This window comes from Microcoleus sp. BROC3 (assembly GCF_036702515.1).
Classification (GTDB): Bacteria; Cyanobacteriota; Cyanobacteriia; order Cyanobacteriales; family Microcoleaceae; genus Microcoleus.
Map to the genome: position 1 here is coordinate 1 of NZ_JAUBTQ010000045.1, position 57671 is coordinate 57671.

General features: G+C 46.1%; 43 protein-coding genes and 1 pseudogene (1 of these 44 running past the window's edge). 11 read left to right on the top strand and 33 right to left on the bottom strand.

The window, feature by feature from the left end; all coding sequences use genetic code 11:
- Window positions 1–191: 191 nt before the first annotated feature.
- Window positions 192–716 carry a DUF4330 domain-containing protein gene (locus QUB30_RS24425; RefSeq protein ID WP_333338710.1) on the bottom strand — a complete coding sequence of 175 codons (525 nt, stop codon included), beginning with the start codon at window positions 714–716 and terminating at the stop codon, window positions 192–194.
- Between the two features lie 529 nt (window positions 717–1245).
- Between QUB30_RS24425 and QUB30_RS24430 the strand changes: the two genes are divergently transcribed.
- Window positions 1246–2097, top strand: coding sequence for a M48 family metallopeptidase (locus tag QUB30_RS24430; protein ID WP_333235055.1), 852 nt, complete (start codon window positions 1246–1248; stop codon window positions 2095–2097).
- Window positions 2098–2420: 323 nt separating this feature from the next.
- Here the strand turns inward: QUB30_RS24430 and QUB30_RS24435 are convergent, their stop codons facing one another.
- The 7 genes from QUB30_RS24435 to QUB30_RS24465 form a co-directional block, all read right to left on the bottom strand.
- Window positions 2421–6638, bottom strand: a complete 4218-nt coding sequence (locus tag QUB30_RS24435; protein WP_333338713.1) for a chemotaxis protein CheB — start codon at window positions 6636–6638, stop codon at window positions 2421–2423.
- Window positions 6639–6871: 233 nt separating this feature from the next.
- Window positions 6872–8305, bottom strand: coding sequence for an adenylate/guanylate cyclase domain-containing protein (locus tag QUB30_RS24440; RefSeq protein ID WP_333338716.1), 1434 nt, complete (start codon window positions 8303–8305; stop codon window positions 6872–6874).
- A gap of 551 nt (window positions 8306–8856) precedes the next feature.
- Complete coding sequence (locus tag QUB30_RS24445) at window positions 8857–9975, bottom strand: 30S ribosomal protein S1 (protein WP_333338719.1); 1119 nt, start codon at window positions 9973–9975, stop codon at window positions 8857–8859.
- A 639-nt stretch (window positions 9976–10614) separates the two neighbouring features.
- Window positions 10615–11172, bottom strand: coding sequence for a transcriptional regulator NrdR (gene nrdR / locus QUB30_RS24450; RefSeq protein WP_333338826.1), 558 nt, complete (start codon window positions 11170–11172; stop codon window positions 10615–10617).
- 216 nt (window positions 11173–11388) lie between these two features.
- A complete protein-coding gene (locus QUB30_RS24455; protein WP_006635641.1) occupies window positions 11389–11484 on the bottom strand; it encodes a photosystem II reaction center protein T in 96 nt (31 codons plus the stop codon).
- A gap of 142 nt (window positions 11485–11626) precedes the next feature.
- The gene (gene psbB, locus QUB30_RS24460) at window positions 11627–13156 is read right to left on the bottom strand and encodes a photosystem II chlorophyll-binding protein CP47 (RefSeq protein WP_333338722.1); all 1530 of its coding nucleotides are present in this window, start codon (window positions 13154–13156) and stop codon (window positions 11627–11629) included.
- A 198-nt stretch (window positions 13157–13354) separates the two neighbouring features.
- Window positions 13355–13684: a hypothetical protein gene (locus tag QUB30_RS24465; protein WP_333338725.1), complete on the bottom strand. Its 330-nt coding sequence runs from the start codon at window positions 13682–13684 to the stop codon at window positions 13355–13357.
- 584 nt (window positions 13685–14268) lie between these two features.
- Here QUB30_RS24465 and mnmG point away from each other — a divergent pair.
- The gene (gene mnmG, locus QUB30_RS24470) at window positions 14269–16185 is read left to right on the top strand and encodes a tRNA uridine-5-carboxymethylaminomethyl(34) synthesis enzyme MnmG (RefSeq protein WP_333338727.1); all 1917 of its coding nucleotides are present in this window, start codon (window positions 14269–14271) and stop codon (window positions 16183–16185) included.
- A 414-nt stretch (window positions 16186–16599) separates the two neighbouring features.
- On the opposite strand, the gene QUB30_RS24475 is transcribed toward mnmG, so the two are convergent.
- The 6 genes and pseudogenes from QUB30_RS24475 to QUB30_RS24500 all read right to left on the bottom strand — a co-directional run bounded on the left by QUB30_RS24475 (window position 16600) and on the right by QUB30_RS24500 (window position 20725).
- Window positions 16600–16869 carry an aspartyl protease gene (locus tag QUB30_RS24475; RefSeq protein ID WP_333338729.1) on the bottom strand — a complete coding sequence of 90 codons (270 nt, stop codon included), beginning with the start codon at window positions 16867–16869 and terminating at the stop codon, window positions 16600–16602.
- Complete coding sequence (locus QUB30_RS24480) at window positions 16866–17189, bottom strand: hypothetical protein (RefSeq protein WP_333338732.1); 324 nt, start codon at window positions 17187–17189, stop codon at window positions 16866–16868. The genes QUB30_RS24475 and QUB30_RS24480 overlap by 4 nt, the downstream gene beginning before the upstream one ends.
- 82 nt (window positions 17190–17271) lie before the next feature.
- Window positions 17272–17388 (bottom strand): annotated as a pseudogene (locus QUB30_RS24485) (DUF433 domain-containing protein); the annotation flags it as partial.
- A gap of 146 nt (window positions 17389–17534) precedes the next feature.
- Window positions 17535–17912, bottom strand: a complete 378-nt coding sequence (locus tag QUB30_RS24490; RefSeq protein WP_333338735.1) for a hypothetical protein — start codon at window positions 17910–17912, stop codon at window positions 17535–17537.
- Window positions 17884–18471, bottom strand: a complete 588-nt coding sequence (locus QUB30_RS24495; RefSeq protein WP_333338738.1) for a type II toxin-antitoxin system antitoxin SocA domain-containing protein — start codon at window positions 18469–18471, stop codon at window positions 17884–17886. The genes QUB30_RS24490 and QUB30_RS24495 overlap by 29 nt, the downstream gene beginning before the upstream one ends.
- 289 nt (window positions 18472–18760) lie before the next feature.
- A complete protein-coding gene (locus tag QUB30_RS24500; protein ID WP_333338741.1) occupies window positions 18761–20725 on the bottom strand; it encodes a HAMP domain-containing sensor histidine kinase in 1965 nt (654 codons plus the stop codon).
- 373 nt (window positions 20726–21098) lie between these two features.
- On the opposite strand from QUB30_RS24500, the gene QUB30_RS24505 reads away from it, so the two are divergent.
- Complete coding sequence (locus QUB30_RS24505; RefSeq protein ID WP_333338744.1) at window positions 21099–21359, top strand: hypothetical protein; 261 nt, start codon at window positions 21099–21101, stop codon at window positions 21357–21359.
- Here QUB30_RS24505 and QUB30_RS24510 read toward each other — a convergent pair.
- The 3 genes from QUB30_RS24510 to metK all read right to left on the bottom strand — a co-directional run bounded on the left by QUB30_RS24510 (window position 21300) and on the right by metK (window position 26314).
- Window positions 21300–23216: a HEAT repeat domain-containing protein gene (locus QUB30_RS24510; RefSeq protein WP_333338747.1), complete on the bottom strand. Its 1917-nt coding sequence runs from the start codon at window positions 23214–23216 to the stop codon at window positions 21300–21302. The genes QUB30_RS24505 and QUB30_RS24510 overlap by 60 nt on opposite strands.
- A 459-nt stretch (window positions 23217–23675) precedes the next feature.
- Complete coding sequence (locus tag QUB30_RS24515) at window positions 23676–24848, bottom strand: family 10 glycosylhydrolase (protein ID WP_333338750.1); 1173 nt, start codon at window positions 24846–24848, stop codon at window positions 23676–23678.
- Between the two features lie 203 nt (window positions 24849–25051).
- Window positions 25052–26314, bottom strand: coding sequence for a methionine adenosyltransferase (gene metK / locus QUB30_RS24520; protein WP_333338752.1), 1263 nt, complete (start codon window positions 26312–26314; stop codon window positions 25052–25054).
- Between the two features lie 298 nt (window positions 26315–26612).
- Here metK and QUB30_RS24525 point away from each other — a divergent pair, with 298 nt between their 5' ends.
- Window positions 26613–28421: an AAA-like domain-containing protein gene (locus tag QUB30_RS24525; protein WP_333338755.1), complete on the top strand. Its 1809-nt coding sequence runs from the start codon at window positions 26613–26615 to the stop codon at window positions 28419–28421.
- Between the two features lie 15 nt (window positions 28422–28436).
- Here QUB30_RS24525 and QUB30_RS24530 read toward each other — a convergent pair whose 3' ends face one another.
- Together QUB30_RS24530 and QUB30_RS24535 are read right to left on the bottom strand one after the other, a co-directional pair.
- A complete protein-coding gene (locus tag QUB30_RS24530; protein ID WP_333338758.1) occupies window positions 28437–28784 on the bottom strand; it encodes a rhodanese-like domain-containing protein in 348 nt (115 codons plus the stop codon).
- A 152-nt stretch (window positions 28785–28936) separates the two neighbouring features.
- On the bottom strand, window positions 28937–29566 hold the full coding sequence (locus QUB30_RS24535; protein ID WP_333338760.1) for a hypothetical protein: 630 nt from the start codon (window positions 29564–29566) through the stop codon (window positions 28937–28939).
- A gap of 192 nt (window positions 29567–29758) precedes the next feature.
- Between QUB30_RS24535 and rpsD the strand changes: the two genes are divergently transcribed.
- Window positions 29759–30367 carry a 30S ribosomal protein S4 gene (gene rpsD, locus QUB30_RS24540; RefSeq protein WP_333235035.1) on the top strand — a complete coding sequence of 203 codons (609 nt, stop codon included), beginning with the start codon at window positions 29759–29761 and terminating at the stop codon, window positions 30365–30367.
- A gap of 352 nt (window positions 30368–30719) precedes the next feature.
- Here the strand turns inward: rpsD and QUB30_RS24545 are convergent, their stop codons facing one another.
- The 3 genes from QUB30_RS24545 to QUB30_RS24555 all read right to left on the bottom strand — a co-directional run bounded on the left by QUB30_RS24545 (window position 30720) and on the right by QUB30_RS24555 (window position 37147).
- Window positions 30720–31922 carry a catalase gene (locus QUB30_RS24545; RefSeq protein ID WP_333338763.1) on the bottom strand — a complete coding sequence of 401 codons (1203 nt, stop codon included), beginning with the start codon at window positions 31920–31922 and terminating at the stop codon, window positions 30720–30722.
- A 245-nt stretch (window positions 31923–32167) separates the two neighbouring features.
- Window positions 32168–34948 (bottom strand): phospholipase effector Tle1 domain-containing protein, encoded by a 2781-nt coding sequence (locus QUB30_RS24550; protein WP_333338766.1) that lies wholly within the window; start codon window positions 34946–34948, stop codon window positions 32168–32170.
- A 759-nt stretch (window positions 34949–35707) separates the two neighbouring features.
- Window positions 35708–37147, bottom strand: a complete 1440-nt coding sequence (locus QUB30_RS24555) for an MFS transporter (RefSeq protein ID WP_333338767.1) — start codon at window positions 37145–37147, stop codon at window positions 35708–35710.
- A gap of 325 nt (window positions 37148–37472) precedes the next feature.
- Here QUB30_RS24555 and QUB30_RS24560 point away from each other — a divergent pair, with 325 nt between their 5' ends.
- Window positions 37473–37655, top strand: coding sequence for a hypothetical protein (locus QUB30_RS24560; protein ID WP_333338770.1), 183 nt, complete (start codon window positions 37473–37475; stop codon window positions 37653–37655).
- Between the two features lie 309 nt (window positions 37656–37964).
- On the opposite strand, the gene QUB30_RS24565 is transcribed toward QUB30_RS24560, so the two are convergent.
- On the bottom strand, window positions 37965–38393 hold the full coding sequence (locus tag QUB30_RS24565; RefSeq protein ID WP_333338773.1) for a hypothetical protein: 429 nt from the start codon (window positions 38391–38393) through the stop codon (window positions 37965–37967).
- A gap of 424 nt (window positions 38394–38817) precedes the next feature.
- On the opposite strand from QUB30_RS24565, the gene cbiD reads away from it, so the two are divergent.
- Both cbiD and guaA read left to right on the top strand, forming a co-directional pair.
- Entirely contained in the window at window positions 38818–39939 is a 1122-nt protein-coding gene (cbiD, locus tag QUB30_RS24570) for a cobalt-precorrin-5B (C(1))-methyltransferase CbiD (protein ID WP_333338776.1), read from the top strand.
- 347 nt (window positions 39940–40286) lie between these two features.
- Window positions 40287–41888, top strand: a complete 1602-nt coding sequence (guaA, locus tag QUB30_RS24575) for a glutamine-hydrolyzing GMP synthase (protein ID WP_445300542.1) — start codon at window positions 40287–40289, stop codon at window positions 41886–41888.
- A 96-nt stretch (window positions 41889–41984) separates the two neighbouring features.
- Here the strand turns inward: guaA and QUB30_RS24580 are convergent, their stop codons facing one another.
- Window positions 41985–42545 (bottom strand): DUF2726 domain-containing protein, encoded by a 561-nt coding sequence (locus tag QUB30_RS24580; RefSeq protein WP_333338782.1) that lies wholly within the window; start codon window positions 42543–42545, stop codon window positions 41985–41987.
- Window positions 42546–42715: 170 nt separating this feature from the next.
- On the opposite strand from QUB30_RS24580, the gene QUB30_RS24585 reads away from it, so the two are divergent.
- Window positions 42716–45727, top strand: coding sequence for an NACHT domain-containing protein (locus QUB30_RS24585; RefSeq protein WP_333338786.1), 3012 nt, complete (start codon window positions 42716–42718; stop codon window positions 45725–45727).
- A 678-nt stretch (window positions 45728–46405) separates the two neighbouring features.
- Here the strand turns inward: QUB30_RS24585 and QUB30_RS24590 are convergent.
- The gene (locus QUB30_RS24590; RefSeq protein WP_333338787.1) at window positions 46406–47326 is read right to left on the bottom strand and encodes a cation diffusion facilitator family transporter; all 921 of its coding nucleotides are present in this window, start codon (window positions 47324–47326) and stop codon (window positions 46406–46408) included.
- Window positions 47327–47567: 241 nt separating this feature from the next.
- Between QUB30_RS24590 and QUB30_RS24595 the strand changes: the two genes are divergently transcribed.
- Complete coding sequence (locus QUB30_RS24595; protein ID WP_015174783.1) at window positions 47568–47915, top strand: hypothetical protein; 348 nt, start codon at window positions 47568–47570, stop codon at window positions 47913–47915.
- A gap of 117 nt (window positions 47916–48032) precedes the next feature.
- Here the strand turns inward: QUB30_RS24595 and QUB30_RS24600 are convergent, their stop codons facing one another.
- The 8 genes from QUB30_RS24600 to QUB30_RS24635 form a co-directional block, all read right to left on the bottom strand.
- Entirely contained in the window at window positions 48033–48890 is an 858-nt protein-coding gene (locus QUB30_RS24600; protein ID WP_333338790.1) for a rhodanese-like domain-containing protein, read from the bottom strand.
- Between the two features lie 3 nt (window positions 48891–48893).
- A complete protein-coding gene (locus tag QUB30_RS24605) occupies window positions 48894–49391 on the bottom strand; it encodes a type IV pilin-like G/H family protein (RefSeq protein WP_333338793.1) in 498 nt (165 codons plus the stop codon).
- A 28-nt stretch (window positions 49392–49419) separates the two neighbouring features.
- Window positions 49420–50481, bottom strand: a complete 1062-nt coding sequence (mtnA, locus tag QUB30_RS24610; RefSeq protein ID WP_333338796.1) for an S-methyl-5-thioribose-1-phosphate isomerase — start codon at window positions 50479–50481, stop codon at window positions 49420–49422.
- A gap of 142 nt (window positions 50482–50623) precedes the next feature.
- Window positions 50624–51199 (bottom strand): TIGR04376 family protein, encoded by a 576-nt coding sequence (locus QUB30_RS24615; protein WP_333338799.1) that lies wholly within the window; start codon window positions 51197–51199, stop codon window positions 50624–50626.
- A gap of 333 nt (window positions 51200–51532) precedes the next feature.
- A complete protein-coding gene (locus QUB30_RS24620) occupies window positions 51533–52777 on the bottom strand; it encodes a hypothetical protein (RefSeq protein WP_333338802.1) in 1245 nt (414 codons plus the stop codon).
- Window positions 52778–53226: 449 nt separating this feature from the next.
- Window positions 53227–53784, bottom strand: a complete 558-nt coding sequence (locus QUB30_RS24625; RefSeq protein ID WP_333338804.1) for a hypothetical protein — start codon at window positions 53782–53784, stop codon at window positions 53227–53229.
- The gene (locus tag QUB30_RS24630) at window positions 53771–54889 is read right to left on the bottom strand and encodes an AAA family ATPase (protein WP_333338806.1); all 1119 of its coding nucleotides are present in this window, start codon (window positions 54887–54889) and stop codon (window positions 53771–53773) included. Before QUB30_RS24630 ends, QUB30_RS24625 begins: the two co-directional genes overlap by 14 nt.
- Window positions 54890–55067: 178 nt before the next feature.
- Complete coding sequence (locus QUB30_RS24635; protein ID WP_333338809.1) at window positions 55068–56990, bottom strand: ABC-F family ATP-binding cassette domain-containing protein; 1923 nt, start codon at window positions 56988–56990, stop codon at window positions 55068–55070.
- 272 nt (window positions 56991–57262) lie between these two features.
- Between QUB30_RS24635 and QUB30_RS24640 the strand changes: the two genes are divergently transcribed.
- On the top strand, window positions 57263–57671 hold the 5' end (the start) of the coding sequence (locus QUB30_RS24640; RefSeq protein WP_333338812.1) for a M48 family metalloprotease. Its footprint extends 1490 nt past the window's final position; only the first 409 of its 1899 coding nucleotides appear in the window; the start codon lies at window positions 57263–57265; its stop codon lies off the right edge, out of view.

Here is a 57671-nt window from a genome sequence, read left to right on the forward strand (position 1 = left end):
CGTCCCGCCCGTCCAGAAAGGGCGGGCGGGACGCCCACCCCACTTTCAAGAGTGTAAATTATTTAATTCGCGATCCTAACCGATTGAGGAAGAGGAAATAAGGAAAATTAATTACCCATTAGTCATTACCAATTACCAATGACTAATGACTAATGACTAATGACTAATGACTAATGACTAACGACTAATAACTATTCTTTTACTCGCACATCGATGACGCTAGCGTTGAAAATGTACTTTTTGCCTTCAAGCTCTAGGGTAGTGCCAATTTTAACTTTCGTATTCCCTAAAACCGGGCCATTTTCAGTAAGTTGACCTTTTCCCTCTAAGGTAAACATCATATTTTTGCTGAAGGATTCTTCTTCTCTGGGATCGGGGAGAGCTTTCACAGTGCCGTTGGGTTGAGGAACTGCTAGGGTTCTGGTGAGAGTTTTGACAGATTTGATGGTAATCTGACCGGAGGGTTGATTGCGGATCACCACATTGATTTGATCGCCTGGTTTGAACAAATCTTGAACGTTTGTCCCTTTGAGACCGATCGCAATTGCATCAATCTCTACAGGTTTGACACTGGTGCCGACTTGGGCGACGGAACCGCCAGAAGTGCCGGGAAAGAAGAAGATTCCGACTGCAACTAGCAGTACGATCATCGCCGCACCTACGTCTAGGATGCTGAGTTTGCCGAACAGCCGGCCTTGAGAATCCAAAATTTTCATAAATCGCTTAATTAACTGATAGCGACAGGAGTATGTTTACAAGCTCAGGACTTACGCAGACACCGATGAAAAACAGATGCTGCCAAAGATCCGCTACGGCTGGCAATGACATACGTTATTGATGCGTAATTGATGCGTAAGTCCTGAAGCTAAAAGATATTACCACAACGATCGCCCAAAATCCGCATCACTTGGGCACTTACAGCAGAAGGCAGAAGGCAGTTGAGGGCGGTTGGTTGACCGCAGGGCCACCGCCGGGAACTCGGGGCGGGGTCAATCGATTTGAGATTTGAGATTTGAGATTTTAGATTGACCCCACGGATAAATGCGGGGGCTTGAGGATTTTCGATTTTCGATTTGGGATTGATTCCACGGATAAATCACGTGGCGGGTACCACCTTTGAAATTCTCGGTCAAAAATTGGCAAAAAGCTAGAATAGCAACTAAGCAGCCTCAAATTGCGTCTGCCGATTTAGTGACTTTTCCCGCTTTTCCTAAAAGTTTATCTAACTTCTCGCACGTATCACTCATGTTAAAAAGTTTTTGGTTGACTTGTCGGCGTACCTGCGGCCGGGGGATTTATCTGTTTCTGTCGCTGATTGTGGCTGCGGGTATCTGGGTGGTTTCCCCGGAACAGACTCAAGCATTTTCTTTACCTGAACTGATTTTTCGGGGCATTCAAGTTATTCAATTATCGAATATGTCCGATCGCCAAGAGGTGACTATTGGCCAACAAATTAATCAGCAGTTGGCGAACAGGGAGTTTAAGATTGACCGCGATCGGGACACTACATTATATATCAACCGCATCGGTCAGCGGCTCGCTCAAGAAAGCACTCGCCCCGATATTCCTTATACTTTTCAAGTGATTGACGACGACAATATTAATGCTTTTGCGACAATGGGCGGTTTTGTTTATGTGAATAAAGGTTTGATGGCGGCGGCGGACAATGAGGCAGAATTGGCAAGTGTGATCGCCCACGAAATCGCTCACATTAATGCTCGCCACGCGATTAAACAAATGCGTCAAATGGCGATCGCCTCAGGTGTAGCTTCGGCGACTGGACTCGATCGATCTCAGGCGGTTCAGATTGGGGTGGAACTGGCTTTGCGCCGTCCCCACAGCCGCCAAGCGGAATATGAGGCCGATCAGTTGGGATTGCAAACTATGGGGCGAGCGGGCTACGCTCAATCTGGGATGGTTGATTTTATGAAAAAGTTGCTCAACAAGCCTTCTCCTCCCAGCATTTTGAGCACTCACCCGGCTACTGCCGATCGCATTGCTGCTATTTCGCAGGCTATAGATCCAGATCTCGCTAGCGGTGAAGGTTTGAATAATGAGGATTACAGGCTAGAAATCCGCAGGCTTTTGGGGTCTTAAAACTGTTTTAACCTGATGTTTCGATTCATGCGTTGGTGGGGTTTGTGCGCAAAGGACAGTGCCCTCTCCCTACCCCAATTAATTGTAGGGACACGGGACACTCGCCGTGTCGAAAGCTGTGGGTAATATTAATTCCGATGCTAAGCTGTCACGCATTTAAATTGTCTATTCAGGGCGGGCGGGACGCCCACCCCACAAGACTTTGATTTTTTTTGACAGACAATTTAAAGGCAGAACAGCTTACCGGATTTGATATTACTTTTTTCCACTGGTGACCCCAAACCAAAACCATATCATTCCGGCGCATTCGGAAGTGATATAAATTAAAATCGTCCAGCTAAATTGGCAACCATTAATGCTAGTTTAACGGGCTGCACAGGTTTAGCAATATGCGTTTGAAAACCCGCTTCGATCGCCCTTTGCCGTTCTTTATCGCTCGCATACGCAGTCAGCGCGGCGGCCGGGATTTCTCCTCCGGCTTCCGCAGCAAGAGCTCGCACTTCTCGAATTAAGAAATACCCATCTTCCTCTGGCATTCCGATATCAGAGATTAGCACGTCATATTTGCCGGGATTTTCAGTCAAAGCAGCGAGCGCACTTCTGGCAGATTCCACCGTCAAAACCTCAGCCCCGTAGCTTTCGAGCACAAATGCTAAGAGCTCCCGGGTATCGATCCGATCGTCCACAACTAAGATGTGCAAGCCTTCGAGAGATGGGACGATATCCTGTGAGGGGTTTAAAGGCCCTGCCAAAACAGTTGACTTTAAATTCATCGCCGATGTCAACTCTTGAGGTAACGAGCGCAACGGCAATTTCAGAGTCATTGTACTTCCTTGTCCCTCACCCGGACTGCCCGCTTCCACCGTTCCTCCGTGCAATTCTACCAGATGGCGCACGATCGACAAACCCAATCCCAGCCCTTGATTAGCCTTGACGCTGCTGGAATCGCCTTGATGGAAACGATCGAAAATATACGGCAAGAAGTCTGCCCTAATGCCTTTTCCCGTATCGCTAACTCGAAGTTGAGCGTGATTTTCGATCGCCGAGAGCGTGATTTCCACTCGTCCCCCCGTTGGAGTAAACTTAATCGCATTAGACAGAATATTCCACACAACTTGCTGCAATCTATCAGCATCGCCTAAAACAGTAGCACAACTCAACTGCGAAACAACTTGAATGTTTTTGGCATCTGCTGATAATTGAACCCCATCGAGCGCAGCTTGCACCACCCAAACCAGATCGATCGAATTCGTATTAAGAGCGAGCTTGCCGCTCGTGATCCTGGCAAGATCTAGGATATCTTCGATTAACTGAGATTGCATTCTCGCGCTCCGCTCGATCACTTCTAGAGCGCGATTAGCCGCTGCTTCCTTAAGCTTGCCGGAGCGCAGGATTTGTGTCCATCCCAGGATCGGAGTCAGGGGATTGCGAAGTTCGTGGGAGAGATTCGCGAGAAATTCATCTTTAGCACGGTTGGCGGTTTCTGCTTGTTGGCGGGCCAACTGTTCCTGGTACAATAACTGCGATCGCTCTGTATCAAACTGCTTGCGCTCTGTGATATCCTCGATCGACAACAGAATCATTAAAGCTCGATCTTCTCGTTCAAGTTTACAAGCATTCAGCAGCATGGTTTTCTCCCCTATCTTATCAAACAGGTGAGTCCACTCAAAGTTTTCAAGCTGAACATCACTAACCAGAATATCTTCCAATATCCATTGCAATTGGGGGATATTCCACTGCCTGTTCCCTAGCTCAAACAGCGAAGTTTTTGCTATTTCTGAGGATGAAACCTGAAACGTTTCATAGAACGATCGATTTGCTTTATTCACTCGGAAATCAGCATCTAGCACGACTAAAGGCGTTTGCACAGTTTCCACGATCGCCTCAGCATAATTTCGGGCTGCCTCTAAGGTTTTGGTACTGCGTTTGAGCGCGTCAATATCAATCAAAACCATGACCACACCGTCAATCTGGTTTTCCGTTGTGCGATAAGGACGAATGCGGAGGTTGTACCAATATCCCGATAAAGTTTGAACTTCTTGTTCTTTCGTTTGGAGAGTATCAATCACCTCCAACATCATCTGTTCCAAGTCGGGAACGTTCAGAGTCGATCGGATGTCGCTAAAGGGTCGTCCCACATCTGTGGGAATCAGACTAAAAATTTGCTGTGCCGTTGGCGTAAAGCGTCGAATCTGTAAATCGTTGGTCAGCATTAAGATAGGGATATTGATACTGGAAAGCAAATTTGTCAGATCGTTATTGACCAGGCTTTGTTCAATATTTCGACTGCGAAGTTCATCGTTAGTGGTGGTGAGTTCCTCGTTAGTCGCTTGAATTTCTTCTTTTGCCGTTTCTAGTTCCTCGTTGGTGCTTTGCAACTCCTCGTTGCTCGATAGGATTTCTTCGTTGGCAATTTTGATATCTTGGTTGAGATTTTCGTGATCTTGGATCACCGCTTGCAGTTGCACTTGAACCGCAGTTTTGTCTTGGTAAGCGGTTGCAAGTGCCTGCCTCAGCAGCTCAATTTCTCGCACTAAATCAGCTTGCTCGAAGCTTTCAGAAGGGAGGATGGTGAAGTTAAGCACCGGGGGTGAAGCCTCTTCAAATACCACCAAAAAGTAGCGTCCTTCGACCGCCTGCGGCTGGAACGGAATCACCTCAAAATTGACGATACTCGATCGTCCGCTCGATTCAACAACCGATACCCCTTCTTTCCTAACGGTCACGTTCTGCGTTTGTGCCTGATAAATCGCGGTGCGAAGCTCAACCAGCAAGCCTTCCCTTGCCATTGTCAGCAAGTTTAAGTCGGGCGTTCCGAAGGCCAGTCTCAAGTAAGGATTGATGTCTCCCCGCACTTGCAGGATATTCATGAGCTCGTTGACAACCACACCTGCTAGGGCATAGCGATTCAAAATCAGTTGGTCTGTTTCTCGCTGTAAATCAAAGCTATTTGTCAAATTTTCCTTCACTCCCTGCCGTTCGCGTGCTTTAGCTACCGGATAGGAACTCGGCGTAAACGAAAAAGTGGGACGAGTTGCAGTCAACTTTTTGGCATAAATTTTAGATTTTTTATCCACTGAAGTAAACAAGTATGAGAATTTGCCCGTACTCTCAGAAGTGCCTAACAAGAGAAAGCCATTTGGGTTAAGACTGTAATGAAAAATGGGCATCACTTTTTTTTGCAATGACTCTCCCAAGTAGATCAGCACATTGCGACAGCTAACTAAATCGAGATTGGAAAAAGGCGGGTCGCTACCTAAGTCTTGTCGGGCAAATACACACAGTTCGCGGACTGCCTTGCTGATTCTATAGCTACCTTCGTCTTGGGCAATAAAGAAGCGAGTACGTCGATCGGGTGAAACATCTACCATCTGGTTTTCTGAGTAGACGCCAGACCTCGCTTTGCAGATCGCCTGTTCGCCAATGTCCGTGGCAAAAATCTGGATCGGCGGCTGGATGGCCCGATCGCCCAAAAACTCCAACAAGCAAATGGCGATCGAATAAACTTCTTCACCTGTCGAACATCCGGCCACCCAAACCCGAATCGGAGTTTCGGCCGATTTATTTTTGGTAATCGTGGGGAAAACCAGGTCTTTTAACTTGTCAAAGGTTTCGGGGTCACGGAAGAAACTGGTAACGTGGATCAAGATTTCTTCATACAGGGCTGTGACTTCAGCCGAATTGTGTCGAAGATGTTGGGCGTAATCATCCAAGCTTTCCAGCTTGTACAGCACCATCCGTCGCTGGATGCGTCGAGCGATCGTCGTGGGTTTGTAGTGGCTGAAATCTACGCCTGTGGCCGATTTTAGCAGGGCAAAAATACTTGCCAGGGCATCTCCCTCTTCGGGCGATTCCTCAACTTTTCTCAGGTGAAGCGAGCCCGTGAGAAGGGGATTGCGACTATAGTTTGCCAATTCCTCGGCAATTTTTTCCGGTGGCAGAACGAAATCGACATTGCCTGTGGCAACAGCGGTAATCGGCATACTATCGAATTTTGCCGTGTCTTGACATTGAGCAAACGTCATGCCTCCGGCTGCTTTGATGGCGTTGAGTCCGAGTGAACCGTCTCCGTCTCCCCCGGATAAAACTACGGCGATTGCTTTGTGTCCGCGATCGATCGCCAATGAGGTAAAAAACGCATCTCCCGGCATATATTTGCCATAAATCTTCTCGCGGGGTGATAGTTGCAGCACGCCTTTAGATAGCACCATCTTGGTATTGGGCGGAATAATGTAGACTTGATTCGGCTCTACAGCTATGCCGTCTTTTACCTCATTAACAGGCATTTGCGTCGTTCTCGCGAGAATCTCGCTCAGCAGACTTTTGTGATCGGGGGCTAAATGCTGAATCAGCACAAACGCCATACCCGTATCTATCGGTAAATGGCTCAGTAACTGCGTGAATGCTTCCAACCCTCCTGCTGAGGCCGCAATCCCAACAATGGGAAAGGGGGCATCGGTTTTTGCTGATTGTTCGATGTCGAGGGCGGGTGGTGCGATCGATTCGAGTGTATTTTCTGGAGAGAATTGAGGAGAAGTCATGATGAGAAGTCCTCGACTTCAGTTATTTAGCCGCCCACATATCTGGTAAGCGTGCGGGTCATTAATTCAGACTATTTTTATCAGAGCTTAGGTTGCCATCATAACGGCAGTCGCTTCAGGATCAACTACACTGTTGAGGTCATTATCTGAGCGCGATCGAAGAACTCTATCTGCTGTCGGGACGATCGCAACGAGAGGCTGGCAATAACTAAGTAGTATATCTGCTTACCTACTTAGTTATTGCCAGCGACCTGTGTAGCAGAAAGTGCGATTACTGATTCCGTATTAATTCTAGCAGTATAAGTGACTTGTGCGCCTTGTATTCCCTTTAAATCTTCAACTCGTTTGTGAATTTCGGACACTCCAGCAGCTTTTAATGCTGTCAAAAATGCTTGGTCGCTGTAAACATCTTCGGAAAACGAAACTTCGTCACTTTTAGAAAGATTTTGAATCCGGGCGGCTTTGTTGACTGTGGAACCAAAATAGTCGATCGAATTATTGAGATTTACCAGCAAAGCCGTACCTCGGTGAATGCCAATTCTGACTTGAATCCACTCTGCTTGCGGGCGAGTTGAGTTGTACTTCCTGAAACTAGCCACCGATGCTGTGGCTGTCATAATTGCTTGTTCGTTGCTGATAAAGGAAGCCATGACGGCATCGCCGATGGTTTTAATAACTTTACCGCCAAATTTCTCGATCGACTCAAAGAAAATTTCAAAATGGTCGCGCACAATATTGTAAGCTTTGGTATCTCCCAGCGTTTCGTACATTCTGGTAGAACCGGTAATATCGGTAAACATAATAGTAATCGCCCGAATCTTGACTCGCTCTCTTTCGGATATTACTCGATCGCCGAACAAACGCTTGTAATCCGGGTGATGAAGCAGTTGCATTCCTGACAGCCGCAGGGGCAGTTGTTCTAATGTCAGTTCATCGGGCAATTCATCAGAATGCAAAATCAACCCGGACAAATTATGATCGGTATTAGTTAATTCTATCTTAACTTTTCCCGGACGCACGGCCAGCTCTTGTTTGTCAAAATCTGGACCTGCTAACTGCTTGAGTTTAATTTCTTGTATGTCTTCTGTTTTTTCGCCTTCAACCTTTAAAATCCCTTTAGCTAAAGTGAGGGGACAGCAGTAGCGATATCGACCGTTTTCTAAGGTAACAATCTCCGATTCGGTGCAGTATAAAGGCGTTACCAGTTGCAGTTTGTTCTGGAGTACGGGAGGGGGAGCGCAGACGGGCCGCAGTTGCGGGTCTTCGATTTCTTTATTCAGGGAAAAAGTAACTTCGACGCGATCGAGCAAATCAATTTTAAACTCGCGATCGCACATCGGGCAAAAAGACATTTCTGATGTGTCTGCCAAATCCTTGAATTCGTCTGCTATCATGTTGCAGTGCGGGCAGTGAATATCCCAGTGCAAGTCAAAGGTGCCGGCTTTTACTCCGTGCAGAAATTCCGAAGTAATTTTTTTAACATTCTTGACTGTATCGCCTGCGACGTAGTAAGGGTTAATCCGCAATCTCTGCAAAATGTGGGAACCGATTAACCAGTTTTCGATTTGGTCGATCGTTCCTTTGCTAGAATTAGGACGTTTTTTAAGCTGTTCTAATTTTTCTTTTAATAGTTCGATGTTCACGATCCGCTTGCCTTTGAGCCTCATGGCAAGAAATTTCTAAGTATTATTGTGTGTAATTTGCTCGTCTAGTTTGTTCTTGCCTGAGAATTCTGATGAGTCTGCACCTGTGCCGATGTCCCTGATGTTTGTAAATCTTAACAAATTAGCAGCATAAAGGCTAGGTTTATTTAGGCAGAGCGAGCTGCAACTTGTATTAATTCAAAGAGCGATCGCTGCATCTGTCTACAGGAAGATTTTAAATTATTGGGAATTGGTAATTAGTAATGGATACAGCGCTTTTCCGGTCAGCCATCGTAGGGAATCGATCGATCTGAGGTTTACTACTAAATAAACTAGCAATCTGCTGTAATATCAAATCCGGGCGCATCGGAATTAATATTACCCACCGCCAGGAAACGGCAGTGCCCTTTCCCTACAATTAATTGCGGTAGTCCAAGGGCACTGCGCGGTGTCCTCTATATCAGGTCGTTCGTGCAACCGGAAACGATATAATTGGTAATTGATGATTGGTGATTGGCACTTTAAAGACAAAAAAAGAGGGGATTTCCCCTCTTAGAATCACAGTGACTGCGATGTTATTCTACCGTCGCAGGAGGGATTTCTTCCTCTACATCTAATACTGCTTCGGGTGCTGCTTCGGGTGCTGCTTCGGGTGCTGCTTCGGGTGCTACTTCCGGTGCTACTTCTGGCAGATCCTCTTCCATTGCTGAGGGTACGTCTTCGAGTATTTCGTCGGAGAGTTCATCATCAGCATCGATCGAGTCTACAGGAATGTCTATGCCTGCTTTAGCTTGCTTTTGAGCGAGCATTTTCTCGCGGAACTTAGCTGCCATTTCTTCAGCTTTTTCGTAGACCAATTCGCGATTTTTGACCATCGCGCCCGGTTCCGGTTCCAATTGCTTGGTGGAGAGAGAAATCCGGCCCCTCTCAGCATCCAAGTCAATGATCATCACTTTCACTTCGTCGTTGACATTGAAAACGCTGTGAGGCGTATCGATGTGATCGTGCGAAATTTCCGAGATGTGCAGCAAGCCGCTGACGCCGCCGATGTCGATAAAGGCACCGTAAGGCTTGATACCGCGTACTGTACCGATGACCACTTCCCCAACTTCGAGGCGGTTCATCTTGCGCTCAACTAAGGCGCGACGGTGACTCAACACTAGGCGGTTGCGGTCTTCGTCTACCTCTAAGAATTTTAATGGTAATTCTTCGGCGACTAATTCTTCCTTCGGTTTGCGGGTACTGATGTGAGAACCGGGAATAAAGCCTCGCAACCCTTCTATTCTCACGAGTGCGCCGCCGCGGTTGGTGGCAAATACTTGCGATCGTACTGTGGCATCTTCTGCTTGCAGTTGTCGCACTCTTTCCCACGCCCGCATATACTCGATACGCCGGATGGACAAGGTTAATTGTCCGTCTTCATTTTCATCGGTGAGGATGAAAAATTCTCTGGTTTCGTTTGATTGCAATACCTCTTCAGGGCTTTCCACTCGATTGATGGACATTTCCTGAATGGGAATGTACGCTGCTGTTTTAGCACCGATATCAATCAGAGCGCCCCTGGGTTCTATACTAAAAACTGTACCCGCTACTACATCGCCCGGGCTAAAGTGATAGTCATATTTATCAAGTAGGGCTGCAAAATCTTCGTGAGTAAAGCCGATGTCTTTGACTGTGGTTTTGAGATTGACCATGCGAATAGTTTCCTAGGATTTCTCTCCTTCATGTTTTTCGTTTGTGCCGGCAGATATTAGAGATTTTGGTGAAAAAGCGGTTAACTTTTTTCAAAATCTTTTACTAAAGTCAGTTTTTGCTAACTTTTGCCGGGTGCAACTGCACACCAGCGCTTGCCATTACTGTTACTCCATACTCTGTGTTAAAACGTTGCATCTTAACATTCCGAGTCAAGTAGACTATTTTGACACTCTCAGGTATAAATAAACTGAGATTCTTCATTCAACGAGCCGACTTGCTGGCGACAGGATTACTCCAGTCTAAGTAGAGGTCGGTTTCTCCAGAAGCGTAAATTTCGGTATGCCCTACCGTATTTAATTAGTCACCGATCTTTAGTTAGGTTTTGTTCAAATGCGAGCTTTCCTAAACTGCAACACCGTTAGGTGTGACTACGCACTCAACTAATCCAGTTAAGTTTTTACGTTGTCTAGTTATACTCTATTTTAGACCGATGACGATCATATCACACCCAGCACTCTTACTGAGAAAAAAGAACACTCGCTCGAATGAGAGTCTCTTGAGTCGCTATTCCTCCCGGCCTTCCTCGCGACACGGTTTTCAATCTCCCAGAATATTTCTATAAATTAATTTAAGCGAGCTTAGCTGGGACTGGCGCAGGATGCGGGGCTTTCTCGATCGACTGCATCCGAATCCGGCAAAGCTGCTTCAAAATCTGGCCGAGTTTGTGGATCTTCAGCTTCGTTGAGGGGATTCTGAAGGTGATTTAGGGTATCTACAAAGTCTCGGATGCCTCGAAATTGGCGGTATACCGAGGCAAAACGGACATAAGCCACTTCGCTGAGCGGCCGCAGGTGCAACAGTACCAGTTCCCCAATTTCTGAACTGGCGAGTTCTCGGAGCGATCGACCCTGGAGTTGGGCCTCGATTTCTTCTGCCAGGGTTTCGAGATGCCCGGAAGACAAACCGGTTTTTTCGCAGGCCCGAACCAATCCCCTGACTAATTTTGACCTGTCAAAAGATTCCCGCTTGCCGTCTCGCTTGATCACCGTAATCGGCACAAATTCTATGCGTTCGTAAGTTGTGAAGCGGTGCTGACAGCTCAAACACTCGCGCCGCCGACGGATGCTTTGACCTGATTCGGCTGAACGCGATTCTAGAACGCGGCTATTGGTGTGTTGGCAGGAGGAACAGCGCATGATTGCTGATTTTAACAGGCGTTGCCACCAAATTGCCATTCATCTAACCGCGCGGGGTTAGATGAATGGCTGGACTAGAAAAATTACTTAGCACACAACCGGTGGAATAGTCCCGCACCAAATTCGTTAGCGCAGCCCTCGAAGAGGATCGCTATGATGCGGGCTGACGGCAGTCCGGTTCAGGATATTGTGGACTTGCTGCTGGCGTGTAGCTAATTATTTGCCAATCCGGGGAGGTTCCCGAAAGGCGATCGCAAAAAATAGTACGCCTATGGCTAAAGCCAGAATCAAAATGTAAGCAACACTTTCCATGTTAAATTTTCCCTATCTTCCCTTGCCGTATTATTTTATCTTAATTGCTGGTTTTATTATTAACTAAAAAAACCCGGTTTCTTCAAGAAACCGGGTTTTTGTGTACCGGGGAAGTTCCCCGCTACCCAGAGGCTGGAGAAATCTAGAGAGATTCTTCTCTTCTTGTCGTTAAGTCGCCCACCTTTTGGAACAGGCCCCACTCGACTTGTTCTTCCATGTCGGACTCAACTCCAGCAAACACGTCGCGGAAAATAGTCCGAGAACCGTGCCAGATATGGCCGAAGAAGAACAGCAAAGCAAAGCAAGCGTGTCCGAAAGTGAACCAACCGCGAGTCGAAGTGCGGAAAACCCCGTCAGAATTCAAGGTTTCGCGATCGAATTCAAATACTTCACCTTTTTGGGCGGCGCGAGCAAACTTCTTAACATCTAGAGGATTATTAAAGGTTTGACCGTCAAGTTCGCCGCCGTAGAAGCTGACGGTAACTCCGCTTTGTTCAAAGCTGTATTTTGATTCAGCGCGGCGGAAGGGGATGTCAGCGCGAACGACCCCATCTTTGTCCGTCAAAATCACTGGGAAAGTTTCAAAGAAGTTGGGAAGGCGGCGAACCGACAATACCCGACCTTCGCTGTCAGTAAATACTGGATGGCCCAGCCAGCTTTTAGCAATACCGTCGCCGTTAACCATCGCGCCGGCGCGGAACAAACCGCCTTTAGCTGGAGAGTTGCCCACGTAGTCGTAGAAAGCCAATTTTTCGGGAATTTGCTCGTAAGCTTCTTGGAAGCTAGCGCCGGAGGCCAAGCTAGCTTGAGCTCTGCGATCGATTTCTTGTTGGAAATAGTTTCCGTCCCACTGATAGCGAGTCGGGCCAAAAAGTTCGATCGGAGTTGCAGCAGAACCGTACCACATCGTACCCGCAACCACAAAGGCTGCGAAGAACACGGCAGCGATACTGCTAGAAAGTACAGTTTCGATATTCCCCATCCGCAGGGCTTTGTAAAGACGTTCCGGCGGCCGCACTGTCAAGTGGAACAAACCGGCAATTACGCCGACTACGCCCGCTGCAATGTGGTGAGCCACGATGCCGCCCGGATTGAACGGATCGAAGCCTTCAGGGCCCCAAGCAGGTGCCACTGGCTGGACGTGACCGGTCAGGCCGTAGGGGTCGGACACCCACATTCCCGGGCCGAAAAGTCCCGAAAGGTGAAATGCGCCGAAGCCGAAGCAAAGCAAGCCGGAGAGGAACAGGTGAATGCCAAACATTTTTGGCAAGTCGAGGGCTGGTTCACCGGTGCGGGGGTCTCTGAAAAGTTCTAAGTCCCAAAATACCCAGTGCCAGACTGCTGCTAAGAACAGCAGGCCCGAGAGGATGATGTGAGCGACAGCGACGCCTTCAAAAGACCAGAAGCCCGGATCGACGTTACCTTCGCCGGTGATGCTCCAACCGCCCCAAGAACCCGTTACTCCCAAGCGGGTCATGAAGGGGAGCACGAACATCCCTTGACGCCACATCGGGTTCAGAACAGGGTCTGTGGGGTCAAAAACTGCTAGTTCATAAAGGGCCATTGAGCCGGCCCAACCTGCCACGAGGGCGGTGTGCATTAAGTGTACAGAAATCAATCGGCCTGGGTCATTTAAGACGACTGTGTGTACGCGATACCAGGGTAGTCCCATTGACTGCGGTTCTCCAAGGTGTAAGTGATGATGTCTATTTTGACGGAAAAATCAGATTCTGAATCCCTAGCAGTTACCTGCGGGCTTTAAATTCTGCCTTTTGCCGAATGCCCTCTACCTTTAAAGGTGGAAGCATAAAAATGAAAGTTATTTAAAGAAGTGTATCGAGTGTTAGAACCGATTGCAATATGTTGGGCATTATATTAGTTGCGGGTTGCCCATTTCGCAGCGGGCGGCGATCGTCCCGAGGCGTTCGAGGACTTGCTCGGCATCTATGAGTCTGGTCAGCACGACGTTGCCGATGTTTTTGGCAGGATCGTTCGGATCTGCGGGGGCTGTGGGTTTGACTTCTACCATCAGTACAGCGTCTTCTACGCGGTAGAGCCACATTTTTTCTTTTTGATCCCAGAGGCAGAGGTTGAGCTGTTGGATGTCCGGCTGACGCCTCCAGGCGGCGTGAGTCCACTCGCCGCCTACGCCCCAGACGCGCCCAACTTTCCAGCCGTCGGATAAGAAAAAATATTTCATTTGTTGTGTGCGCTTGTTGAGATTTTTTTGTTTAACATAACGCAAAACTGCAAGATTACCGAATTATTGAACCGCTTCGAGGTGCGTTACGCGAGGCGGCGCGTCAGCGCTGTTGTCGCCAAGGGAGCTCTAGGAAGTAGTAGGCAATCTTCTAGCTGTTGGGGATAAATCTACAGAATTGTTAAATAAGTTTTTGTCGGACTAATCGGCAAAAGATATAAACTTGGATTTTTAAATTAGAGTTCAATTCCTAGCATTTCGAGAAAGAATACTCTTAACGCAAGGCTCGCTTGAGCCAGGAAGTTCTAAACATTCAAAACAGCCTTGCGGCACTAATAAGGTTGTGGTAACTTTGCCCTTTTGGTCTGGCAGTCGATCGCATAATATTAATCTCGGTTAATCTGCCCGAATTTTATCATAATCAACCAACCAACTTCAGATTACACCAGACATCCATCCGCGTTCATCTGCGTTCATCTGCGGTTAAAAATCACCGCTCAATATTTTTGCCAAAAACTCAATCTCAAAACGATCGACATTACTGCTAACATAAAGTACGAGTCCTTGCCGCTCAAACGCAGACCATGACCGCACAAACACCAGTACAATTCCAAGACAGTTTCGACATCATCGTAGTTGGTGGCGGACACTCCGGCTGCGAAGCCGCCCTCGCCACTTCTCGCCTCGGCTGTCGCACCCTTCTCCTCACCCTCAACCTCGACAAAATTGCGTGGCAACCTTGCAATCCCGCTGTCGGCGGCCCCGCTAAAACTCAACTTACTAACGAAGTGGATGCGTTAGGCGGGGAAATTGGCAAAATGGCCGATCGCACCTATTTACAAAAGCGCGTCCTCAACGCTTCGAGAGGCCCCGCAGTTTGGGCGCTGCGAGCACAAACGGACAAGCGGGAATACGCCGCTGTGATGAATAATATTGTTGAAAACCAAGAGAATTTGACCATCCGAGAAGCGATGGTAACAGACTTAGTTTTGGGCAAAAACGAAGAAGTTATTGGAGTCGAAACATACTTCGGCGTCGCCTTTGAATGCAAAGCAGTAATTCTGACCACAGGAACTTTTTTAGGCGGCACAATTTGGGTTGGAAACAAGTCAATGCCCGCCGGACGTGCAGGAGAATTTGCCGCCGTTGGTTTGACGGAAACTCTCAACCGTTTGGGCTTTGAAACTGGCAGGTTGAAGACTGGAACTCCGGCAAGAGTTGACAAACGTACTCTCGATTATACTAACCTGGAACCCCAACCGGGAGATCCAGAGGTTCGCTGGTTTAGCTTCGATCCAGAAGTTTGGGTGGAACGCGAACAAATGCCTTGTTATTTGACTCGGACTACGCCTGAAACTCACCAGTTAATTAGAGACAATTTGCACCTTTCTCCAGTCTACGGCGGCTGGGTTGATGCGAAGGGGCCGCGCTATTGTCCGAGTATTGAAGATAAGATTGTGCGGTTTGCAGATAAAGAAAGTCACCAGATTTTTATTGAACCGGAAGGTAGGGATATTCCTGAACTTTACATTCAAGGATTTTCGACGGGTTTACCGGAAAATTTGCAATTGCAAATGCTGCGAACTCTTCCTGGTTTGGAAAAGTGCGAGATGATGCGCCCTGCTTATGCTGTGGAGTACGATTATTTGCCGGCAACTCAGTGTTTTCCGACGCTGATGACGAAGAAGATTGAAGGGCTGTTTTGCGCGGGACAGGTGAACGGTACGACCGGATATGAGGAGGCGGCTGCACAGGGGATTGTGGCGGGGATTAATGCGGCCCGGTTTGCGAAAAATCAGGAGATGATTGTGTTTCCGCGCGAGCAAAGTTATATCGGGACTTTGATTGATGATTTGTGTACGAAGGATTTGCGGGAACCTTACCGGATGTTGACTTCGCGATCGGAATACCGGCTATTATTGCGATCGGACAATGCTGACCAACGCTTGACTCCGCTGGGACGGGAAATTGGTTTGATTGACGATCGGCGGTGGGAGTTATTCGATCGCAAACAAGCTAATATTGTGGCAGAGAAAGAACGCTTGTACTCGACGCGGGTGAAAGAGCACGAGGAAGTTGGCAAGGCAATTTTTGCAGACACTCAACAAGCGATTAAAGGTTCGATTACTCTCGCTGATTTGTTGCGCCGTCCCGGTTTTCATTATGTGGATTTGGAACGCTACAATTTAGGCAATTCTAGTCTGAAGTTGGCTGAGAAAGATGGTGCCGAAATTGACATCAAATATTCCGGCTATTTGCAAAGACAGCAAAATCAAATTGATGACATTGCCAAACACGAACGCCGACAATTGCCTGCGGATTTGGATTACATGGCAATTACAACTCTCTCGAAAGAGTCGCGGGAAAAGTTGGCTAAGGTGAAACCGCTGACTATTGGTCAAGCGGCGAGAATTGGCGGGGTGAATCCGGCTGATGTTAATGCTTTGTTGATTTTTCTGGAAGTGCGAAACCGTCAGCAGCCGGCTGGTGTGGGAAAATAATCGGATTTGATGGGCGATCGCGCGGAACTCAGAAACCGGGTTTCTTTGTAAAATCTCATGGGGAGGCGTAAATTCTCGTAGAAACCCGGTTTCTCGGACTAAGCGCGCGAAACTCAGAAATCAATCATTTCAGTTGCTGCTAAATACTTTTTAATTGTAATAGCTAAAATAGAAAAAACCGAAGGCAGAGCCTGGGAACGAGATACATGAGATCCTCTTTACTCCAAAGTCAGGATTCCTGCTGCCAAATCTACTACTAATCGTTTAGTTTTCAGCCATTCTATCCCGATGAGAATTTCTGGTATCTCATCTCCTGCTATAGCAATCCTAAATCATTTGTGAATTTCTTACTCCCTCCCCTTGGTAAGGGGAGGGTTGGGGTGGGGTAAAAATTTTACGACTCATTTAGGATTGTTATACCGCAGGAACATTAAATTCTTGACCGTCCATTTGCACGGTGCCAATGTAAACATTAAAATCACCTTCTCCCCGTGCAGTCTTCATGGGATATTCATCATCTACAAGCACCCAATTAAAATCTAAATCTTGGCTGTTCATCGCCAACCAATCTGTAAATCCCGTATCTAGCAGCGCATCAACAAACATGACTTCCCCATCATCGGCTACCAAACCTATTTCAAAAAATAGCTGATTTTTCTCCTCATCAAACCTGCCTTGAATCATAAGATACTGCCGCAAACTCCGGTTTTATTCAAGCGGCGAACAACCATTAGTTTTTGGGGGAGATTTGTCCGAAGCTTCTCAAAAGCAACGAGTTGATCTTTCTCAATAAAATACTCGCCACTATCAGGATCGATCGCAATGTACCAATTGTAATGAGTAGCAATGAGTTCGTCGCGGACTCGTTCAAAAATCTGGCGACAGCGCTGCCACCGCACTTGGCTTTCAGCTTTTTGTTTGGCTTTTTCTTCAGGAGAAATTTGTGGTTTTCTGTATTTTTCTGGAATGCGGCGGGGCTTCCATCCGGGAGGTGCTGCGATCATAGTTTGTCCGACCAATTGGGTTGAGTTTATTTTAGCAAAAATCCCGAATTGTGGGGAGTAATAGAATTAGCTTAATTTTGGGAATACTTTCAGCCAACATTTCTAAAATATCGCTGACCCGAATTTTCATGCCTCGAATGCAAGGGCGACCACCGTACTGACCGCGTGTTTGGGTAATACGAGTTAACAAGTTATTCATTGTGCTTCAAGCCGTTTGATGACAGGTAAGATTCTGTTATTATACAAAAGCTGGTTGCGATCGCGACATGAGAAATCAATAAAAGCGATCGGAGCGGTGGTGATACGCTGCCTAAGTAACCGCAAATTTTAGGTTAGGATTTAGACTTAAAAATCTAGAATTTCTCTGAGCACACTCTTTAGATCGTCATCAGCAGGACGTTTGGCAAACTGCTCATGACTGTAAATCCAAACCAGTCTAATTGTGCAAGTAGTAGCGTTAACCAAGTACATCAGTCTAATTTGCCCCGAAGCCCCTTTTGCAAACCTGATTTCCAATTTATGAAAGGTCCAGTCTTCCGGTAACTGACTTTTTCCGGGTAGAGGTTCATTACGAGAGTTGTTGGGGTATTGGTCGTCTATCAAATCTTCCAAAGTTTTTCCAATCACCGCAACAAAGCTATCTCTGTGAACTTTTGCAAGTTTCTTGAAAGAACGCTTGAAATTATCGGATGCTTCAATCGAGAAGGGAGTTGAGCCAGTCATGCACTTCTCCTTTGCCAATACTATTTAAGGATTCCGAAGCCAACGCATCGTTTACAATTTGAGACATCGCTAGTTCATATGCAGGGCGATCGCGTTCTATGCGATCGAGCTTTTGATAGCCTAATTCCTTCATATCATTAAGCTGAATTGGCTCCGTTGAACTTGCTTGAGGTGGTAGACCTTTACGAGCTTTCTTCCAAGGAAATTCTCCGTGAGTCATATCGCTGAGTCGATAAGCATGGTAGCCACCGAAGTATTCCCAAATTTCTTCTAAAAGTTCTTTCTTCTCAGACGGAAAATCCGACAAGGATTCTTTCGGAGGAATTGGTAATTGTTGAGCCTCAAAATCACAGTAGAATCTATAAGCAGGAGGACAAACAGGCCCATAGCGCCATGCTTGGATTTCTTCTGTAAATAATGGCTCATTGTACAGCGCCAAATGTAAGCTCTGAGCATAATATAAAAGCTTTTGAACCTTCATATTGGTCATTTCAGCTTCTATACCATCCTCATAAGCTCTGATAATGAAGTAGCGAGCAGCATTGAGACAGTCAATCATGGCTCAATCCACATCCTTAAATAAACGTTTTTTCTTTTAACAAATTTGCAAAATGTCAATATATAATAATTATATACGAACCATGTAAATAGTGCAATAATATATTAAAAATGTGTAACAAAACGCAGCCGAAAAAATATCAAATAGACCTTGCAAAAAAATAAAATATCGCGCCCGGAACGATCGCCCCCACTGACAAGAGTAAAGCATTTGGACACAAAACCAGAGGTTTGAAACATAAATTTTCGCCCCCCTGCCTACCCCCTAAATCTCTCGCCCAAACATCACATCATCCATTTCCCGCAGGTATCCGCACAGTAAAAATAGACCCTTTCCCCTCCTCGCTTTCTACCAAAATCTCGCCGCCCATCATGTGACAGTAGTAGCGGCTGAGTGTCAGCCCCAATCCCGCACCGTCGTAAGGTCGCGTTGTTGAACAGTCAGCTTGCACAAAAGCTTCAAACAATTTGTGCTGTTGTTCTTCCGACATTCCTATTCCGGTATCCTTAACAGATAAACAAATCCAATCCGACTCTTGAACATTCAGCAAGGGACAAGCGATCGCCGCAGAAGGAGTTTCATCGGCAGGCATTGAATTGTCAATCGCCGATCGCCCTGCTGCATTCAATTTGCCGCTTCCTTCAATGCGCCTGACAGTCAGTTTCACCCTCCCGTTTTTGGTGAACTTAGCAGCATTACTCAGCAGGTGCATCAAAACCTGCCGCACTTTTTTGAAATCTGCGTGCATGATACCGGCAGTTCGATCGCACTCTATTTCTAAAACATTTCCATTCTTTTCTATGGAAGGTTTCGCAGCACACGTAACATTGTCAACCAGGGATTCGATGTCAAATTCATCGATTTCGAGTTTCATCCCCCCGGCTTCAATTTTTGACAAATCGAGGATATCGTTAATCAAAGATAGCAGGTGCGTACCCGCCTTCTGAATCTTGTGCAAGTCGGGTACAAACTCATCAAATCCCGCATCTTGGGCATCTTCTGAAAGTAGTTGACTGTAGCCGATAATTGCATTTAAAGGCGTCCGCAATTCGTGGCTCATATTTGCTAAAAACTGGCTTTTAGCAGTGTTAGCGGTGACGGCAGCTTCCTTAGCTTGTTTCAATTCTTTTGTATGTTCCGAAACTCGCTCGATTAAGTGATTGAGAGAGACAGCCAGAGAGCCCATTTCGCCTTGTGCCGTGACGGGGGCTCGCAAGTCAAAATTAGACTCGGCGGCTACTTGTTGGGCCACCTGAGTGACGCTGATCACAGGTTTGGCGATCGCCTGACTGGTGCGACAAGCCACAATTCCCGCCACCACTACCGACAGCAGCATACTAATTATAATTATGGCTTTTTCCATTCCTTGGGCGTCTTCCATCACTTCACCCCCTTGCCCCTCTTGCTGCTGGGCAATATCCAGGATTTTGCTCAATTCCTCAAGGCTTTTGTTGAGCTGTTTGACACCTTCTCCGCTTTCTGTAGCCAACAATTTTCGGGCCGACTCTATCTCCAGAGGCGACAGTTGCGATTGCTGGATTTGCTGCAAAGTTGACTTGAGAGTATCGGCGTAGGATTCTAAATCTTCCGTGCAATCTTGCAGTAAACTTTTGAGAACTTCCGGCTTTGCTGCCAGCCAAGCGGGTTGGCTGTAGGCAAACTTTTCTATGCGCAACCGCAGGTTTTTTGCCTTAGTAACACTCGCGACCAACTGCTCTTTTTGCAGTTGTAGTTGGGCTGAATTGTCTACAAAAGAATCTAGCTGTGCTCCTTGCAATTGCGCCGCCAGGGCTGCATCTTTAAAATTGCCCAGCAATTGGGCTTGCAGGTGAGCATCATTGAGTTGGTTTACTCCTTGTCCTTGGTAGTAGTCGGCGATTATCAGTCCACTCAGGGAGCCAATAAAGCCGATTCCTATTGCCAGCAAATACCCGCCACCAATTTTTTGATGGATAGGCAAACTGCCAATTTTAGATGGCCAACTTTGGCTGATTTTTAAGGATGATTTTTGTACAAAATCCTGGCTGGATGTTTTTGGAATTGCGGTTTCTAGAGAAGCCACTTGTCCCGAAATAAAGAGCGGCATCAGTTTACCTACATTGCTATTGTTTGGGTTAACCTTTGGCGTTCCTACAGGTTTTTCCTGCTGATTAAATGGTTCTAAGTCGGAATTTACTTCGCCTTTGCCTTCGCAAACGGCTACCGATAGACTTGCTTCGTCCCCTGTTTTTTTGAGCAAGTTAATTTTTGACATATGCAACCGCTGTATTCTGTTAAAATTTACCACGCTCTTAAATTCTCCAAACGGAAAAGCTTGTCTATTTTCTAGTAGACATCGGCGAAAAAGTATCTAAAACTCTTGTCGAGTCCGAGGAGAAACTTAAATTCAGTTGATGTCTAATAGATAATTAGGCTGTTGATGGCTGTTGCCAAATTACTTTTTCGACTCGTAAAAGTCTGCAGCAGGCAAAATAGATAAAAATTAATCCCGGCAGTGAATTATCCCCGCGTGGAACGTTACAGCCAGAAAATTCTGTCTGATGCGTTTTGCCTGTGAGTTCCCCCAAGCTGATATTGTCTGTTGACAATGCACCCGATTCCTCAGCTTTGGAGTTTTGCTGCCAGCAATGCGACGATTGCTTGACGGTTTTTGTTCAGCATCCGACGACTTTGTAGCACAGAATGTCACAAATGCAGCAGCCGATCGAACTTTTGCACCCTGGCGATCGACTTTTGGCATCGTTGCCCCGCACAGACAAGTCCGAGGTCAAGTGTCGTTTATTGAGTATAACTGTAGGGTTTACGAAAAGAAACCCGGTTTCTGCCAGTCAACTGTTGGCGATTGCGAGTTCTGGAGTGGCAGCGGTCAATTCGATCGCGAGTGCTAGCTTACCGTCTCTACCCAAAGCTTCATCCGCCAAGTGTACCATCCAGCGATTCGGCTTGGCTTGGGGTCTGGCGGCGAGCACAACGGCCCAAGCTTCCCGTTCTTTGCCGCGACCCAACAGCGCAGCACACACAGTCAAAGCTGTGGCCGTTGAACGGCTGATCCCACTTTGGCAGCAGATCAGCAAACTGCCTCGCTGCGGCGACATTTTGAGGGCGAAGTCAATAATTTTCAGTACATCCTCAAGGGTAGGCAAGATTTGATCGGGGTCGTCAACGGGGGTGTCGAGGTCGTTAAATTCCAAGCACATTCGGTTCCGGATTTGATGAAAAGTTTTGGGTTCGGGCACACCCGGACTGCCGATCGAGATCAGGTATTCGATATCGCGCCCCACAGCGCGCTCTACAATGTATTCGCTGGCTTCTGCTTGCGAAGCAATCAGGATTTTCGGCAGTTTTTCACCCGAGAAATCTGCGGCAACTGAGGGTTCAAAATCAACTGTTTCTGCCTCACTCCTGACATCCGCCAAGTATTGGGCAGCCAGGGCGCGAACGTCAGCAAATTCTCGGTTTAAAGCTGTTTCCAGAGCCAAAATAGCCGCCGTTGACCCCATTTGACCGAGGGATTTAACAGCATTTTGGCGCACTCCAGAGGTTTCGTCCCCCAGCATCTGCACCAAACTTGCTACAGCTTCCTCTGTCGGAATTTGCCCCAAAGCAGCAGCAACTCTCCACCGGACATAAGATTCGCTGTCCCCAATCGCGATCGCCAGTCCCGCGACCACCATTTTTTGCAATTTAGCATCTCCCTCGGTATTGATGTTTCCGAGGGCAACCGCAGCCCTGCCGCGCACGAAAATGTCCCGATCCGAGAGCGATCGCATTACCGCCGCCGCAGCCACCTCGCTGCTGATTTCCCCCAAGGCAGAAACTGCACTGCCGCGCACGTCTGAGTCGTCATGGTTGAGGGCTTGTACCAGCCCGGCCACAGCCGTTTCCGTGCCGATTTGTCCCAAGGCCTCGGCGGCCCTCAAAGAAACTGCATAGGAGTCTGGATCGTCGTGAAGCAATTCTATTAAGCCGGGTACTGCCTCACAATCGCCGATTTTCCCCAAAGCCGCCGCGGCCCTAGCGCGGACGATGTGATTTTCGTCTCTGAGGGCATTCAGCAGCCCGGGAACTACCTCAGAGACGCCGATTTTCCCGCAGTTGACCGCAGCCCGCCAGCGCACCTCGGAGTCGGGGTGGTTGAGGGCTTTCAGCAGCGCGGGGACGGCTGTTTTCGGGTTAATTTTGCCCAAGGCCCAAACAGCCCGGGCGCGCACCTTGGACTCTGGGTGTTTGAGGGCTTTCAGCAGTGCTGCGGCGGCTGGTTTGGAGTCAATTTCTCCTAAAGCCCAAGCTGCCCAAGCTTGCATCTGGGAATCTTGGGATTCGAGCGATCGGGCTAATTCAATTACTGCCGCCTCGGAGCCGATTTTCCCGATCGCCCGAATCCCATGAAGGCGCACTGCGCTGTCTTTGTGGTTTAATGCGGCCACCAGCATCGGAATTGCGCGATCGGAACTTGTTAGGGCCAGCAGTTGAATTTTGAGCAGCGGCGAAGTTGGGATTTTTTCGATTAATTTTATGGTGGCTGTTTGAAATTCTGGCTTTACCGTTCCTGCTAGCTTCGACCCGAGTTTTAAATTTACTTTTAGAGCTAATTTTACTGCCCGCAAAGCCAGACTTTGCTGTTCTACTTGCGGCAATATTGTCGCCAAGGTGCGCATCCCTTGTTTTTGTTTCAAATATTTTTGATGGAATTGAGCATCGCTGAGCTCGGGTAGCTGTTGGATGAGTGTTGCTGCTGAGTTCACTGATTTATCCTAATATTTTGGCGAGCGCTTGAGATGGCTCTTTTAAACTGTCTTAAAAAAATATGGCGTCTACAAAACGCTACTTCTCAAAAAAGTTTGCACCACTTCTAAAATATGTCTCATTCCACTATTTTTGCAACTCCCCAATTATTAATTATCGGGTTTGTTTGGGCAATCAGCTTGACAATTAGTAGCGCTTGCTGATTGGCATCGCTGGGTTTTGAGATAGCCTAGCTCTGCTATATCATTTTATACTCACATCTTGCACCATTGTCAGCAACAGGCTTTCCGGCCTGTTCCACAAGCAAATTCCCCCTTTGTGGAACAGGCCGGAAAGCCTGTTAATCAAAGCTTATTGAGAATGGTGCAACATCTTATTTTATAGCAAGTTGGTTGGAAATAGCGATCGGCTCGGTTGACTGCTGCCAACCGGAAACAGCTTGATTTCGGGACAATCTCTCAACGAGCGTAGGGCCCTTTTTTCAAAACCTCAGCCAAAGCGTTACCGTTATCTCGCAAACCTTCGTAAAAAAACATCACTTCTCCTTGAATGCCGCGAGAGCGATTGTAAGCAATTACTTGCAACAACAGCTCGGGAGTTATGCTATATTTGCTGCCTCGATTCGTCAACAAAATCCCGGGCGAAACGGACTTTACTTGCTGCCCGCTAAGCTGTCTCTCAATCATTTTATCTACCAATTGTTTGTAAGCGTTAAAATCGCGGCGATAAAACTGCGGGTGAAGCAGATCTACCAAATTTTTGTCAACCCAAGCTTTAGAATCTTGCAAATATTCCACCAGTCCCCAGTCATAAGGACTCGGCGACATCGATAGCAACAAATCAGGATTAATAGCTTTCACTTCTCGGTGTAAACGAGCCACAAACTCAGTAATAATATCAGCACGCCACTGCAACCAATGTTGCTCTTTGCAATCCGACGGTGCTGCTTTACCGCACTCTTCTCGATAGCGTTTAACCGTTTTTTCGTCGTAACCGCCTTCTACCGGAAACGCAATGCGATCGTCTCCTTGAACGCCGTTTACCGGATAATTCTTAGCAACTTCCAGCAGCAATCCCAGCAGAAAGTCTTGCACTTCGGGGTCAAGAGAATTCATCCAGTCAAAGTTATTTTTCTTAAGTAAATTGCCGCTGGAATCACGGGCTGCCCACTCAGGTTTTTTCGCCAGCAAATGACCGCCGTTGCTATTGTAAGAACTCACAAATCCGTATTCAAAACAAGGAATCACTTTTAAACCAACTCTTTTTGCCTCAACGCATATTTCTGCTAAGGGGTCGCGACCTTGATAGCGCGAGTCAATTTCGGCCCCAAATTGTTCGCGCATAATTTGAGAAGGATAAGCCGTAAAACCCTTGCTCCAAACTACAGGAAAAACTGTATTAAATCCCGTATCGGCGAGAAAGTCCATGGCTTCAGCAATTAGCTCTTTTGATGTGAGAACTTTGCAGTCAGTGTTGGGTATCCAAATGCCGCGAATTCCAGCAGCCTTGTCAGCCGGAAACGAACTTGGCAGCGCTGCTGAATTTGGTGCCGAAAATCCAGCCACCAACCGCTGTTGGATCGAAGAGGCAAAACTGCGAATTGCTGATTGAAAAGGTGTGAAAAATCGCATTTATTCTTTTTTTGTTGTAAGGTGGGCACTGCGCCCGCTACGTTATTAATTTGTAGCACCCGATATTATGTATGGATAAGATGCGCCGAAGAACACCCGATATTATTTATGATGGATAAGGTGCGCATTGCGCACCCTACCTTGATTCGTAGCACCCGATATTATTTATGGATAAGGTGCGCGCTGCGCACCCCAAAATTGTACTATCCAGCGACAGCAGACAACTGCTGGCTCAAAGCTTCTTTCAAGAGTTCGGCCTTATCGGTTTGCTCCCAAGGCAAGTCTAAATCAGTGCGCCCGAAGTGACCGTAAGCCGCCACATCTTGATAGAAACGACCGCCTCTTTCAGCAGGCAAATTCTGCAAGTTAAATGCCTGAATGATGCCCGCAGGACGCAGTTCAAAATGCTCCTTCACAACTTCCAAAAGGCGATCGTCATCAACTTTCCCAGTGCCAAAAGTTTCGATCATCATGCTAACAGGCCGCGCAACGCCGATCGCATAACTCAACTGCACTTCGCACTTTTGGGCCAAACCAGCCGCCACGATATTTTTAGCAACGTAGCGACAAGCATAAGCCGCGCTGCGGTCTACCTTGGTGGGGTCTTTCCCAGAAAAAGCGCCGCCGCCGTGACGGGAATAGCCGCCGTAGGTATCCACAATAATTTTGCGGCCAGTCAAACCCGAATCTCCTTGAGGCCCGCCGACGACAAATTTGCCGGTGGGGTTGACAAGAAAGCGAGTTTCTGCATCCGGCTTCACGCTAATATCGGCAAACACGGGTTGGACGACAGCAGCCCAAAGGTCTTGTTTGATCTTGGCTTGAACTGCGGCCGTTTCTGTGATATCGCCGATCGTTTCTGTGTGCTGCGTAGAAATTAAAATCGTATCTATGCCAACAGGTTTGCCGTCCTCATAGACTACTGTAACTTGGCTTTTGCCGTCGGGACGCAGGTAAGATAACTGACCGGTTTTGCGGACTGCTGCCAGTTGACGGCAAATCCGGTGCGCTAAACTGATCGGCAGAGGCATCATTTCCGGCGTTTCGTTGCAAGCAAAGCCGAACATCAAGCCTTGGTCGCCGGCTCCAATGGCGTCTAATTCCTCTTCACTCGATTGTTCCCGGCTTTCGTGGGCTGTATTCACCCCTTGAGCGATATCGGGAGACTGAGAATCAAGAGCCACCAACACCGAGCAGCTATTGGCAGAAAAGCCGTTGTCAGCGTGGATGTAGCCAATATCGGCTATTTTTTTCCGCGCTAATTCTATGTAATTTACCTGAGCTTTAGTGGTAATTTCGCCCGTCAGCAGCATCAAGCCGGTGTTGACGACAACTTCGGCTGCGACGCGGCTTTTAGGGTCTTCAGTCAGCAAGGCATCTAAAATCGTATCTGAAATTTGATCGCAGATTTTATCGGGATGGCCTTCAGTGACCGATTCAGAGGTAAACAGGTAGCGGCGTGACAATGATTATTTCTCCTTAGATAGGGGCTCTTCCTGCGCGACATCGACGACCGACGAGTTATTTTTCCGGTAGCCAAGAACATCGCGTCTGGGCTACCGTCGAATTTTTGTCGGTCTGCAGAGCCGTGTTGAAGCAGGTTTTGAGATTGGGTAAAGTGACACTACTATAGCAAAGTCAGTTCCGGGAAGTCCCTAAAAACTTAGATTTTGTAGGATTGTCGATCGATCTCGGACACCGCCCGTCTACCTTCTAACCTGACAAAGGTAAGATACAGTCAGGGTATCGCCTTGCGGAACGACTATGGCAGGAGTCCAAAAATCACCAAACTTAATCCAAACAGTTGCCGACCTAGAATTCCCGGGCGGCCCAATACCGCTTGACTCTCCATTTTATATCGATCGCTCGGGGGCCGAAGCCCTCGCCTGTGCAGAAATTAGCAAACCCGGAGGCCTCGTTCGCATTAAAGCTCCCAAAAAAATGGGTAAAAGTTCTCTGATGCTGCGGATAATTCACGGGGCGACAGTGCGGGGATACCCCACTGTCATGGTAGATTTTCAGCAGGCCGATGAAGCAATTTTTGCTAGTTTAGATAAATTTTTGCGCTGGCTTTGTGTCAATGCTGCGAGGCAACTCAAACTAGAACCACATCTCGATGATTTTTGGGATGAAGATATGGGCAGCAAGGTAAGCTGCACTATTTATTTTGAAAACTATTTGCTCGAACAAATTGATAGTCCTATTCTATTGGTACTCAATGAAGTAAATCGAGTATTTGAACGCCCCCATATTGCTCAAGAATTCCTCCCGCTACTGCGTTCTTGGCACGAACAATCTCGACACCTTGACACTTGGAAAAAACTCCGTATTGCAGTAATTCACTCGATAAGAATCAATATTTCTTTGAGTATCAATCAATCTCCATTCAATGTAGGGCTGCCAATTAAACTGTCAGAGTTTACTCCTGAACAAGTGCAAGAGTTGGCGAGGCGACACGGACTGGAATGGAGCGACAGCTATCCCGTCGGGCAATTAATGAACATGGTAGGGGGACATCCTTATTTAGTGCATTTAGCCCTCTATCACCTGGCCAATTCGGTACAAAATCGCCTGCCTGGGTGGGTAAATGATGGAGGTAAGGATCGGGGGCAAGTAGAGTTAGAGCAACTGTTAAAAGCGGCTCCTACTCAAACCGGAATTTATAGCGACCACCTGCGAAATCACTCGTTCTTCCTCCAACAGCAGCCAAAACTGGCCTCCGCCCTCCAAAAAGTTGTTGCTGCTAAAAATAGCATTCGTCTAGAACCTTTAATCGCATATCAGTTAGACAGTATGGGACTGGTAAAATTAGAGGGAGATAAATGTCGCGTGTCTTGTAAATTATATCGCTTGTATTTTAAATGGCAAAAGTTGTGCGAGGAAAATTTATCGGTGGTTGGTTTTGAGGAGTTGCAGCAAGAAAATGAAAGGCTACAAGCTTTGGTGAATGTGGATGAACTTACTCAAATTGGCAATAGACGGTACTTCGACAGTTGTCTGCGATCTGAATGGAAGCACATGGATCGCAGGGGTTCTCCTATATCTTTAATTTTGTGCGATATTGATTATTTCAAAATTTACAATGACACCTACGGACATCAACAGGGAGATGATTGTTTGCGATTGGTAGCTCAGGCAATTAGCCGATCGCTCAAGCGTCCTGCTGAGATAGCTGCTCGCTACGGGGGCGAGGAGTTTGCTGTGATTTTACCTGAAACTGATGGGTCGGCTGCTCTGGTTGTTGCTGAAAAAATTAGAGCGCAAGTGAAAGCTTTGAATATTGTTTTTAAACCTTCGATAGTTGACTGTTTGCCTAATTCTGTGCTAACGATTAGTTTGGGAATTGCTAGTGTCATTCCGGGGCCGGAAAATGATGTGGCCACGCTGGTACTGGCGGCTGATGAGGCTCTTTACTACTCGAAAAAGCAGGGGCGCGATCGGTCTACTCTCAGTACGCTTTTAAATTTTAGATTTGCCCCTGTTAATTGCATCGAGGGCGACTGTAAGTCTCTCAGCAACGCGATCACACATACAAAATCGGCAGAGGCAGACTGTAGAGTACAGGATAGTTGAAAACTGGATTTGGTGTTAATAACGTGGGATAGTTCGATCGACCACCATTGAGTAAGCATCGATACCGCCAACGATATTTTTAACGTTAGTAAATCCTTGAGCGGCTAACCAGTGGCACATTTGAGCCGATCGCACTCCGTGATGGCACAAAACTAGGGTTTCCGTGTCGCGATCGAGTAGATCGTCAATTTTACCAGACCATTCGGCAAACTCGCTCAGCGGAAAAGCTGCAAATCCCGGCAGCGCCGCGAGTTCAATTTCGTAAGGTTCCCGCACGTCTACAAGCTGCAATTTCTCAGCATTGGTTTCTGCTAATTGGCGACCTAATTCTTCGACTGTAATTTGAGCAAAAATTTCTGACATTTGATTATAAAAAATGTAGTCATCAGTCAATCGATTTTAGATTTTAGATTTTAGATTTTAGATTGTTAACAGTCAACAGTCAACAGTTAACAGTCAACAGTCAACAGTTAACAGTTAACAGTCAACCCTGAACAGTCAACTGTTAACAGTGATTAATTGAGCAGCGAAGGCGGTGAAATTAGCTCCACAGGAGGAGTAGGTGCAGGACGCCCGTCCAACTGGCTCACGCTGTCCCTCGGGTCAAGACAAGTGGCGATTAACCTGTCAGTGGGAAAGTCGAGCCTGCCGCTCAAACCGACTACGCATTCAGCAAACTGTTGTGGCAATAAACTGCGGCGGCATCCATCGAGCACTAACAGGGGAGCCGCAGGTTGAGTTCGACTTTTGCCGTTAATATTCACTACGCAAGTAGCCAATTCCTTGGGACGCCTCACCCGCCGACAGCTAGAGAGCGCTTCGACACCAGAAATATTGGTTTTGCGGTTGATTTGGAGAGCGCATTTAGATATGTCGCGGGGGTGGAGCGCGTCCGCACAAGCGGCGGCGGCTGTCTCTGCCCCCACTCCGGCTTCGATTAGTTCCAGGGCGCAGACGCGATAGGGATTCCTAGAGCGAGGGATTCTAATAGTGATGGCTGAGGCTGGCGAGATTGGCAGTGCTGTTGCCAACAAACCGAGTGCTGCTAGCTGCGTTCCGAAAGCCAAAATCCAGCGCCCGGTAGGGCTTGAGCCTGTCGGTGCTGGCTTTGGGGAAGAAGTGCGGGAAAAATTGCGGTTGTGCATGGCAGATCGAGTAGTGAGTTGTTTTGGCTGAGTGCGGCGATCGATCGGCTTTTCCTTCAGAATTTACCGCACATTATGGATCGCGCTGCGGTCGATCGTTTTTTTATCGATCTTTGTTGGAAATTTGACCGTTACAAACATATAATATAGAGTCTGCATAAAATTGCATACAGATATTAGAGAGGAAAATAAATGTCTCGATATCGAGGCCCCCGATTGAGAATCGTCCGTCGTCTGAAAGAGTTGCCGGGTCTAACCCGCAAAACCCCCAGACGAGATTATCCGCCCGGACAGCACGGTCAAAACCGCAAAAAGCTCTCTGAGTACGCTGTTCGCTTGCAAGAAAAGCAAAAACTCCGTTTCAATTACGGTGTGACGGAACGCCAACTGCTCCGTTACGTCCGCAAAGCCCGCCGTGTCACGGGCTCCACAGGTCAAGTGTTACTGCAATTTTTGGAAATGCGCTTGGACAATACTGTGTTTCGGATGGGAATGGCTCCAACCATTCCGTCCGCCAGACAATTGGTAAATCACGGTCACATAACTGTCAATGACCGTGAAGTCAATATTGCCAGCTATCAGTGCAAGCCTGGTGATGTGATTGCGGTGAAAAATAGAGAGCGATCGCGCACAATGGTTGAAACGAATCTCAAAGACCCAGGCTTGGCTCACTTGCCCAATCACTTGGAATTTGACAAGCAAAAACTGATTGGCAAAGTTAACGGCGTTATCGAGCGCGAGTGGATTGCTCTTCAGATTAACGAACTGTTAGTGGTGGAATACTACTCACGGCAAGCCTAAGTTATTAATCATCAGTCGTTGGTCATTAGTCATCAGTTGGTTGAAGGTGGAATTATTACAGCGTATTCCAGGTTTATAAAGTAGGGACACGGCATTGCCGTGTATTCGAGGTTTATAAAGTAGGGACACGGCAATGCCGTGTCCCTACAGGGATTAATCAATTTCTACTGACACAAAACTGACGACTGAAGACTGAGGACTAAGAATTAATAATTTTCAACACTCCCACCCCCTAAAAAGGGATGGGATTTTTTGAAGGTTTCGCTTGTTAACTTCCTTGAGTTGCCATTTGCTCGGACGACACCTGGCTGATGCCATTAAATGATTGATGTCCGACCCCCAAATTATTCCCTTAAAATGTTTCTTTTCCTGTTGGTTCTTGGTGGACAAGACCTCGCTTTTGAAGGCGATAATTCGCTACAACGGGGTAAACCACACCGCGTATCCGATTGATGGCACCTACTGGACGATGAACTGCTAAGCCGTTCCAGGGAGAATATCTCAGGTTTTCGTTGAAATCAGATTGTTTTTCATAATCAATAATCTGATGCTTGACAGTGAGACGACCTACTTTCAAGAAGGGTGATTCCTGTTCTTTCCAGACATTGATGCCATCGTCGATCGGCATTTTTAGGCTGGTTTGGAACTGGATGCCAAACTCCCACCAGTATTCGGCATCAGGTTTCGCCAAGGCTTGAATTAGATCGTCCCGGTAATAATTGTCTGGTTGTTTGGGATCTAAACCCAAGGCTTTAGCGCGATCGACAAAGGGAATTTTAGGAATTCCCGGTCGAGATTGTTCTGGAATTATCTCGTGCGGCGGTTTGCATGAAACCGGAGTAAACCCATACTTAATTACAGCAGGATATTCGACAGGAACTAGACCAGGTTTAGAGGGATCGAAATCAGGATTGAGACCCAAAGCAGAGGGTGAACCGCTCCAATATTTGGCTGTTAGCAAACTCTTCGGAGTCCGGCTACCCGTAAGCGTCGAGACCGCTAGAAAGTGTCTGGGATGTCGTATTAGCCATTTTTTCAATGTCTCTGGTGATTCAACCAGAGCAGAAAAAAAGCCGTAGTAGTCTTTGATCGTTTGGCTCACAAATATCTCTGAATTGTGAACAATGATGTCCTGAGTTTTTGACTCGTGGCTTTGCGCCAGTCGTTCCCCTTCCACCCCCATCACTTTCACTGACATTGAGCGCGAATCTTTGGCGTAATCATTGTATACTTTTGTAGCCCCGTTAGCAAATCGCAACCAAACAGGATATTCTTTGGGTTTTGCTAGCAAACCTTGCTTAAGGGAAATAGCATTGAGTCGCGAAGAACTTAACGAAGCGCGTTTGCCCAATTCCCGTTTAATCGCTTCCTCATCAAAGTCAAAAATTTCCAGAGTTCCTTTAACGCACGCATGAGTTTTGGCGTGAGTATCTCGCAGCGCCCGCTCCTTATCCCCGTAAAGATTATCCATCCGAAGCTTGGCCTGCTCAACCAAAAGATCGTAGTATTTGCGTTCGTCCTGTTCGGGATATTCGGTAAATAAATTCTTGCTCATAAATAACCTTGCAAAAGCTGATTGTGGCGATAATTGTTGGCTTTTTCCCCTTCTATTTTACCTGATTTTTCACGTAATTTCGAGGGAACTCAGGTGTAAGTTGTTCGCGGTTAATTGCGTAATCCTCTAAACCGCGAACAACTCACCACTGCGACTGTCGGCTCTTATTGAACAGGAGTTATACATTGGAAAGAAAGGCGTACACTTTACAATTTGTAACCCCACTATCCTCGTGTTCTGTCAGCTCATTTAGATGGTTTCCAACCCTCATTATAAAAAGAAACTTTGTACTCTTTACCGCCAGGAACATTACGGTTCAGCACCTGAGAGAGGGTCTTGGTATTCTCAATCTCTTTCCAACCTACTGGTGAAAAAGTTTCTGGATTGAAGACATTTTCGGCTAATAGAGGATTGGTGAAAGCTTCAGAAAAGGCATCAATTCCTATCAGTCGTCCGACTAAAGGAGGTAAGGCTGAATTTGGCCGCAAATCTTCTGCGTAGAGTCCAACATACAACTCAATGTTGTCTACGTGACCGTACAATCTTTTCAATTCTTTTTGGACATCTTCATCGCCACTAATTTGATTGAAATCTGTCACCCGTGGATACTTACACAGTTCGCGGTAATCGTTGTATGTTCTTAATTTGGCTGCACGACCTGCACGAATGCTCGCTGTCTCGGTTGGAATTAGGAACTCAGGCGTATTGAATAAACCCAATTGCGCTGCTGGTTGGGAACAACTTTCTTCAAATATAGCTCCCAAACCCTTGTTAATGATCATATCATTATTCCACATCGACTCTGGCACCGACATTTCCTTCCCGTTATGAATTAGCTTATCGGGCAGCATACTATGCCAACGATAAACTAAAGTAAATTCTACCATCATCCAATTGTTGCGATACCATTTTTCATCAATAAACGCTGGGGGATCGGTGAAGAATTGGAAGTGATAGGGAGTAAGGTGGTTGATATAATCCTCAAGCACAATTTTAAGAAACTCCGCCATCACGATATTTCTGGCGGTTTGGAAAAGGCGTTCATCATCCCAAGTTGGATAATTCTTTGCCAAGAGGTCGCACACGCGATTATGTTCTCTTAAGCTAAGAACGTTGAGCATTACATAGCCAACTTGGACATTGACACGCTCTAACTCTATCCCCATTGCAAATAATTTTTGTTTCTTTTCCGGGGGTATCTTATCTGATTTTTTTTCGTCGTATTCACCGACTATTTGATGGGGAATTCCTTTGAATTCTTCCTTAGGCTGTCCGTTCTCATCATAGTAAAAAGGAGGATATTCTTCGCCATTGAGAATTTGGCTTTTTAGCTTGCCTCCTTGATAAGACCTCAGCAGGCGAGTAATATTTGCGTTCAACCCATAGACGTTACACATATCTATGTGGTGGTTGGAACTATTTCGGCGCTGATCCAGTCGATCGGTTCGCAGGAAACTGTCGGTAAACCATTGCACGAAATAGGGGAACATAAGAGAGGATTTGGCAGAATATTTCGTCTTCCCTTCTTTTTTGCGGTACAAGACCTCCAAATCCTTAATAGGCGGGAGATTCTTTTCAAAATTCTCTGTGGGGCTTAAATTAACCCCTACGTAGTTTTTATCCGTTAATGGCTTCCAATCAGTAGGCGGTAGATGAAGTCCCGAATAAGAGCGATCGTTTAATGACTCCCAAGAGGTGTAGGGAGACATGGTACTAAACGCATAGGGGCGAGTTGGAATTTTTAAGACGGCATTGTTAATCAGAGTTTTGTTGACTTTTTTGCTAAGCCCCTCGTTGCTTTGAATCAAGTTCCAAAGCGGCTTGAAGTTAGTTAAAAGCAAAGTCTCGATTTTGTTTTTCTGCCCGTCTCTTGATGTGTCTCTTTTTGAAGGCATAATTGTTTCTCGTTTTGGTTCTTGTAGATTTGATTGATTGCCACGGCTCAATTCCGGGATCTTGATCGAGTCTTCTCTATCCTCTTCAATTGGTTTTAAGTGTTTATTAGATAATAAAAGCGGTACTAGATTATCGGGGCGGTACGAGAGGTCTGCGCTTTGAAAACGCTCGATCGCACTTTCATGAAGATCCTCAATGGTCTCCCCCACCTGGCGCAACTTGATTCCTGCCAATTTGAAGAACCCAGGATTGTTTTGAAATGGAATCTTATAATTAGGCTGGATATCCTTAATGGCATCTGGCTCGAATTCAAGCTTCAATTCAAGGTCACTGATTTGATCCAACATCCACTTCAAGACAGTATCTGATAACCCGCGGTATTTTTCCGTACCACCGCCGATACAGCCATGTTCGCCTGGAAACCAAACTTGACGAAGCTTCTGCTTCGGGGCATCCTCATTTTTCTTCATCAGGGTAACATCAAAGATTTCGCGAATTTCGTCGATCGCAACGGCGTGCAACGCATTCTCAATATCCTTATTTAAAGTGGTGTCGTGGAATTTGTACTTTGTTTTGAGCTGTGGCTCAAACTTCTTCAAGGCGGGTAGAACAGGAATACCAAGGGCTCCAACGGTGTCGAAACAACCAAGCAAGGTAATCGGGACGCGATCGCCGTTATCTTTGCCGTAATTTTTGCGGAAATCCTTTGCTTCCTGAGCCTGTGGTTTAATATTTGGCTTACGGTAAAGCTCGTAAGCTTTTGATGCCATGGTAATGTTACGGCGGGATAGGAGACCGGAGCAATAGATCATCCCCGCTAGACTCCTGACTGTGTAAGCACCGCGACTGAACCCGAATAGATAGATTTCGTCACCGCGATCGTAGTTGAAAGAAAGAAAACGATAGGCATCTTGTATATTTTTATCGATTCCCAGCCCAGTGACTCCGCCCACAATCTTGTTACTGTCTACTCCAATTCCCTCGTCATAAAACACGATCTGCGGAACCCCGTCACTGGCTGTCCGTTTCACGGCCTGGGCAAGCTTAACCACATTAGTTGGGCAAGTAGTATCTAGTTTGTTCCAAGTTCCATCACAGCAAACGATCAGACGTTTCCCTGGTTTCGTCATTTTTATATTCTCTCTTTGAATCTGAAATTTGAGAGCGAGCTGTCTTTGGTAATCGGTTACTTGAGATTGTCAATTCCAGTATTTCTATCGCCTGACAGCGATCGCCGATCATTGATTGCTGGAAATCGATATTTTGCTGGCAATCTTTAGCTTTTTCGATTCTCAGGATAGTAGTCTCAAAACACCATCTAGTCTAGTTGGCTGTATTAAAATGTTAATTTTATTTATATTTCGTAACTGAAAAAAACAGAGCGTGAAATAGTAGGTTGGGTTCTGGGAAAGTCCTCGATTTACCTAAAACGTAAAAAATTCAGAGCGTGAAATAGTAGGTTTGGTTCTGGGAAAATGATCGATTCTCCTAAGAGGAGTATCGATCCGACGCCCTAGCTAAGGATCGCGAATTAAATAACTTACAATTTTAACTGTTATTGTGGGATGGGCGTCCCGCCCGTCCAAAAAAGACGGGCGGGACGCCCATCCCACTTTCAAGAGTGGAAGTTATTTAATTCTCATTCCTAACAAACCTTTAAACAGATTTACGCTCTGCCTTGTCAGCTTTTAAAACAGCTAGATCTTATCGATTTGTCAGTTAGCTGCAAGATAAGGGTGACGTATTGGCCGAACACATAGCAGGTTTGGACTATGTTTTGGATTAAAATTTGTTGCAGCTACTCTCAGATTTTCTGCGATGTGCTTGAAGTTTTTAACAATCTGTGGGCTTTTCTGGTTTCTCGATCGGTAAATTTGTGGGAAAATTTGCTAGCTCCGGTTAAATTTGAAACGTCCAAAAGTAGGGACGATCGACCGCAGCGACTGGCTGCGGGGTTCTCGCACCAAAATCAAAGGCAGCAAGCCTACCAACCGCACAGCAGCCGAGAGGGCAAAGAGTGCTCCCAAACTCATGCCGGGAAGTTCGGCAACAAACCCGCCGGCAGTAGTTCCCAAAGCCCCAGCTAATCCCGAAACTGCTGCGGCGATCGCAAAATAAGTCGAGGGTTGCTCGATCGACGCGATCTCCATTTGAATATTGTTAGTACACAAGCCGATCGCCCCTAAAGTCGTTCCCCCCAGCAAGTGCAGCAGCGGCAGCCACACCCAAACCGCAAACGGGTAATTGCCCGTACCCAACCACAGCAAAGGCGTTACCGCCACCACCAGCCCCACCGCAATTAGCAGGGGGCGATTTCCCAAGCGATCGGCCAACTTGCCCCAAAACATCAGCAGCATTAGATTTGCCCCGGAACTCAAGCTGGTGTAAATCGTTACCAAACTCACATCCAAGCTTAATTCTTTGAGCAGGTAGATATTAAAAAAAGGCGCGCAGAGATTAACTGCAAATGTCCACACACTGAAGTAAAGGATAAACATTAAAAAATTAGAATTTTTGAACACAGAAGGCACAAAATCTGTTATTTGCTTTTCTTTTTTCTCTGTAAGTCGATCGCTCTGTGCATCTTTTTTGTATACCTGCGGATTCACATCAACCATGAAGAATTGACACCCCAAACTAATCATTCCCGCCACAAAACCCACCAATAAAACAACACCGTAGCCCAAAATTGGATCTGCGCCCCAAGTTGACACGGACAATCCCATGAGCGGCACTCCCAGCAAACTAATCAAGCTCGTAGCACTGTTGCGAAAGCCAAAATAGCGTCCCCGCAAACGGTGAGGAACCACGGCGGCGAGCCAACTAAACCAGTTAGCACTGGCAAAAGCTCCTAACACGCTAGCTGCTACGACGGTTGCCAGCGTCCACAGCAGCAGTTGGTGGGAGTCTGCGTGCTGGGAACCCCAAACAATTGCCACTGCCAGCACCAGCCACAGCAGCCGAGACACGCCGAATATCCCTAGGTTGTAGCAGTAGCGACTGGTTGTGCGGTCTGCAATGTAGGCTCCTAATGGTTGCAGGAGATTTACCACCATCGGAATAGCAGAGAATATACCTATTTCCACGCTGCTGGCACCGAGTTGCAGCAAGAAGTTGCTCAGCAGCACGCCGGCGGTCGCCGACTCGAAGACACTGGCAAAAACGCCGTCCAGAATTGAGGCTTTGAGAGTCGAGCGAATGTCTTTTTTAGAAATTTTGAGAGCTGTTTTTGGAGGTAGAACGAGCTGAGATATTTTATTATCTAGTATTTCTGGAGTCTGGAAAGATAGAGGTTGATTTAACTCTGCGACTGGTTCAACCATAGTCATAAAATTTTAGATTTTAGATGGCGAAAGACTGAAGTTTCTTAGGAATTACCTAGACTTCGATTGGAAACCGAGTTTCTGCGTCTAAGTAGATAGACACCAATAAAATTGACCGTGTAACAGCCTCTAAACCTCTCGTAACAAGAGCGATTGCTCAGTTTTGTTCGCAATGACATACTTATGTATTTTCCCGTTCATCTACTTATTTATGGTTGCTCAACTCAGTATTTTTCCTAGAAATCGGATTTCTAACCTTCATGGAAAAGACTTACTTTACTGATATAGCAACTGCGCCAGACGCTTAGGACTTTCTTAATATCCCAAACCCATGCGGTCGATTGCTTATATCAACTCCGGCAGCATCGGAATTAATATCACCCACAGCTTTCGAGACGGCAATGCCGTCTCCCTACAATTAATCGGGGTAGGGGCACTCTTGCTCTCGCGGTGTCCTCGGTATCATTCCGATCGCATCGGAAACGATATTATTCCTTCTCTCCTCGATAGCTAAAGCCTTCTTCTTTCTACTATAAATCAGGAGACTTTAAATCCAGGCAACAAGTTTGTTTTTCTCCACGATGATTAAAATCAGGAGCTTGTATTCGGAGACAGGTTTTGACCGATAAAAGTTAATCTTTATAGGTGGAATTGCTGAGTTAGCATGGTAAGATAAAGCCAGCCGCGCCTTCAAGATGTTAGGTTGAAAGCTAGACTGGCACTTCCGGGTAATTGTTATCAATATAGACGCCAAGCGATCGCCTGGACATCAACCGCTTGGGAGATATAAATTGGCTAATTCTACAAAAGTAGGTTTGAGGGCTTAACAAGGAAGCGATCGCAGCATTTCGCCTGCCAAAAATTGCTCAAATTCCCCATCTAACAAGTCGCCCCAAGGGCCAAAACAAATTTCGCACGAGCGCCTCCACTCGGCTCTCAAACCTTTACGGCTAGCTAAATCTATAGAATGAAGGACGATCGACTTGCCGAGTATAGCTGCTAACTCCAGCCCTCGGGCGAGCGCGGCAATTCCCTCTGGGGCGACAGTATCCACTTGCTGCATATCCACGACAACTCCAAGGGCAGCCCTTTCCAAAGCTTGCTCCAAATTAATTTGGAAATCTACCACAGCGATGCCGCCGAGACAGCCCTTGGGTTGCAAAACAACTGTGTGGGATTCGGTGGTTTCGGGATCGATTTGAGCGGTTGAACCCGAAACAACTGACTGGATGAGGGTAGTGGGGGTATTCATATTTCTTCCCCCAGGGAGACCCTCACCCTAGCTGTACTCAGCACGGGGTAGATGGGAAGAAAAAGGGTGCAACGTCTGTGGAAGATAGCTATAACCATCTTTTTTTTGAACCTGCTTATAGTATTTGTCTCTAATTCGAGGAATAAGTTCGTCAGTCCTGGACGCACTCCCGATCGAGATTCCGGGTTGTTTATGGAAATCCCCCGCACGTGCCCGTAAGGCTTCGGAGTGGGTTGTTGGCGATCGCACCTCAAAAAAAGTGTGGCTGAGATCGGGAACTGCTATGACAAAATTATTACTTGACAAAAATTACGCTAACTGCTGATAATAGCAAACCCTAAAATTAAGCTTAAATGTTTGAGGGGTATCACTGCTACGGCGTGATGTCGATCGCCGGCAAATTTACGGATTTCTGACTTTAATCGTGACAAAAACTCAACCTTTATCCGGGTATACACTGCCAGTATTTGCCTGTGCGGCAGCACTTGCAGCCTTGAGGTGCTTGCGTGATGGTATTAAGTCTCTAGATAGCGTATCAGTAAATTTACTGGAACCGCAAATAACAGCAGAAATTCCGATCGAGCAGGCATCTGTACTCAAAACTGGTACCGCTTTGGGCGTGACTCGCTCCGATCCGGGGGACAATCTCGATCTGACTCGGAATACCCCCGTTTGGGCAATGGTGGAATTGGGGAGAGGGCAAGAGGGGGAACAAATACAGATTGTTGGCGGCGAGGGAATTGGACATCACAAAGCAGGCGGAGGAGCGGCAATCTATGATTACGCAATGCGGCTGGTGCGATCGAATCTGAGCCGAGAACTCGCACCGTCCGAAAAAATTACTGTCACCCTAATTCTGCCGTCAGGGCGCCAACTAGCCGCCCGCACTTCTAACGAAGCTTTCGGCGTGGTAGAAGGACTTTCGCTGCTGGGTACAACTGGCATTTCTCAACCCCTGAGCGCCCCGGGACAGTTGGAAGTTTACCGCGAACAACTGCAACAAAAAGCCGAACTGTTTGACACTTTAGTATTCTGCATCGGCGAAAACGGCTTGGATTTGGCGCGACAACTGGGGATTAATCCCTCTAGGCTCGTCAAAACCGCTAACTGGCTGGGCCCGCTGCTGGTAGAAGCCGGATGTCAGGGCGTGCAATCGATTTTGCTGTTTGGCTATCACGGGAAACTGATGAAATTGGCGGCGGGAATTTTTCACACTCACCACCACCTCGCCGACGGGCGCAGGGAAATTCTCACAGCTTACTGTGCTAAAGCTGGGATGCCTGCGGATGCGTGTTCCGCAATTTTTGCCGCAGCGACAGCCGAAGAGGCTCTCGGGCAACTGCGGGGTTTGGACGCCCAAACTGGGAGCAATTGGGTCGATCGAATTTACGGCGACATCGCCCGACAAATAGACTTGCGCTCATCGGATTGCATTTTTACTCACACTAATCTGCGCATCCCCGTGGGATCGGTGATGTTCGGGCGCGATCGCAAAATTATTGTTAAAAGTGACATAGGAGATACATTTTTGACCCAAATTTGTTAATCTAGTGTGAATATCCCTGAATTATGTTTAAAACATCGGTCAGGGATAATATTTAACAATTAATAATTCTCTGTCCCTAGACCTTAATTATACTAGGTTGCTTCGGGACGCAATTTTTGACGCAATAGTTCAATTAATTAGGGTAAGGATCGAAGTAAATCTATGCTTGCCCTCGACTCTATTAATCGACTAACATCGCTGACAGCAATCTAGTATAAATAAGATTTATTCCTAGCGACTAATGCTTGCTCGCCTTCCTCAGTCTTGTACTGAAGCAGCGACAAATACCTCCGCTACGTTATGCCCAATCAGCAATTAGCAACTACGCAATAACCGTGACTACTCAAATACAAACTGAATCAGTCCCAACAAACTCTTCTCTGGGGCAGATAGAGCGCCAGATCATCGTGATTCTCGACTTCGGTTCGCAATATTCCGAACTGATTGCTCGTCGAATTCGCGAAACTCAAGTATATTCAGAAGTTATTTCTTACCGGACTACGGCAGAACAGTTAAAAGCTATCAATCCTAAAGGAATTATTCTGTCAGGAGGCCCGAGTTCTGTATACGATGAAAGAGCTCCCCAATGCGACCCAGAAATTTGGAATTTGGGAATACCGGTGTTGGGAGTGTGTTACGGGATGCAGTTGATGGTAAAGCAGCTCGGAGGAACGGTTGAGCGGGCTAAGTTAGCCGAATACGGCAAGGCATCGCTATTTATTGACGATCCTACGGATTTGCTGACAAATGTCGAAGAAGGCAGCACGATGTGGATGAGCCACGGAGACTCCTGTTCCGAGCTGCCGTCGGGTTTTGAGATCCTCGCTCACACGGACAATACTCCGTCTGCTGCTGTTGCTCACCACGAGAAAAATTTGTACGGCGTTCAGTTCCACCCAGAAGTAGTTCACTCGATCGGGGGAATAGCTTTAATTCGCAATTTTGTTTACCACATTTGCGAGTGCGAACCGACTTGGACGACAGCTACTTTTGTAGAGCAATCGATTCGCGAAATTCGAGAGCAAGTGGGAGAGAAACGAGTGTTGCTGGCTCTATCGGGCGGTGTAGATTCTTCTACTTTGGCTTTCTTGCTGCACAAGGCGATCGGCGACCAACTTACCTGTATGTTTATCGACCAAGGGTTTATGCGGAAGTATGAACCAGAACGGTTGGTAAAATTATTTAAAGAGCAATTCCACATTGACGTTGAATATGTTAATGCTCGCGAACGGTTTTTAGCTCAACTTGAAGGGATTACCGATCCGGAAGTAAAACGCAAGCGGATCGGTCACGAATTTATCAACGTATTTGAAGAAGAATCGAAGCGTCTGGGCCCCTTCGACTACCTCGCCCAAGGTACTCTTTATCCTGATGTGATTGAGTCTGCTGACACTAATGCAGACCCGAAAAGCGGCGAGCGAGTTGCTGTTAAAATTAAAAGCCACCACAACGTGGGGGGTTTGCCGAAAGATTTGCGATTTAAGCTGATCGAACCGCTGCGAAAACTGTTTAAGGATGAAGTGCGAAAAGTCGGCAGGTCGATCGGGCTTCCCGAAGAAATTGTGAACCGACAGCCTTTCCCCGGCCCGGGATTGGCGATTCGGATTATAGGAGAAGTTACCGCAGAGAGACTAAATATTTTGCGGGATGCTGACTTCATTGTTCGCCAAGAAATTAACCGCCACGGATTGTACGGCGAACTTTGGCAAGCTTTTGCAGTTTTGCTACCGATTCGCAGTGTAGGGGTGATGGGCGATCAGCGCACTTATGCTTACCCGATCGTTCTGCGGTTTATTAAGAGTGAAGACGGGATGACGGCTGATTGGGCGCGGGTTCCTTACGATTTGTTGGAACTGATCTCGAACCGGATTGTGAATGAGGTTAAGGGGGTGAACCGGGTGGTTTACGATATTACTTCTAAGCCGCCGGGAACGATCGAGTGGGAGTAATACCATTGTCGATTATTGATTTTCGATTTGGATAGATGCCGTCTGTAAGTCCTGTGTTAATTACAGGACTTACACAGAAAAATTATAGTCTAAGAGTCAACTGTCAACTGTCAACTGTGTTGAATAGTGTTGCAAAAATGCTTCCAGTTCAGTCCGTCCTTGTTGGGTAATTGAGTTGTAGAAGACTTCTTTTTGTCCATTGGGAGTGTAGAAACGATAGAAGCGTCGATCGAGATCAATTTGTCGCAGGTATACTAAGGGAACGCCAACAGATGCAAGGAGTCGGGCTTTTTTGCGATCGCGCACCTGCACCTCTGGGCGATCGTGCCAATGAGATTGACATTCTATCACCAGTTTGGCTTTGCGACTAGCACAATAGCCGCGTTCCATCAAGGCGATATCGACTCTGGAACTCACCCAAAATTTCCAAAGTTCAATGGGAAGACGGGTGAAAGTTTCTGGACGGGAACAGATGATTTCTAGGGGAACTTGGGGACAGTAACGGAAGCGATCGCCTAAAATCATCTCTAGAATATCGATAGCGATCGTTTCTAACTCGTTGATGATTTCTCCGCTTTGGAAGCGGGGAAAGATTTGCCGCGAATCATCATCGCTGTTGAAGTTGAACTCGCTTGAATAGTTATAAGTGCAAGTCATCGATCTGAAGTTGAACTCGATAGTTTAAGGTTATCGAGATAAATTTGTATAGTCCAGAGACAGTAAGTGCAGTTAGCAAAATTCTTAACTGCACTTATCTGCACTCTCGAATAATCCCTCCTGTTTGCTAGAGTAAAGAAGATGACTAGCGCAACGACTTCCAGCAGCCAATGACAGCAACTAGCAAGAGAAAAAGAGGTTTTTTGCCCAATAGAGAAGGGTTAGCAATTTTGGATGCGAGGAGACAAGAAAAGGGTTATACCTATGACTCGCTTGCAGAAGCAGCAGGACTCAATAGTAACGATCGGGTTAGAAAGCTGTTTAATCCGCACTGGGCAAAAAACGTACAAAGGGATGCCATAGAAAAAATTGCTACGGTTCTAGAACTGCAACCTGCTGAGTTTATTGAAGATTGGCTTCCGAAATCAAGACTTTCTACACAAAAACAAACACCTATGGACGTAACTAATATTGATTGGCGGGAAGTTTGCTTAGTCATGCTAGATCGGCAGCAAAAAGAACAGCGAATTAGGCGTAAGGCAACTGAACAGGGATTTGAAGTCAATGTTTTTGTACCGCTAGGTTTAATCGAACGAAAACAGCAGCAACGTCGCAGTGGGAATGTGCCTATGGAATTGGTAAATAAATTAGAACCGGAAGTCGTTAGCCGAATTTACGAGCATGATGAATTCATTACTGACGTTATTGGACAAAACCCTACTGGGAAAAATAAGCATATTGCTATCGTCGGCGAACCCGGAGCAGGAAAGACAACGCTGTTAGATAAAATCGCCACTCACATTCAGGAAAATAATCAAGATTTGCCGATTTGCATTCCGCTGGCAAGTTTGCAAGGAAAAATGCTGAAAGACTATCTCCTTCAGGAATGGTTACCGGAAGCTATGGCTTTGGTTTATCCTGATATTGATGTAGAGAAGTCTCACAAAACATCTCTACAAAAACGGTTGCGTCACGGTGGGGTGTGGCTGTTACTTGATGGTGTTGATGAAATGGCTGTAGGGGCGAATAGTTGTTTGTCCTTAGAGGAAATCAGAAACCAGCTTACTGATTGGTTGGGTAATGTGCGGGTTGTATTGACCTGTCGAACCAATGTTTGGGATGCCCGTCTCAACAATCCCCTCACAGGCTTTGATACTTACAAAACTCAGGAGTTTAAACATGAGCAAGTAGATGATTTTATTCAGCAGTGGTTTGCTGAAGCAAAAAATATTCAACGGGGACAGGAGTTACATAAAAAGCTGCAACAACCGCAAAAAAAATGCATCCGCAACCTCGTAAAAAATCCGCTTCGCTTATCTCTAATTTGTCAAATATTCAACAAGAATAAACAAGCCGAATTGCCCGAAACAAAAGCAGAACTATATCACCACTTTGTCCGCTATTTCTATGAGTGGAAACCATCCCAAACGGTTATTGATTGGGCGACTCAACCAGGTTTGCGAGAAGAATTACATCAAGCCCTCGGTCGTTTGTCTATAGCAGGATTGGATAGGGATGCTAGATTTCGGTTGCCGCTGAGTTTAATTCAGCAAGAAATGGGCGACAAGGTGTTTAAATTAGCCTGGGATCTCGGTTGGCTGAACTTAGTAGATCGAGAAACTGCAACAGATGAACCTGTTTACGCATTCTTTCATCCTACATTCCAGGAATATTTTGCTTCCTTGGCGATCGATGATTGGCACTATTTCCTGAATCATGTTCCTCATAATCCAGACGAAGGTATTTATCGCATTTTTAAACCGCAGTGGAAAGAAGTAATATTGCTTTGGTTGGGACAAGACCGCATACAGCCAAATCTCAAAGAAGAATTATTGAAAAATCTACTTAATTTTGATGATAAATGTGAGAAATTTTATAGTTTTCAAGCCTATTTTATAGGCGTCGCATGTCTCTCTGAATTTCGATACTTTTCCTTGGCTGATGAAATGATTGATACAGTGCTTGAGTGGAGTTTTTGTGATTCAATCTGTTTAGAAAGTTTCGATATACTTGAAGCAACCGCTAGAGCAATCTTACAAGAAACCGATACAATAAGAGTAGTCTATCGATTAACTAAACTACTAAAAAATGATAACGATGATGTGACTCGCGTGCTTGCTGCTCGAATGATACTCCGAATTAATCCTTATCACATTAAGGCTGTCAATTTTTTAATTAACCAGGCTTATCATTATCGATATTTTGGTGATGTTATGCTGTTTGAAGAAGTTTGTGCAGGATTAACAGAATCTGGCATATTGATTCCAAAAATTATCAGAACTTTGATCGAATGTATCAGGCCAAATCAGTTGATTCTAAACTCTTCTGATTCTCCCTTTCTATACGATCATTTACGAATAAGTGGTGCTAAGTGTTTAGAGGAAATTGACCCTGGCAATCCACACGTGTTAATCACTCTCTTAGATTTACTCAGGCATAAGAGCTTGGTTGAAGAGGTAATTTTAGAATTTTCAGAATTAGAAAATTTTTCAATTCCTTCTAATATTATTTCTACTTTAGTTTGTTTATTACAAGCTTATCAAAATGAAGAAGTTAAGTTAAAACTTGCACAAACTTTAGTAAAAATCGATCCTAGTAATAGGGAAGCTGTTGATTTTCTAAAACACTCTATTTTGAATGGCACTGATGAAGGTTATCGCTTGTATGCCGCTAGAAGTTTATGGGAAACCCGTCCTCAAGACTTAGAAATAAGGGAAGTATTTTCTTGTTTGTTACGCCAAAACCGTCACCTGTTACAAAGTAGTAAACGTCATCGTTTTTTTAGGTTATATGATTGGACATTTGAAAAAATGAATTTAAATCTTATGAATAAGCGAATTAACTCAATTAAAGTCAATAATAGAGCCGAGCAATTGATTTTGGCTAGAGAAGAGGAAAGTTTGATTTCAGGTTCTAATAATATAAGACAATCACTTCAAGCATGGGTTGAAGCTCTAAAATCAAAGCAAGCTATTTATGAGCTAGATGATATGGATGTTTTGAGATTCAAGATGGTGATTTCTAGTGATTTATTTCCAAGGGTGGTAGCAAATATAAAAGAGCATTTTAATGATGAATTACCAGAAGAAGAACCAGAGTGCTACGAAAGTTGCTATGCTATACTGTGGCACTGCGCCCAAAATATGAGTTATCCAGAATTTTATCGCGCTTGGCACAGTTAACCATCCACTACAAATCTAGAAGCATCCCACAACATCATACTTAGCACTGCGACAATGTAAAACGCATTTCTCCTAACCATCCGAATCTCATTGATGCAGTTGTGAAATGGCTGCATCGATCGATTTTGGAGGCTTGAATTTTGATTTAAGGAGAAGGCTATCGCTTTTTCACCAACTCAGGCGCATCGCACTCACACCCCTAAATCAAACTCGATCGAAACATTTCTTCATCTTTCTCTGAATTAAGAGAATCGTCGGCTAAAACAGAGTAGGAGAATTTCCGCTACGATCGAGAGTAGATAGGCTAGCACCAGATAAAATAAAGTAAAAATTCCATCCGCACTACCCGTTGAGATGGCTGCGAGCTCTCGGTTCACAAGTGGAGATTTTGCTACCTTGGCATTTGCGGGGGGAAATGGCTACAGAAATTCAAAATACTTGGAATTTATACAAATAGAAAGACAGAAATCGACGACAGCCGATCGATCTATTGTGGAAAACTTGCCCTTTTCTGTGGAAAAACCCCTTTTTCCTGTGGAAAACTGCCACTCAATTAAGTGCGATCGCTCTAACCCGATTGATAGGATTTAAAAAATTGGAGGAATTGCGGTAAGTAAAAATACTTTCCCGATTCTTCAATTAATCCGTGTATCCGTGTCAAAATCACTGGTTGTGCCTTCATTTTTCAGAATCGTAGCTAATTTGGTCGGAATGGTAAGCAGGCGGCTCAACGTGAATTAAGATGCGTACAGGGCTGAAACGTTGTTCCAAACGGGCTTCTACTTCTTCTGTAATCCGGTGAGCAGTTTCTACATCGACAGCATCCACAATCATGTGCATATCAATAAATACTTGACGCCCTACAACGCCACGGGAGGCGATCGAGTGACAGTTGACAACCCCCGGTACATCGATCGCGATCGCGTGAATAACTTCCGGTGCGATCGCCATTTCATCCACCAACCAAGGCAGATTTTCTGTTAAAACCTTCCAACCGCTGCTAAATACCAAAACAGCCACAGGAAAAGACAAAAACACATCCAGGGATTGTAATTGAGGTATATTCCAAACCTGCCCTTGCCAAACACCAATCAACCCGCCGATGACCATAATTGTCACCCAAACATCGCTCATCGTGTGCTTAGCGTCAGCCACCAAAATCGCGCTACCGAGACGTTTGCCAACTCTGCGCTCGTAAAAAGTGACAAAAATATTAATTCCCAGTACAATCAGCAAAATCCACAGTTCATTTGGGGATATTTTGACAACTTTACCCCCGTTAATTAGCCTTTCGACAGCACCGCTGAGAATTTCAAAACAGGCAATTCCCAGAAAAGCAGCAATTCCCAGAGCTCCGAGAGCATCAAATTTTTGGTGCCCGTAGGGATGATCGCGATCGGGCTGTGGGTTGGCATAATGATTAGTTACCAATCCTAAAATATTATTAGCGCTGTCTGTGACGCTGTGCAAAGCATCTGCCAGCAAACTGAGGGAACCAGTCAGCCATCCCACGGCTGCTTTAATTGCCATCACCAGCAAATTTAGCAATAAAGTAATTATTAAAACCTTGCGGACTTCGGAACGGTTATCGGCAACCATAAAATCTCCTCTATCGGCCGTCAAGTTTTCTGACTTCTAGTTTAAAGCTTATCAAGTCATAAAAGGTTAAAACTATTGCTGAATCAAGCTTGCGACTAGATTTATATTCATTAATTTAGCCTAGCTTCTTGAGACAATTTTTAATTAATACCAGTTTCGCAGTCCAATTGAGCTGGAATGTACTTCTTTTGGGTTACTATATTTTTTATCATTAACAATCGTATGTTAAATTTCATTGCCCATGTCTCTTTCTCCGCTGACACTGAATTTAGTCGAAGGTTCTGTCTCCTTTAGCTTTTCCCCGCAAGCCGCGCGGGATTTGCAAAGCGAAATTGCAGCTTTGATGGAAAGCTTGAAAGCTGTAGCAGCCAAAACCGCTGGCGCTAAAGCTTCTCCCCAAAAACCGATGGAATATCGCTATGCAGGGGATGTCTTTTTGGAAGTTTTCTGCAACCCGAATATCTGGCCAACTCCTTTTGCTGCGAAAGTGCTGATTACGGTTAGGGACGATCGCGTGCGCGTCACCACCGAAGCCGAACTCAGCCGCCTGCGCGACGATCTCGCTCAGTATATCGAACAAGTCGGTTGAGATTCTCAACCTCGATCGTTTGTAGTTAATAGGTTGAATCTGAGTTCAGATACCATTCTCAAGAACAGGCTTTCCGGCCTGTTCCACAAACATTAAATTTTCTTGTGGGGTGGGCTTCTAGCCCGCCCGTGAAAGGATTACTGACAAAGGATAGCTATCGGCAGGCGAAGCCGACCATTCCCACATAGAACCTGCATAATTCTTAGCATTAAATCCCACATTTGTCAAGACACAAGTCAACCATGCAGAGCGAATTCCCCCAGTACAATAACTCACAATTTGAGTTGACTGCGAAACTCTTTTTTGCTGCAAAATAGCGACAATTTCCCCGCGATCCAGCAGTTTTCCCTGTTTGTTCATTAATTGTTTGTAATAGAGGTGAACCGCACCGGGAATGTGGCCGCCGCGCTTTTCTCCGTAAGGCGTTTTACCTGCATATTCTCGCGGCTCTCTGGCGTCAATAACTGCTAAATTAGCATCTCCTAAAATAGCTTTTAAATCATCCTGTTTAATTTCCCAATTCGAGCGGCGAGATATTACAAAATCTCCTGTTTTCGGTGGATTGTTTGCAGGTTTTACTTGAGAAATTCCAGCTTTGATTAAAGCTCGATATCCTCCATCGACAAAAACAGCTTTTTCGTGTCCCAAAGTCCGCAGCATCCAAACAATCCTTCCGTCTTCGCCCCACCCTTTCACAGAATCGGCAACCACTATCACAGGTTTGTCTTGACAAATACCAATTGCTTGCAGTTTTTGAGTTAAAACTGTGTTATTTTCGATAATTTTTCCCTTGTGGGGAAAGTCGGAACGCGACAATTCCTGCCAACTTACGGGAATAGCTGGTGGGAGACGGCAAAACCACTTTAAAATGGGTGCGCGAGCATCTAGTAAAGTAGCTTCTTGTTCCAGCAATTGCTTAGCTAAATCAGCATTTACTATCCAGTTATCTGCTAAATTACCCAGTAAATTAGACATAATTTATTGAGTAACTTGGGCTGTATTAGCACCGCAGGCTAAAACCCCTTTGGTATTAGTTGGATTAGCTGGTTTAGTCTTGCCAGGAGCAGCATTTATACACAAGATTGTTTGGGTCTTGTTTCCCACCAAAAAGACTCCCCCCACAAAACTTTTGAGATTAGCTTGCTTCGATACTCCGTAGTTAAATACAGCACCTTTTTTCACCATGCCGATCGAGTAGCTGTAGTTGGCTGCGTTAGGTTTAATTTGGAGGCCCATATAAACCAATAGATTGGAAACAGAACTTGTAAAACCTGCTTTTTCAGCATAGTAAACTTGCTGGGCTTTATTCATCGAACCCACAAATTTTTTCGCTTGTGATTCCTTAGCTTTAAGCGTTGGTGAGACTTGAGCTTGCGAGACTGTACTGAAAACAACTGGCAGAGTTAGAGCTGCGATCGCAACTTTGAGCTGCCAGTTGCTGCTGCTATAAATCCTGCTTAATTTCACAGAAACCATGTGGAATGAGCAGTTGAGAAACATATAATTAAACTAATTGTTTTGCCTGAAACTGTTTCAACGCCCCAGGAGCAACCGTGCCGTGTTCTGTGATTATTCCCGATATTAATTCCGCCGGAGTCACGTCAAAAGCGGGATTGTAAAATTCTACTCCCACAGGACAAATTCGCGTAGTTCCAACTTGATACATTTCCACTGGATCGCGTTCTTCAATGGGGATTTTACTGCCGTCGGAAAGTTCAAAATCAATTGTTGACAGAGGAGCGGCGACAAAAAACGGAACGTTGTGAGCTTTGGCAACAATTGCTAAACTGTAAGTGCCAATTTTATTGGCGGCGTCGCCGTTAGCAGCGATTCTGTCTGCACCGACAACTACTGCGTGAATCATGCCGAGTTTCATACAGTGAGCGGCCATATTGTCTGCTATTAATGTGACGGGAATTCCTTCTTGCACGCATTCCCAAGTGGTCAGTTTTGCACCTTGGAGACGGGGCCGAGTTTCGTCTGCAAAAACTCTTCCGAGTCTTCCTTCTCGCCAAGCAGAACGAAATACACCTAAGGCAGTACCGTAGCCTGCCGTTGCCAACGCACCTGCATTGCAGTGAGTTAGTAAGTTCAATTTTTCGGGTGTAGCGGGCAGAACTTCTAAACCTTTGTCGCCGATATCTTTACAAGTTTGCAAATCTTCGGCTTGAATGGTTTTAGCCATTTCTAACAAAGTTTTTTGCACTTGTTCGACAGAACCGCTAGTTTTCTCGGCTGTTTTGAGCATTCGCGATATTGCCCAAAACAAATTAACTGCTGTGGGACGGGTGGAACGCAATAACTCGCCAACTTGTTCTAATTTAGCGAGAAATTCGGTACGATCGCCCGTGTCGATTTCTCGCGCCCCCAAATACATCCCGTAAGCTGCTGCTACCCCGATCGCCGGAGCACCTCGGACTATCATAGTTTTAATCGCCTCAGCCATATCTTCGCAGCGGCTAATTTCGACTACACCGTATTCTTTCGGCAGTCGGTTTTGGTCAATTAGCAGAACTCGGTCTTCTTGCCAAGTGACGGGCGAAACGGAGGGGTTTTGAGCGGTCATCGATTTCAATTATGTGAGGGACAAGTTTCTATGATGCCATGAAGGCGACTATTCCTCTATGTTATGAGGGTTTACGAATATGTGCACGGGGAATTCGAGTTTTGGGTAAACTCGTCCCTAAAGGATGCGGATGCTTTCGTAACTATCGGCCTATATTCCGCTTCATTCGATCGAGTTCTTCGTCTGCTTCCCAGCGTTGAAACTTTTCTTCTAAAGGATCTGCTGCATTAAAACTGTTGTAATTTGAACTCTGATTCCAACCCTTTGTATCCCAATTTGGCTCTGTTTTAACGGTAGTGCGAGTTGCAGCTTCGGCTGCTTTTGCTCGGACTTCTTTTCTCCTTACTTGAATTTGGCGGTACAGTTCTTTTGCTTTTTCAATCCGTTCTTTGCAGCCTTGCATTTGACCCCAGCGCTGATTTCCCTGACGCAGCAAAGCTGCTTGCCGCTCTTGGGCGGCTTGAGCTAAATCGAGCCTTTGAGCAGCTTTAGCTTTGTTGGCTCGATCGTTCCAGCGCTGAATTTCTTGAGCGGCGGAGAGAATTTCTGCTTGCAGTTTTTTCTCTTGTTTTTGGATATCGAGAATCAGCCGCAGAGTGTCTTCTTCTTGTTCCTTCAGTTGTTCTTCTATTGCCTGCAATTCCAGATGGGGATTGCTGCGTAAAAATTCTTCTAATCGGGTTTCTAGGAATCGGCTGAAATCATCAAATAAGCCCATTTTTTATAAGTCCTGAGTCATTAGTCATGGGTCATTAGTTATTAGTCATTAGTTATTAGTCATTGGTTCTTAGTCACTGGCGATCGACGATCGATCCTGAGTTGTTAGTTATAGCAGAAGAAAGTTCGGTAACGAATGGGGAAGCGATTTAACGGATAGAAGGAAGAAGCAATAAGAGCAATGGTTTCAACAATTAAGAAGTCTTGGCGGTTCCTATATTATAACTGTTTTCACTGCTCGTGAGGTACAGCCCGATCGCTGCCCATTACTGATTACCGATGACCTAAGTCATAACTAATGAGTGATGACTAATGACTCATAACTGATGACTGATTAGAACTTTTGGCCGACAAAAACCGATCGCACATCTCCTCCCTTGCGGATAACAGCTTCTTGATTTTTGATTTCTGCCAGAGTCCAACCGCTAGCGCCAATGCTTTCGCCAACATAAATTCTGCGGGCTACGCCGTCTACTTCAAACAAAGCGGCCGATCGATCGCCCAACTCCAAAATCCCTACCAGCGTGTGCGCGGAAGTCGGGGCGCTGCTGAGGGCTGGTGCTGGTTGCTGGGGGGCGGGCGCTGCTTCCGGGGCTGCGGGCGCTGGTGCCGGTTCGGTTTCGCGAGCCAAAATCTTCGGCTCGGGAGACTCCGAGGGCGAAGGGGAAGCGGCGAGGGGAGTTCTAGAGCCCGCGGCGGCGATCGCGCGACCGGAGGCTGGAGCCGCCGGCGATGGGGAAACTGCGGCGGTTTGAGGAGCAGCCGGAGCAGCCGGAGCAGCAGCTACCGGAGCAGCAGCTACCGGAGCAGCCGGAGCCACAGTCACCTGAGCGGGGGGAGGGATGACTACGACTTGGGGTGCTGGTGCTCCCGGCTGGGCGGCAGCTTGTTCTAGGGCATTAGCAATGCGGTTGACTGCTGTCGAAAGACCTGCGGTTGCCGGAGGCGCGCCGGAAATTGGAATGCTCGGCAGCGTCCCTGGGGTAGCAACTCCCGGAACTCCCGCAAGTTGGGGGTTAGCCTGGGGTGCTTTTTTTTGTTCGATCGCTTCTAGCGAGCGCTGCACGTATTCGACAAACTTGGTGTCTGGTGCTGTTTTGCCACTTGCTGTCGGCGTCTCTGGTGCAGGGGCGGCGGGCAAGCGCACCAGTCCCGACCTGCTTGCGAGCCACAACCCCATGACTAGCAGCAGCGACCCAAATGCTGCTCCCAGCAGGATTCTGTCGAATGATTGTTTGGACTGCTGTTTTTTGGCTGTTTCTAGGGCGACTTGGCGGGCGATCGCTTCTACATCTTTTTCGGCTGGCTGCGGCTGGGGTGCCAACTGCGACAAAACTATTTGAGGTACCGAGATCGACTTGAGCGCCACGAATTCTGGCTGCACGGGCTCGGATGGCAGTCCGCCGCTACCGTCGAATGCTCGATCGACTCCTTCAAACAGTTCGTCCATCAACCTATCGGCGTAGGACTCTACTGCCACTGCTTCGGCTGGCACTGTTTCGACGGTCGCAACCACGGCGATCGGATCGGACGCTGATGATTCCAAAGACATCTGTTTGGCGATTACTTTTTGAGGCATAGTTTTCTGTTTGCTCCCGCTCCTCGACAACCCTGAGATTCTCAACTTCAGACTTCTACAGGATACTTGTGATATTTACAATTTTTGGCTCAGAACAGGTCAATTGTATCTCACCCATCACCATATTTTTAGTCCTCGGCCAACTTACTTTGCCCGATCGACTTTTGTTTTACCTGTTTTGGGCCTTTTCGCCCCTGTTTTCTGCTGCCAGTCTTACTTGCTTACCCTGACTTTTAGTGCATATTCTACTGCTTTTGTCAACCCCACCCTCCGGGGCTTTGCAGTTTTTGACACACAGCTTTACTTGAGGCGATCGCAAAAAAAGCGGGTTTTTTGCTGCAGTTTCCGATCGCATTGCAGCTTTAACAAGGATTTCAGACTTTTACCTGTCTTAAGTTTGTTAGTCAGTTTGCTTGACAGTAATAACAGGTTGCAGATTTTTTCATAACTCATGGCTGCAACAGCGGTAACAACCGCTGTAATTCCCCACAAGCTGCCTGAAGCGATGGCGGCGCATCTTCTGGTAAGCTCTGAGAATAACATCGATCGGCTAAATCCTCAACAGCGGTTTTGCAAGCAGCTTCATTTTTCTCAAATTTTGCATAAGCATCCTCTTCATTCACAGTTTCTCGCTGCAAATAGTGTATCCAAGTCTCTATATTGCGCTTGGGAACAAAAATCGCGATCGCTTCATTCGGTTTCCTATTTTCCTGCTTATGTTCATCAAGCACACTAGCTAACCAATTAAGTCTTGCTGCCAGCGTACCCGTATCTGCATCAATTAACACAACTAATCCAATCGCCACCCGGTTTTTATTCTGGCGATAAGCTTTCACTTCCTTCGGATACTCAGTGCGTACATACTGTTCTCCAGATTGGCTACCGGGCGGACATATTTTAGGCCGAAATGGACCTCTAAAACCTCGCTTTTCTAGGAAATAACGCGCAAAAACCTCCTGCTGTCTGTCCTCGCAGAGAATGACAATCTGAACTCTACGCTGGCTCATTCAACCACCCCCGTGCAATTAGTTCAGAAACTGTCAAGCCAGAATTGTCAGCTACTTTATCGCTAATTCGTTTGACTCTAACAGCAGCATTGCTTTGACGCTCAAACCAATAGCCAATCGGTGAAGCTAAAAGATAGTTAATTAACTCAGGATGGTGAGAAATTAGTAATGCTTGAAGTTTTCCCTCGCTACAAAGGTCATAAAGCTCAATCAGCCAGGGTTGAATTTCTGGCAATGCTAAAAAGTTTTCCGGTTCATCAATCCACAAGGTATAGTCTTCAGATTTTGTACCGTAAATCAGCGCGTATAAAGCAACTAAGGTTTTTTGTCCGTCTGACAATTCTCCCAGACGATATTCAATTGGCTTGCTGTTATCTGTTTCTCCTGAAAAGCGCAGTTTTAACACCAAATTATCTTCGCTTACTCGCTCAAACTTAAAATTCGTGAATCCATCCAAAACTTCTCTTAAAATATTCCCAATTTCAGCAATTTTACCTTGGTCTTCCGATAAGTAGCGATACCAAGAAACAAAATTTTTCATCTTAGGAGTCAAACGCATTTGTTCTTGGCTACTTTCATCAACCATCAAGCTGGGTACAACTTGCACGATGATAAATCGCGCCATCCGTTCTCTAAACCAAGTTAACTTCGTGTTGTCGTTTCTTGGCATTAATGAAGGTAGCATAGATTGCGACCAGTCAAACTGGTATTGCGGACCCGGTGAATGATTATCTCGATAGAGTTGAACTTCGCCTAATTCAAATTTTAGTAAAGGCTGGTTATCAAAGAACAGACGCTCGTACCCAACACGACATTTATCTCGATTGTGCTCAATTCCTAATTCATATGTGTAGCAGCCGCCATTACCCAGAATTTCTAGCTCGAAACGCTGAATTTGTAAAGTTTGCCAGCGGGTGCAGTCCGCAGGTTTGAAAATTCCTTCTACCTTACTGTCGCCGCTGACAAATGCTTGGATTTTCTGCAAGACTTCAAAAACTGTGGATTTACCCGACCCGTTAGAGCCCAGAAATAGATTAATTGCATCAAGATCTAGTTCAAAATTTACCAAACAGCGAAAATTGTCAATATATATTCGTTTCAGCATGGGATTTTTTCACTCATAATTCCTCTATAGCAATCCTAAATCATTTGTGAATTTCTTACTCCCTCCCCTTACCAAGGGGAGGGTTGGGGTGGGGTAAAAAATTTACGACTCCTGCAAGAATTGCTATAGCTCCTGTCATTGTTAACAGGAGCTAAACACCACACTCGGATAAGCCAAATTAACCCACCCGTTCCGCCAATTCCAACCAGCGCTCAGTCGCACGATCGATCTCCTGCGTCAACTGAGCCAAACGCTCCGATAACTTCTTCATCTCTGAAAACCCGCTCGGAGCATTGTTAGACAAAATCTTCTCAATGTCTTCTTTTTCAGCTTCCATCTTCGGAATTTGAGTTTCTAATTGTTCGTATTCCCGCTTATCATTAAAGGAAACTTTGGTAGATTTTTGAGTGGAGCTTTGGGATTTTGAATTGTTAGATTCAGCGGGGCGTGTAAGTTTTTCTTTTTCTTTTTGTCCTTTGATTTCCTTGGCTTCTTCGGCTTTCTTGTAGTCTAAATACACCGAATAATTGCCGGGATACAAGCGCAAATTCCCGCCCGGTTCCAAGGCGAAAACCATGTCAATGGTACGATCGAGAAAATAGCGATCGTGGGACACCACAATCACGCAGCCGTTAAAATCTTCGAGATAATCTTCCAAAACCGCCAAAGTCTGCACGTCAAGGTCGTTTGTCGGTTCGTCCAAAATCAGCACGTTCGGCGCGCTCATCAGCACTTTCAACAGAAATAACCGGCGCTTTTCCCCGCCCGAAAGTTTGTTGATCGGTGCATACTGTTGGTTGGGTGGAAACAGAAACTTTTCCAACATTTGAGAAGCGGTAATGATTTCCCCATCCGCCGTTTGCACCAACTCGGCCACACTTTTCAAGTATTCAATAACTCGCTGGTCTTCGTTCGGCGTCAAATCCTCTGAATGCTGGTCAAAATAACCGATATGAATGGTTGTCCCAATTTCGACAGTACCCGAATCCGGCTGAATGCGTCCGGTGATGATATCCATCAGCGTCGATTTTCCCGCACCGTTGCTACCAATAATTCCTATCCGGTCTTCGGGTGTGAAATTGTAGGTAAAATCTTTAATTAAAGTGCGATCGCCGTAAGCTTTACAGATATTCAGCAACTCAATCACCTTCTTACCAATCCGGCGGCCCGCTGTGGCAATTTCGACTTTGCCGTTGGCTGTTTTGAACTCCTGGGCTCGCATATCTTTAATGCGATCGATCCTCGCTTTTTGCTTGGTACTGCGCGCTTTCGGCCCGCGTTTGAGCCATTCCAATTCGCGCCGCAATACACCCGCGTGTTTGCGAACGCTGCTGGCGGCGGATTCTTCAGCTAGGGCTTTTTTCTCCAAGTAATAAGCGTAATTGCCAGCATAATTGTAAAGGTCGCCGCGATCGATCTCTAGGATGCGATTGGTAACGCGATCGAGAAAATAGCGATCGTGCGTAATCAGCAGCAAAGCACCGCGATAGCCGTTCAAATAGTTCTGCAACCACTCTACAGACAGCGCATCCAAGTGGTTTGTCGGTTCATCCATCAGCAACACATCGGGCTCGGACAATAGCGCCGTTGCTAAGGCAATTCGCTTGCGGTAGCCGCCGGACAAATCGCCAATTTTCGCATCAAAATCCTGAATCCCCAACTTGGTCAAAATCAATTTTGCCTTGGTTTCCAAATCCCACGCGCCTAGCTCGTCTATGCGCGCAGACACTGCAGACAGACGCGCCATCAACTTGTCGGTATCGCCTTTGCCGTGGGACAGTTGAGCGGAAATTTCCTCGTATTCTCGCACTAAAGCCATTTGTTCGCCACTGTCAGCAAATACTTGCTCTAAGACAGTGTGATTTTCGTCTAAATCCGGCTGTTGGGGGAGATAAACAATTTTAGACCCTGGATTGACCCAGCGATCGCCAGAGTCGATCGACTCCAAGCCTGCAATCATTTTCAGCAGGGTTGATTTCCCGGAACCGTTGGTGCCGATGAGTCCGACTTTATCGCCTTCATCGAGGCTGAAACTGGCATCTGTCAAGAGTTCCTTGATGCCGAAGTCTTTTTTGATCGATCGCAGAGTAAAAATAGTCATCTGTATAGAAAGTCATTTACCTGACTTAGTTTAACGCAAGTTCGATCGAGTCCGGCTGCATCGATATGGTCTGTCGTTCCGATGAAACTTCTTTAAGACAAAGGCAAACTCGATTTTTATGAGGATATAAATTTTAATAAATGTTAAGAACAAGTAGGGAATAGGGAGACTTTTCTGTACATTACTTTTGTGAGATAGTAAAGCAAGAAAAGCTTGACATACCTCAGCGATGTTCAGTAAATTAATTATATTATTCAAAATTTTGCATCCTTATGGCAATAACACAGGAACAGTTTGATGCATTAGTAGGAAAGCTGGAAGACTTCTCGAAAAGCAATCCAAAGAATTACCGCTTGCGAGTTGCCCTGTGGGCTACATTAGGATACGCCTATATTTTTCTGGTACTTGCGGGGCTATTGGCACTAATCGGGCTAGTAGTCCTATTTATGGTTTACAGTAACCGTATCAATGGTTACATTATCAAGTTAGCTATTTTGTTGCTGGTTCCAGCATGGGTGATTGTGCGATCGCTGTGGGTAACTTTCCCACCTCCCCAAGGTTTGAAAGTCAATCGCCGTCAAGTTCCTCACTTATTCGCCCTAGTTGATGAATTGACAACTAAACTTCAAACACCCCGATTCCATAACATCCTGTTGAATCAGGATTTCAACGCAGGAGTCG

What these genes read in the sequence shown, in the direction of transcription:
- QUB30_RS24425 (WP_333338710.1), bottom strand. Translation starts at nt 716, where the DNA reads ATGAAAATTTTGGATTCTCAAGGCCGGCTGTTCGGCAAACTCAGCATC.
- QUB30_RS24430 (WP_333235055.1), top strand. Translation starts at nt 1,246, where the DNA reads ATGTTAAAAAGTTTTTGGTTGACTTGTCGGCGTACCTGCGGCCGGGGG.
- QUB30_RS24435 (WP_333338713.1), bottom strand. Translation starts at nt 6,638, where the DNA reads ATGACTTCTCCTCAATTCTCTCCAGAAAATACACTCGAATCGATCGCA.
- QUB30_RS24440 (WP_333338716.1), bottom strand. Translation starts at nt 8,305, where the DNA reads ATGAGGCTCAAAGGCAAGCGGATCGTGAACATCGAACTATTAAAAGAA.
- QUB30_RS24445 (WP_333338719.1), bottom strand. Translation starts at nt 9,975, where the DNA reads ATGGTCAATCTCAAAACCACAGTCAAAGACATCGGCTTTACTCACGAA.
- nrdR (WP_333338826.1), bottom strand. Translation starts at nt 11,172, where the DNA reads ATGCGCTGTTCCTCCTGCCAACACACCAATAGCCGCGTTCTAGAATCG.
- QUB30_RS24455 (WP_006635641.1), bottom strand. Translation starts at nt 11,484, where the DNA reads ATGGAAAGTGTTGCTTACATTTTGATTCTGGCTTTAGCCATAGGCGTA.
- psbB (WP_333338722.1), bottom strand. Translation starts at nt 13,156, where the DNA reads ATGGGACTACCCTGGTATCGCGTACACACAGTCGTCTTAAATGACCCA.
- QUB30_RS24465 (WP_333338725.1), bottom strand. Translation starts at nt 13,684, where the DNA reads ATGAAATATTTTTTCTTATCCGACGGCTGGAAAGTTGGGCGCGTCTGG.
- mnmG (WP_333338727.1), top strand. Translation starts at nt 14,269, where the DNA reads ATGACCGCACAAACACCAGTACAATTCCAAGACAGTTTCGACATCATC.
- QUB30_RS24475 (WP_333338729.1), bottom strand. Translation starts at nt 16,869, where the DNA reads ATGATTCAAGGCAGGTTTGATGAGGAGAAAAATCAGCTATTTTTTGAA.
- QUB30_RS24480 (WP_333338732.1), bottom strand. Translation starts at nt 17,189, where the DNA reads ATGATCGCAGCACCTCCCGGATGGAAGCCCCGCCGCATTCCAGAAAAA.
- QUB30_RS24490 (WP_333338735.1), bottom strand. Translation starts at nt 17,912, where the DNA reads ATGACTGGCTCAACTCCCTTCTCGATTGAAGCATCCGATAATTTCAAG.
- QUB30_RS24495 (WP_333338738.1), bottom strand. Translation starts at nt 18,471, where the DNA reads ATGATTGACTGTCTCAATGCTGCTCGCTACTTCATTATCAGAGCTTAT.
- QUB30_RS24500 (WP_333338741.1), bottom strand. Translation starts at nt 20,725, where the DNA reads ATGTCAAAAATTAACTTGCTCAAAAAAACAGGGGACGAAGCAAGTCTA.
- QUB30_RS24505 (WP_333338744.1), top strand. Translation starts at nt 21,099, where the DNA reads ATGCGACGATTGCTTGACGGTTTTTGTTCAGCATCCGACGACTTTGTA.
- QUB30_RS24515 (WP_333338750.1), bottom strand. Translation starts at nt 24,848, where the DNA reads ATGCGATTTTTCACACCTTTTCAATCAGCAATTCGCAGTTTTGCCTCT.
- QUB30_RS24525 (WP_333338755.1), top strand. Translation starts at nt 26,613, where the DNA reads ATGGCAGGAGTCCAAAAATCACCAAACTTAATCCAAACAGTTGCCGAC.
- QUB30_RS24530 (WP_333338758.1), bottom strand. Translation starts at nt 28,784, where the DNA reads ATGTCAGAAATTTTTGCTCAAATTACAGTCGAAGAATTAGGTCGCCAA.
- QUB30_RS24535 (WP_333338760.1), bottom strand. Translation starts at nt 29,566, where the DNA reads ATGCACAACCGCAATTTTTCCCGCACTTCTTCCCCAAAGCCAGCACCG.
- rpsD (WP_333235035.1), top strand. Translation starts at nt 29,759, where the DNA reads ATGTCTCGATATCGAGGCCCCCGATTGAGAATCGTCCGTCGTCTGAAA.
- QUB30_RS24545 (WP_333338763.1), bottom strand. Translation starts at nt 31,922, where the DNA reads ATGAGCAAGAATTTATTTACCGAATATCCCGAACAGGACGAACGCAAA.
- QUB30_RS24550 (WP_333338766.1), bottom strand. Translation starts at nt 34,948, where the DNA reads ATGACGAAACCAGGGAAACGTCTGATCGTTTGCTGTGATGGAACTTGG.
- QUB30_RS24555 (WP_333338767.1), bottom strand. Translation starts at nt 37,147, where the DNA reads ATGACTATGGTTGAACCAGTCGCAGAGTTAAATCAACCTCTATCTTTC.
- QUB30_RS24560 (WP_333338770.1), top strand. Translation starts at nt 37,473, where the DNA reads ATGCGGTCGATTGCTTATATCAACTCCGGCAGCATCGGAATTAATATC.
- QUB30_RS24565 (WP_333338773.1), bottom strand. Translation starts at nt 38,393, where the DNA reads ATGAATACCCCCACTACCCTCATCCAGTCAGTTGTTTCGGGTTCAACC.
- QUB30_RS24580 (WP_333338782.1), bottom strand. Translation starts at nt 42,545, where the DNA reads ATGACTTGCACTTATAACTATTCAAGCGAGTTCAACTTCAACAGCGAT.
- QUB30_RS24585 (WP_333338786.1), top strand. Translation starts at nt 42,716, where the DNA reads ATGACAGCAACTAGCAAGAGAAAAAGAGGTTTTTTGCCCAATAGAGAA.
- QUB30_RS24590 (WP_333338787.1), bottom strand. Translation starts at nt 47,326, where the DNA reads ATGGTTGCCGATAACCGTTCCGAAGTCCGCAAGGTTTTAATAATTACT.
- QUB30_RS24595 (WP_015174783.1), top strand. Translation starts at nt 47,568, where the DNA reads ATGTCTCTTTCTCCGCTGACACTGAATTTAGTCGAAGGTTCTGTCTCC.
- QUB30_RS24600 (WP_333338790.1), bottom strand. Translation starts at nt 48,890, where the DNA reads ATGTCTAATTTACTGGGTAATTTAGCAGATAACTGGATAGTAAATGCT.
- QUB30_RS24605 (WP_333338793.1), bottom strand. Translation starts at nt 49,391, where the DNA reads ATGGTTTCTGTGAAATTAAGCAGGATTTATAGCAGCAGCAACTGGCAG.
- mtnA (WP_333338796.1), bottom strand. Translation starts at nt 50,481, where the DNA reads ATGACCGCTCAAAACCCCTCCGTTTCGCCCGTCACTTGGCAAGAAGAC.
- QUB30_RS24615 (WP_333338799.1), bottom strand. Translation starts at nt 51,199, where the DNA reads ATGGGCTTATTTGATGATTTCAGCCGATTCCTAGAAACCCGATTAGAA.
- QUB30_RS24620 (WP_333338802.1), bottom strand. Translation starts at nt 52,777, where the DNA reads ATGCCTCAAAAAGTAATCGCCAAACAGATGTCTTTGGAATCATCAGCG.
- QUB30_RS24625 (WP_333338804.1), bottom strand. Translation starts at nt 53,784, where the DNA reads ATGAGCCAGCGTAGAGTTCAGATTGTCATTCTCTGCGAGGACAGACAG.
- QUB30_RS24630 (WP_333338806.1), bottom strand. Translation starts at nt 54,889, where the DNA reads ATGCTGAAACGAATATATATTGACAATTTTCGCTGTTTGGTAAATTTT.
- QUB30_RS24635 (WP_333338809.1), bottom strand. Translation starts at nt 56,990, where the DNA reads ATGACTATTTTTACTCTGCGATCGATCAAAAAAGACTTCGGCATCAAG.